The organism is Priestia sp. MDV22-iso46, assembly GCF_058629175.1.
Window position 1 is genome coordinate 1496872 of sequence record NZ_JBZVWT010000001.1, and the last position, 57671, is coordinate 1554542.

Genomic DNA, 57671 nt, shown 5'->3' on the forward strand with positions numbered 1-57671 from the left:
GGTAACAATGGATTTTAAATAAAGAATATATTGCACAGCTAGCGGCTCATCTAAGTGATAAAATGATTCCAGGTTTTTTTGAACTGCATCGCTTGTCGCTCGTTCTTCATTAAATGGAGATCCAGGAATCGAATGCATTAAAAAGAAGGTTAAGGTCATAATTACCCACAGCGTAACAAGCATGGATAAAAATCGTTTCAAAATATAACTTTTCACCTTTATCCCACCTTCTAACAGAATGTTGTGCGCGTAGCTAATTCAGTCATAACAAGCATGGCCTGATAAGCTTCTAAAATATCTTTTGCTTGAAACCGAACGGTCGTCGTTCCAGGCTCAATTTCTGTTCCCGGCATTAAATGCGCCCACTCTGCTTGACCATAATTTGCAAATTCTATTCGTAAGGTTGGATGTTTAGGTGGATTTAAAGGTTTAACAAGGTGTTTGTGTTGAATAGCTGCGGCTGTTTTTTCTTGAAGTAATTGTTCTGCTTTCTTAGGGGTTAATGTTTTGGCTGCAGAACGTGAAATGGCCTGTTTGACGATAGCGGTCGTCACGTTTGGAATAAGCTGCTGTGCTTCCAGCGCCGTTTGGTCATCACCGGCTACCATTAAAACTGGCACGCCGTAATAGCCTGCGACGTATGCGTTGAAGCCTAACTCTCCAATATTCGTATCGTCTATGTACATATTGCGAGCACCAAATATCATTGAATGAGACATGACACCAGGCATGGATGCTTTAGCATGATACCCTAGAAACATAGCACCATCAAAAGTCTGATCTAATCCCTGTACCATTGAATATGGTTTTACGCTCCCTGAAATAAGCTGAGTTTCTGGATGAAGCCGTTCAACAAGGAGATTATTCATACTCGAATGACTGTCATTTACCACAACTTCTGAGCACTTTTCTCTAAATCCTGCATAAATTACTGCATTTGCTTCATCCGTCATTATTTTGCGGCTTCTTTCATAATTTTCTTTCTGTCGCAGAACATTTGTGTGATCGACGAGTCCCGTAATTCCTTCCATATCAACCGACAGGTATAGTTTCATTTGTCTTATTCCTCCTCCTTCCTTGACTGTTAGTCAGTTCATTATAAATTATTCTTATGTTTATAATTTATAATTGTAAGAAAATTATAAATTATCTTTCTTCTTTTTACAACAATATATTGAATTTTTTGACACTTCATTCATCTTCCTTTTAACAAGATATCGCTTACAAATTGGAAATCCCATGGTAAAATAATAGAGCAGCCTGTTGGTTCATTCAGCCGCTCGTCGGCATTAATTGAGGTGTTAAGAATGTTTCGAGTTTCCATTGCTTCACTACAATGGTTTTTATTTATGATTTCTAATAGTATGATTGTTCCTATTGTAATTGCTTCTCAGTTTCATTTAAACGCAGCGGATTCTATTCAATTTTTACAGCGAACGTTATTTATTTTAGCTTTATCCGGGCTCTTGCAGGTATTTATAGGGCATAAATACCCAATCATGGAAGGGCCAGCTGGCGTTTGGTGGGGCGTCTTTTCTCTGTATGCGAGCCTTGGAACCGTTCTGTTTGGTTCTCACTCTGAAACGCTCCGCGTGCTGCAGTTCACCCTCCTTATAAGCGGGATAATTGCTATTTTGATGAGCCTGCTTGGTCTCATTGATAAACTAGCAAAATACTTTACCCCGACAGTTACCGGTACATATTTAATTTTATTAGTGACGCAGCTAAGCGGTTCCTTTTTAAAAGGAATGTTTGGCATTACAGAAATGAATTCAGCTATTAAACTTCCAATTGCGCTGGCTTCAGCTGCGATTTTGCTGCTGACTTTTTATTTATTATCGCACCGGACGTTAAATAAGCTTAGCATTATTATTAGTATTGGTGTAGGCTGGGGAGTATTTGCAATACTAGGGTTAGCTAAACCTATCGAGTTTCAGGCGCAGTTATTTTACATACCTAAAGTGTTCGTATTTGGAGCTCCTCGCGTTGAATGGAATATGGTTGTTACTGCTTTTTTTGTGACGCTCATTTTAATTACAAACATGCTCGCTTCTATTCGTGTTGTTGAGTCTGTTTATAAGCACAAAGGAGAAAAAATTGAAAAAGACAATATTAAGCGTTCCGGGATGGTTTCGGGTATAAGTCAGCTGCTTGGAGGATTGTTTTCAGGTGTCGGTGCCGTTCCTATTTCAGGTTCCGGTGGATTTATTTCAGCTACAAATCTTTATAGCCGAGTTCCTTTTATTGTAGCATCGTGTCTTTTGCTTTTTCTGAGTATCTTTACTCCTTTAACGTCCATTATGTCCGCTCTTCCTCCTGCCGTCGGATACGCGGCAATCTTTCCTGTTTTTACAGGTATGATGGCTCTTGGAATTGGAGAATTCAAGCATGCCAAACAGCCCGAAAAAGCAATGAAAAAAGCCGGTATTGCGTTGCTGTCGGGGATAGGGGTTATGTTTTTGCCTTCTCAAGCTTTTTCAACACTGCCTCCTTTAGTTACTACGTTTTTAAGCAACGGATTAGTTCTTGGCACCATTATCATTCTTACACTGGAAATTTCCGAATCCATTTCTTTGAAAAGACAAGGTGCAAAAGAGGGATAAAAAAAGAAGCTGAAACCCAGCTTCTTTTTTTTACCTTCTTACCGTTAATCCTTTTAGTTCATCGTCTTCCATAGCCATTTCATAAAATTCTCCCGTTTCATCGTGCGCTAAAACATAATCCAACTCTTCCTGAGCAGAAGCAGTTTTTCCAAGAACAGCTAGATAGCATGCCAAGTTATAGCGAATAAAAAGATCTTCGTCTCCACTTTCTACTCTGGTTATCATAAGCGAAGCTGCTGCTTCCGTTTCACCTTCTAAATGATACGCGATACCTAAATCGGTATACATCCCTTCATACTCTTGACGCTGTTCAATTGCTTTTTGAAGAAGCTGAACAGTTTCATGATAACGTTCCGTTTTATTATATAGTTTTGCTAATCCTGCATATATGTCAGGCTGATAAATCTCCTGCTGAAGTAATTCTTGAAAAGCTGCCTCCGATTTTTCTACCTCTTCAAGGCTACTCAAAATAAATGCTCGGTATATCTGCAAATCTATATGATATGGCTGCTGTTCAAGAAGTTTTTGAACTAAGTTTAGCGCTTCATGTGCAGCCTGTTCATTTTCATGGATATTAACGAGTATATTGGCTAAATGATAGGCAACATCAAAATCCCAGCTTTGATGCAGCGATTTTTTCAGCACGGTGATGCTATCTTCAATCAATCCTTTCTCTTCGTAAAAAGCCGCAAATGCATGCACAGCCTCTTTATTATTCCGATCCGTTTTTATAGCCAGTTCATACAGTTCAATCGTTAAGCCAAGTAGCGTAACCGTTTTTGCTTTTGCTTTGAACTTTGCTAAGCTTCGTTTGAAGATAGATCCTTGCTGCTCTTCTACGATCGAATCGGCATACTCATTTAAAGCCTCCGCTGCGTTTTTAAACAGCATGCTTTTGCTTCGTTTTTCCATTTTTATCTTTTTTAAATTTGCCGTAAGCCCGGACAGTTTTTTTCCATTTGGAAAGCTAGACATGAACGTTTGAAATAGAGCGTAATCTTCCGGATCCTCACTTAGTAGCTCTGTAAGAATTGTTCTAGCTTCTTCATATCTATGCTCCATGATGAGCCATTTTGCCTGATGATGGCGAATAACAAGATTCTGTGGATCTAGTTCAAGCGCCTTCTCTAAATACGTTTCAGCCTGTGAAATGTCTCCTTTTAGGCGATACACATGAGCTTGGCTGTCAGCGAGCCATTGGGGCAGCACAATTTCCTCTACGCTTTTTAATACCTCTAACAGCTCTTCATACTCTTTCCCTGTTTCACAAAGTGAAGCTGCGTGCTCAACGTTTACTTCCATAGGATTCAGCTGTATCCATTGAAGCAGCCAATTCCTTTCAGCCGTTCGATTTTGTTCTTCACAAGCCATTTCGGCAAGCTTCATACAAGCGGCTTCAAATGTTTTATCAAGAGTTAAGCATTTTTGGAAGGCCTCTTTTGCTTCAGTGATGCGATTCATTGATTGATATATTTCACCTAACCGATAATATGGCAAAGCATCTTGCTCGATACGAAGCGCTTGCTGATAAAGTTTCTCACTTTTTGTTAGCTGCTTGGCTTGTTCGTATAATATACCTAAATAGCACATGTACAAAATCTCATTAGGGTGCTCTTGATGTTCTGCAGTTAAGAACTTAATTCCACGAGTCAGTAAAGCCGTGTCTTCTAAATAACTCGTATATGCTTCTAACACTTCATCTAGCGCTGTTTGAGCAAAATGAATTCCTTCTTCATAAAGAGCAAATCCAAACTCTATCGTTTGGTTGTCTAGCTTCTTCTCTTTTGCTGCATCTAAAAGCATGCTGCCTGCATCCAACATGACGTCGCTGTTCGATGAAAACTTCTGCGCAATAAGCGTGAGCGTATCAACGGCCGTTAAATGTTCATCTGTTTCTAGATACGCATAAGATAAGCCCAAATACATAAGGGCATCTTCTTCTATTTTTAAGCCTTCTTTATACAGAGCAATAGCTTCTTCGTACCTTTGATTCGCGACGTATAAATCGCCTAGTCTTCCTCGAATTGTCATGTCGCTCGGGAGATGCTTCATGCCTTCTTTGAGATAGCTTTCAGCTTCGTCTGTTTTTTCTAGTTGATATTGTAGCAAATCAGCTATCGAAAGATATGGATAAGGGACAGTGGGCAAAAGCTGTTTAGCTACTTGAAATCCCCGGTAAGCTTTACGAAACTTTTTTAAATGTTCATCACAACGGGCTCTTTCAAACCAGCTGTGCGCATCTTTTGGGTTTTCTTTTAATAACGCGTCGAAAAGATTTCTGGCTTCTGCGTATCTTTCTTTCTCCATTAAAATAAGTCCGTGATTCATTTGTGTATAAGATTCATCGCCATACATATTTAAGGAAATAGTCGAGCATTCAAAAGCCTTTTCGAGGTTTCCTTTGTACATATATGCAAGTGCTAAATAGCTCCAGTTCAAGTGCTGCTCTACGTCTAATTGCAGCGAGCTGCGCAGTGCTTCAACAGCCTCATCATATTTCTCTTCATCCAGCGCAATTCTTCCTTTAAGATAGTGATAAAAAGAGCTATGCTTTTTGTTATCTACGTGGTGTAACAAGGAAGATGCTGCCTTACTGTCGTCAAGTTTAAAAAAGGCATATGCGGCGTGAAGCTTAAGATAATCGTGATTGCTATATTTCTCTAACACATGATTAATACACGTACGAATATAGGCTTCATGCTCTTTTCTGTACAAATGCTTCATACTGTAAATAGAGGCAAATGGAACATGCTCATTTGCTTTTAATAAAGAAACGAGATCGTTAATGTGTGCCTCTTCATCCGCTTCAACTAGTTCGATTAAGTCATACAGCTGACGAATAAACACATCTTGCTCTTTAGAAAGTGAAGCGAGATCCGCTGCCGCTTTAGAAGCAACAATTGATAAAAACCCCGAATTAGCGTAATGCTGATCAAAATTTTTATATTCTACATACGTTGGACTTAGAAAATTAGCATCCTGTACATGAAAAAGTTCAAGTTCATCATCATAGCCAAATACAACTTGAACGTGGGAAGCTTGTTCAAATTCCAGACTGACCAAAATAGGCAGCCCTTTGTCTAATAGTTCTTTAAACTGTTCAACTGTGCCTGTAAAAAACATCGCTGCAAAGCCAAGAGATTCAAAGTAGCTCACCGCAGTTGACAGTTTGGATCCTAAGCCTCCGTAAATACGCGTTCCAATCTCATCCTGTGTTTTTTCGGTATGTAAAAGCCTTAACATCATACTCATACTGGCTGGCACGCAATAATTATCTTTTTGAACAATTGGTACAATAGGAAGCTTGATTGTACTGATTCTATCGTCTGTATGCTTTCCGATTAATTTTTGGTAAGGTGAATCTTTTAAACATCGCTTAGTCGAGAGCAGATGCGTAAGCTGAGATTGCTGCTGCTGCTCAAAATAAATGTCGGCGCGCAGCAGCGTAAAAAAATCTTGATAATCGTGATAGGGTAACTTTGAGTTGATAAATTCAATGGTTTCAAGCAAGAGAGAATACTCTTTTAAATCTTTTAATCGCATCACTTTATCCATATATAAAGACGGAAGCTGTGGATAGCGGACAATAGCCTCGTTAATTGTTTCAAGCGATTGTTTATGCTTCCCTTCATACGCATATAAGTCTGCGAGCATTGCATAGCAAAAATCTCCATTCTCTTTATATGTCGTTCCTTCTTTTAAGCAGGATTCAGCTTTTATTCTGTCGTTGAGCTGCAAATAAAAATATCCCCATCTGTCAGCCATACCCTTTTGATTATGTGACGTTACTTGTTTCATCCACTTAGAAGCTTCATCCGCTTGTTTCATTTCTAAAAGAATTCTTACCTTTAAAAAATAGATTTTCTCAAGCTGTTCCTCTTTAACTGATTCCGTATCCAGCTGAGAAATTAATACAGAAAGTCTATCATCAGCGTCGAGTATCTTGCCTTCTCGCAGGAGATCATCACAATAAAGAGTCACCATTCGAATCGAGCCAAATCGACGATAGCCATATGTCGTTAACATTCGACTTAAACGATTTAATAAAGCTTCATCACAAAAGCGGATAAGCTCGTACAGCTCTTCTTCCGTTTGTAAGTTTGTTAACCATTCTTTCACAATCCCCGCAAGGCTCTTTGATTGAAGGCTTTGTACTTCTTCTGTTATATACGCTACAAGATCAAATATTTGATAATGATCCACCATGCTTTTTAATTTCTGATAATTTATACTCAATTCAAAACCACCTTATTCAATAAAATAAGAACTATTGCATCTGCTGTCTATAAATTGAAGTATAAGAAATTTCAAGGATTTTTTCTAGACACAATATAAATTTAAGCATATTGACGGGTCTTTAAATAGCAAAGAGCTGTCTTTTATCATAAGACAGCTCCATAAAATCACACTTCAGCTTTCTTCAGTTTTACGCCGCCTTCAGGTTTTGGTTTGATAGCTTTTAAAACTAAAATGGCACCTACTGCACTAATCCCTAGAGACGTTTGGAACACAGCCATGTCCGACCACTTCATAAGCAATGTATAAAGAGGAGGGCCAGCTGCTACTCCGACAAAGCGCATCGAACTGTAAAGAGACGTAATGGTTCCTCTCTCTTCCTTTTCAATTCCTTCTGTAATAAGCGCATCAAGACTAGGAAGAGCTGCTCCAATTCCAATTCCACCAAGCACTAAAGTGAGTAAAATACTAAAAAGAGACGTATTAAAAAATAAAATGATGAAAGAACACGTTAACAATAAAAAGCCAAAAAAAGCAGACCACTTCATAACGATTTTATTGTTTCCAACTTTTTTCCCCGCCACAAAAGAAGAAATAGATAAAGCGAGCAAAGGAATAGCCATCACTAAACCTTTTTTCGTATTCACAATATGATAACGCTCCTCTAGTATGGTCGATAGGTAAAATAAAACACCGAATAATACAAGCATAATAATGGCGCCTAAAATAAAAATAGCCATAAGCCATCCAATATTTTCTTTGAGCGTTTTCTTCAAATCCTTCAAAAACTGCGTAATACTTTTCTTTTTTTGTTCAGATTCAGAAGAACTATCATTTTTCGGAACTTTTACTAAAAAGATAACCAAAAGAATCGAAATAAGGCAAAGAATAGGAATGAACCAAAAAGGAAGAAACCAAATCATAGCCGCTAAAAAAGCTCCCAGTATTGGGCTTAGTACTTTCCCAAACGTATTAGCTGTTTCAATTAAACCTAGTCCTTTTGTAATTTCTTGCTCGTCTTTGAACATATCTCCTACACAAGGCATCACAACAGGCATAGCTCCTGCTGAACCTATTCCTTGAATCGCGCGGCCAATTAAAATAACCCAGAAAGGATTGGCCATTTGCCATGAAGCCCAGCCTGTTAAAGCCCCTCCTGCTGCAGCAAGCAGCAAACTGGGAATAATAATTTTCTTGCGGCCAAATCGATCTGATAAATAACCAGCAATCGGGATTAAAAAAATAGCGAAAATTGAGTAGACCGTGATAATCATGGATACCTGCAGCGAGCTTATCTGTAGACGTTTTTCAATCACCGGCAATACCGGAATTAACATTGAATTTCCGAGGGTCATGATAAGTGGCACAGAAGCAAGAGCAAGTAAATCCAATTTTTTTCTACTTTCCATAGCGTCCTCCAAACCTTACTTCTAATTAACGTCACAATCACACGTTTTTCAATTTAAGCTTTATAAAACCTCTCGTGTTCATTGATTTTAAAGCTTAACTATCTCATTACATAAGATGATGTGTATCTATATTTTTTAGCTAAAAAGGTGATTGCTATTCATGGTTTCACTGTTCTTCTTTAATTTATTGAACTTTGTTATTTATCCCTGTTAATACTTGTAAAATCGCATATTTTTAATCCTATATATGAAGAAGCGTACGAGTATCTCCGTACGCTTCTTCATATATAGGTGTCATCTTGTTACACTACTTCACCTCGATGACCATCTCCATCATACATAAACTGTTTATCAATGATATGTTCGATATATATGGTTGTCAAATCACTTTTTTTCACTTGAGCTACAATTAATCCTAACGGATCGCCAATGGTGAAGCTTGTTCCATTTTGAAACATTAGCAGCTGCTCATTTAAATGCAATACTCGCTTATAAATTTGCTCTTTCTCTAGGTTGCTGCGGCTCTTTGCTGCTTCGAGCGTTGAAAATAACAAAATGATTTCTTTTCCATTTACTTGTGTACGATACATACACGACCCACTCCTTATCACCGCTTTAAAATTATGCTGACTATACTTTTATTATAAACTAAATTTTCAGTTATTTTTCATCTCATAAGAAATTTTTTTAGTTATAATTGTACTACGTCCACGTTAAATAAAAATTAAATTTTCAGAAAAGTTAATTTTTAATGTTGAAATTTTATTTCTTCTTATTATATAATATAAACAATCATTTACCTCTATTGGAAATGATAATTCGAGTTTCAGCAGCATGAGGCTGCACAGTACTAGGGGGATTCAAGTTATGCAAAATGGTAAAGTAAAATGGTTCAACAATGAAAAAGGCTATGGCTTTATTGAAGTTGAAGGCGGCAGCGACGTGTTTGTACATTTTTCTGCCATCCAAAGCGAAGGTTATAAATCCTTGGAAGAAGGCCAAGAGGTATCTTTTGAAATTGTAGAAGGCAATAGAGGCCCGCAAGCCGCTAATGTCACTAAGCTATCATAAATAGATCTTTTTATTTTATAGTAAAAGAGACTCTTTTCCGAGTCTCTTTTTTGTTATACCTAGCGTTTGGCCTCAGTAAGCTGCTGTTCACATGTTTGAATAGACTGCATGCACTGCTGAAGAAATTGCTCGTCTACTCCTGTGCCATGAGCTTTGGCAGATTGAAGCTGTGCTTTTGCATCATTAAGCGCATTCGTTGCCTCTTCAAGCTGCTGGGGACTCATACTCATCGTAGCTGTCCCAATCATCTTTTGAGCAGATTGAATAGACACTTCTACTTGCTTTAAATCATTATATCCTGTTGTTACTTCTTCATTTGAAAACTTATCCATTGAAAGAACACCTCCATATGGATAGAATGAAGCTGCTGCCGGCAAATTATACACGCTTACTTTTTAGTCAGCAAATCTCCATACTGCTTAATTTTTTCTCCTACGGTACACTCTTTAATACAAAACGTCTGAGCGTATGTTTTGCCCTTTTCTTTATTAAACGTTTTTTTTACAAAACAATCACTACAGTAGTAATCCAATAACTCCGTTACTTCTTCTAATAATTGTTTACGTTCCACTCTCGTTCATCTCCATTTCGTTCTGTGTGTTACACTTGCTTCCTGCTAGCAATTGGTATCCCTTGAAGAGCTTGAGTAGCAAGCTGGTCAGCCTCTTCATTTTCCTTCCTTGAAATAGGCTCATATACGGGTCGGATACCAAGTTCCTGCATTTTATCTTCTATTCGATCTAAGTACCGATTAAACTCTTCTTCGAAACAGGGCCACTCCCCAGCCAGCTGATTTAATACAACCTGAGAGTCACCTCTAAACGTTACAGGTATATGATGAACACCAAGTTCCTCAAGCACTTGTATTAAATAATAAAAAGCAGCATACTCTGCCTCATTATTTGATTCAATCTCTTGCAACCTTGAGTTGCGTCGTATTCGGTAAGAGTTGTTGTTCTGTTTAAAATAAATCACAACCCCAAGCCCCGCTAAGAGCGTATCATGCTCATAGCCTCCGTCAAAATATGCCACAATATCGTGAGGCTCTGTCTGTACTTCCTGTAAGAGCTTTTTCGCTTCTTTTACAGTCCATTTTTGCTGTTGCTCATCAAGTAGAAAAATTTCCTTCGTTCGACCTGTTTTTTCTAAATCACCCACAATCATTAGCGCCTCATTCGCATCTGTGAAATCGGATGTGAAAATTAACTGTTTATGTTTCGAGGATTTATAATGCCATTCAATTTGGAAATTCATAACGAGCATTCCTTTCATCAGCAATTTTGAATTCAACACTTTTTCTGCTTTTTTGTATTTTATCTTCTATTATGTCTTTTCATGACAGTTTTCTTACCTAATAAGCGGATTTTAGCGTTTATACGTGCTAATATAAAATAGCTGAAGTACTTATGATACAATACTATTGATGAAAAAACATGGTTTAAGCTTATATTGTTTTAACAAGGAGGCTGTAGGATGATTGAAGTTTATATAGACGGAGCCACTGCTGGCAACCCTGGTCCTTCTGGAGCTGGTATTTTAATTAAAGGAAATGGTGAACATCATCGTTACGCTATTGCTCTTGGGATAATGACGAATCATGAAGCAGAGTACCATGCACTTCTTCATGCATTAAAAATTTGTTTAGAAAAAAAGTATACGAGCGTATCTTTTCGAACGGACTCTCAGCTAGTAGACCGCGCAATGAACCAAGAATACGTTAAAAATAAAGCGTTTGCTCCTTTACTGGAAGAAGCCCTCAAATTGTCCAGTCAATTTGAGTTATTTTTTATAAAGTGGGTCCCTAGCTCTCAAAATGCAGGTGCTGATCAGCTGGCCAGACAAGCCATTAATCAAAAAGAAGCAGGAATGTAATCCTGCTTAAATCATACCTGATGACTTTAAATATTGAATGGCTTGTTTTTGATTGCTAATACGATTTGATGTCAAATTCTCGAGGAGCGATACAAAAAAACTGCCGTCAAATTCTTTTTGTACTTTTAGTGTCCATTCAATTGTAAATATGACCATCTCGTCAGCTGCACGCGTATACTGCTGACCAAATGAAATAAATCCACGTGCATCTTCTGCTAAATGAAAGCCTTTTTCTTCAAGATAAAGAAGATACTCTTCAACGGTTTGAACTGTTTTTGTCACTTTTTCGTCCCATCCTTTTGCAAAGGTTCTTCTTTATCTTAGCTTACTTTTGGCTATTTGACTATGATTTCCCTTCTAAAAAATAGCCAATTGCTCCAAGTGCTACTCCTAAAATGGCTCCGCCAATCACTTCTTCGGGCTGATGCCCAAGCATTTCTTTCAAGCGCTGTTCCGTCAAATCGTGAAAGCCTCCGTCTGGAAGACCCGCAAGCTTTTCAATTTCTTCATCTAACGTATTCACTTTAATAGTAATTTCGCCAGTCTGCCTTCGAATTCCTTGTGCATCGTACATCACAATAATTCCAAAAACAGATGCTAACGCAAAGTCAATCGTAGAAACACCTCTTTTTAACGCTACATAGGTAGCCAAAGAAGATACGCCGGCTGAATGAGAGCTTGGCATTCCACCCGACGCAGCAATCATCCGCATATCCCATTTTCCTGTTTGATACTTTTTAATTGGGATTTTTAAGGCTTGGGCTAAACCGATTGATGAAAGAGCAATGACAATTCCTTTATTCATATTGCTTCACCTCATCTATAGTTTGCGATGGATTGACATCTCGTACCCAAGCAAATATTGCCCAACAAAAAACGCCGGGCTAATCTGCTGACAGAGCAGACTAATCCCGGCGCTTTTGGAAACAGTTCTGTTATTTTTTACGCTTTTTTTGTGCAGCATTATTCATTTTGGCAGATTCAACTTCAGCATAAGAGCCGAATTCTTGGCCATATTGATTATTTGCACTTTTATTAGCTTCTAACTTCTTGTTAACAGAATTGTTTTGGTTTTGTTGCACGTTGAACTCAGAAGCAAACTCCCCAGCATAAGTGTCATTTGCACTTTTTGCACGCTTTGCTTTTTGAGCCTGATTTGCTTTAAACTCAGAAGAGAACTCTTGGTTATAATTATGCTTTGCATTGTTATTCGCTTGCGCATTTTTATTACCTAATTTTTGACGACCCATCGCTATCTCCTCCTATTTGTACCTCGTTGGTACACTATTAGTATGGATCAAGCGGCACGTCATATCCTGTTCAAATTAAGGTAAAAACACCAGAGCTTAGCACGTTTATATTCTTGCTACGTACTCTTTAACCATTTCTTCTGTCACTACTTTACGGCCTGGAATGATGGTATATTTTTGAGACAGCTCATTAATTTCTGCTGTTACAGCATTAATACCGTCTACAGAAAAGGGTTTCCCTTCTTTGCAAAGAAGCACAGCTGCTTCAATAGCTTGCTCGCGTCGAGCTTCTAAACTGGCAAAAGTACGTACTAATTCGTGTTGTTTTTTAGAATGGGCTGAAATTTCTTTATGTACACTCATGTTCGTTCCTCCATTATATTATGCTGAGTTAGTAAAAATAAGTTAATGTCCTCATAACTGATTTGCTTTTCCGGTAATTCTTTTAAGCTTTTTTCTATCGCTGCAGCTTCTTTCTTAATGCTGTCCAAAAAGTTTTTCATCTTTTCATTAAAAGCAACTTTCCCGCTTATCTTGCACTGTACAAATTGCTCAATGATGGATTGCTGCCTATCGTCGAGATTTGCCTGCTTACATAAATCGGCAAATAAAATGACAGGGAAACTGCGCTGCTTTACTACTACTTTCAGTGATAAAAATGCACGAATCAGTTGAAGCATCACTTTTATATCCTCTATTGTAACAGAAGATGTCAGATTTCTTTTACTATTTATCGTTAAAATTTTAAAATAATGATACCCCAGTGCTTTTAAGGAATATGATTGAGCCATCATTTGCCGCAGTGGCTCAGCAAACGATGGCTTCTGATAATAAACAAAAGGCGACCATAGCCACTCATAAAGCGAAGGGTTTGATTTTGTAAACAAATAAACGGTTTTGTACAAATCCCACCCTTGCATATCATAATTGCCTTCTGCTACATTAATGACCTCTTGAGGTCTATTGAGATGAAGATAGCATGATGCTTTATACTTGTATATAAAGCGGACGTCAAAATCACTCGCTGACGTGTCGAGTCCATAAGCACGGCTGCCTGATTCACATGCAAACAAAATTTCCACATTATATTCTTTTTCAATTTCCTGTAAACGTTTATTTATGTGTGTAGACATAAAAATTAATGACCCTTTCTTTCCTCCAATACATGTTCTAGCACCGTCATTGTACTTACCAACTCTTGAATTGGAAATTCTTCAGACACGGCCGCTTGCAGCTGTTTGTAATAATCATACCATTCTTCAGATACAGACTGTTTATGCGCTAAAACGTACTGATTCACTAAATGGGTATAGTGTGAATGAAGAGCGGCTTCTTCTTTCGCAATGTAGTGATTAACATCCGGCTTAATACGTTCTAGTAAAGCAGCGTGAAGCTTTACTTTCTCATTTTTTTCAAAAAAGCTTTTATTGTTTTTATACAGTGAAAGCTCTTTTTGATACGATTCATTCTCATCAAATTGATGACTTGTCACAACTTCACTGCCATTTGGAGGCTCTAACGAGTTCAACGTTGGAGTAAACGTCGGTTCATAGCGCTGTAGCTTTGTAATGATCATTCGATGCCAGTCTTCGATTAATTTTACGATGTATTTTTCGATTCGCAAAGTGGTCGCACGCACTTCTTGCGTTGCGTCGAAGGAAATAGACGTTAACAGCTCCTGCAAACACAGGCGCAGCTGCTTTTGCTTTTCACCTCGATCATCCCTTAAGTTTGCCGGACTGAAGGCTTCTTTAAAGAAGTCATCGTACCTCACAAACAGACGTTTTTTTACATAAAATAAAAGCTCTTCTAATTCTCGGTCAAACTGCTGTTGTTCATATTCAAAATGAATTTCATGCAGTTTTGCTGCTACCTGCTCATTTTTTATGTGAAGAGATTGAATGTATCGCTTTTTATCCACTTCTGATTTTGTTTGCACCTGTTTCATTTCATTGGCAACTGCTAAAATTTGTTCGAAATCTGCATAAACACTTTGGATAGCCAGCTCTGGTAATTCATAATTTATGAAGCGGTAAAACGCATTTTTGAATGGCAGAAACATTTTATCCTCGTGGTTTTGCAAAGCCTGCAAGCTTGATACCGGGTATAAGCGCGGAAAGCGTATACCGTACTGTTCAAGCTGCTCTTTTACGTACGTCTGAACTAACTGCAGCTCTGTATCCGAACTGGCTAGGTCCGCTGCATTTACTAAGAAAAACATTTTATCAAGCGCAAATACATCTTTTACACGGCCAAGCTGAATAAGAAATTCGCGGTCAGCTTTTGAAAACGCATGATTATAATACGTTACAAATAAAATGGCATCTGCATTTTTGATATACTCAAACGCTACTCCCGTGTGTCTCGCATTGATTGAATCAGCTCCGGGTGTATCAACGAGCGTAATGCCTAAGCGAGTAAATTCACAGTCATAATACAGGTTAATAAATTGAACAAAACACGCTTTTTCTTCTTTGGCTACATAATCATGAAATCCTTCTGTATCCACTACTACTTCTGAACCGATATGCTGCTTGACTTCGCCGTAGCCTTTTTCTACTGCCTGTAAAAACGACAAATGCAGCTGCAGCTCTTCTGTTGCCTGCAGGGTTGGAATAATTGTTAGCGCTTCGTCAATTGATTCTACTTCATGATGAAACAGCTTAAGTGCACCATTTAAATCTTGGATCATCTGCTCGTTTGTTTTCATTTGCACAACAGCTGTTTTATGCGGCCGTTTTTCTGTTGGAGGCATAATTTTATTGATGGTTGCTGTTGTTGGATTCGGAGATACTGGAAGTAATCTTTCTCCAATCAACGCATTAGCAAAAGATGACTTACCGGCACTGAATGCTCCGAATAAAGCTACGGTAAACGTTTGATTTGATAGCTTTTTACGCTTTTCTTGAAGCCTGTTAATAAAGCGGTCTAGCTTTCCAAATGAACGGAGCTGTTCGAGAACAGCTGATACATCTTGAAGAACCTTTTCTGTTCCTGTTTTATGCACAGCTTCCTCAGACTGTGAAACTAACTGCTGCTCACTCACAGCTTCTTGCTTTTCTTCAGCTTTCATGATGCCCGTTTCATATTCTTCTTGTAACATATATGACAACTCGTTTGTATCTTCTGCCGTTAGGTCGTCATCAGTTTGCTGTAAAGATTGAAGCAAAGCTTTTGTACGTGCCAATTTTGCTTTCATTTCCTGAAGAGATGTATACGCTTCTTCAAATACTTCACATTCCTGCAAGTGTTGATAAATTTTTTCACGCATTACTTCATCTTGCTCGATTTTGCTCTGTTCGATTTGGGCATAAAGCTCGTATAATAATCGCGTCGCTTTTTTCTTAATATGATCGGCTACATCTTTTGCGTACGTTAAAACATAATCACCATTAATCGTAGCTCCTGCCTTTACCGTTTCAACTAAATCATGCGGCTCTAACGGGATTTCAAACTGCTGAACCTGGCGTATAAGATCCGGGTCGGTAAGATTTTGATTTTTCACCAGCTCTTGCACATATTGCTGCAAGTGCCACTGCAGCTGAGAAGCTGCTCGTTCTTTCATATCATCAAAAAATAACGTCAGCCGCTCTTTTTTTACTTCCTCGGTCTTTTTCTTAGCAAATAAAAGACCTACTTTAAAATCAGGCTTTGTCGTTTCTAAAAACAGCCTAGCTTTTTCTCTCATTTCATATGGTGTTAAATTGGCGTTGCTTAGTATCTTACCTGTTTCTTGTTGGTACGTTTCTGCTAGCTGCTTTTCAGCACGCCTCATTTCCGCTTCTTTTTCGAGAAGCTGCTCTTTTTGCTGCTTATTCATTTCATGGTTCTCAAGCGTCAGCTTATGGCGCAGCTCGTCATGAATCGTTAACTTTTCTTCTTCTTGGTCCTCAATAAAGGCAAGGTGATCGTCAATTAACATTTGCATCGCATGTTGAATATGCTGATGTCGGTTTTCTTTTTCCGTCATCATAGCAAGTAATAGAGATTTTACGTACGAAAGGTCATTATGACGGTTTGTTGGCTCTTTTAACGACGTATAGAAGATTCCTTCTGGTCTCACATTCCACTTTAAAAATGACGTTTCTACAGATTCTTTAAATGCTTGAAATGTTAGCTGATCTTCTTGGTGTTTATCGATTTGATTTACAATTAAATAAAGCGTTTTATTAGCTTCTTGCAGCTGTTTTGCAAATTGAAGATTTAATTCTGCCTGCACATGATTATAATCCATCACGTAGAAAATAACGTCCGCTAAGTGAAGAGCTGACTCGGTCGATACACGATGCGCATCATCTGTTGAATCAATTCCCGGTGTGTCCATCACCACAACACTTTTAGGAATAGCATCTGTATCTATCGATAAATGAATGGACTCTACTTCATCTCCATCCACAGCAAACTGCTTAATTTGCTCATACTCATAAGGCGCTTCATAACGCACCGGCCGCTGTTTGCGGTAATAAACGGTTGCATGCTCATCCCCAGCTTTTACTGATACTAAGTTTGCACTTGTTGGAATAGGACTTGCAGGCAAAATTGCTTGCCCCATTAATTCGTTAATCATGCTCGATTTTCCAGCCGAAAAATGTCCGCAAAATGCTACAACAAATTCGCCGTTCACCCACTTTTTTAACAGCTGTATTGCTTTTGCTGCCTGCTGTTCATCTCCAGCTGCTTGAAATTGCTTATGTAAATGAAAAAGAGATGCTTCCAATCGGAGATTTTCTTGATGTTTCACACTCACTTTACCCATTATTACTCTACCCCTTTTGCCTCATTCAAGACTGTATTTAAATGTTCTCTATCCATCTTCATTTCTGCTTATTCTTTCTCTATTTTACTTGATTCGCATGCGTTTTCCCATAAAAAACTGAATTTTTAGTTACAAAAACAATAAAAAAAGCTGTCAATAATTTGACAGCTTTGCATCGTACTTTTTATTCATCGCATGTATGTTACGCCTTTTGGGCTTTTTCAATATTTTTCATTACATACGTTGTGACGCCAACATATGTAGCAAGTGCTCCGATCACAAAAAGACTAACCATTACGTCCACCACCGTTTCTACTTGATGAAATTGATAATCTTTATCATTTGTTTTATCTTATCATGAAAGATAATCATTTTCAATTAGTTTTAAGATTTTTTTACAGGAAAGAAACGTCCCCTGTTTTGCATCACTTCGCCGTAATTTGTTTCATTCGTTAACGCTTGCTCTTCTAAGGGAATTCTGACGGCTAATATACACAAATTGAAAACAGAAAAAATAGCTAACGTCCAGTATGCCTGAAACATAAGCGGAACTAACACCAATTCTGCCGCTACTACTGCATAGTTAGGGTGCTTCATAAAACGATAAGGACCTCTTAGCACAACCTTCGCATTAGGCAAAACGATAATTTTTGTATTCCAATACTTTCCTAACGAAGAAATAGCCCATATTCTTGCAAGTTGCACAAGCACAAAAAAGCTAAACAACAAAAAAGAAAAGTGATACATTCCATCGTTTAACACATACACTTCCGTAAAAAGAGCAGCAAAAAAAGCGGCATGCATGCTTACCATCCATTTGTAGTGACTTTGACCAGCTTCGTATGCTCCCTGCTTCTTCATCCAAGCTTCATTTCTTTTGGCAATAACCAATTCACATAGACGCTGTAAGATAATAAATACAAAAAAGCTATAAAAAAACAATCGCTTTACCTCCACTCTAATAGAAGCATTTCAGAACTAAATCCAGGGCCAAGAGCTGTTAATAAACCGTATTCTTTACTCGAAATTTCTTTCTTCATAAAGCGGTCTAGCACATACAAAACGGTTGCCGAAGACATGTTTCCATGGTTTTTAAGTACATCTAGGGAATCAGCAATCATATTTTCGTTTAACGACAGCGTTGATACATATGCTTCAAGCACTTTTTTTCCTCCAGGATGAGCAACAAAATGCTTCAAATCGCGACTGGTCAAATGCTGTGTTTGTAAAAATGACTCAACTTCTCCGCCTAACCACGAATCGATAATCGTGGGAATATCTTTTGAAAAGACAACAAATAGTCCATCATTTTTAATCTCCCACCCCATTACATCTTCTGAATTGGGCATGAGCGTCGATTGTGTATGTAAAATGTAAGGATAGCTTTTTGCAAGGGCAAAAGTGGTGTCAGCTTCGTCACCTGCGACTAAAGCAGCCGCTACTCCATCAGCAAATAAAGATGTACCGATTAAGTTGCTTTTTGAACGATCATTTCGCTGAAAAGTTAAACTGCAAAGCTCAATGGATAAAACAAGGACTTTGGCACGCGGAAAGGCTTTGCAATACTCATAAGCTCTTGAAAGCCCAGACGCTCCTCCAGCACACCCTAATCCCCAAATAGGAATTCTTTTTGTATGGTCTGAGAACGCAAGCTTATTCATAATTCGCGCTTCAATGCTAGGCGTAGCTAAGCCGCTTGTTGAAACATAAAAAATAGCCTCAATTTCTCCACACGGCAAAGGGGTACTTACATAGTTCTTATTTGTTAAGCAGTCTTCAATTGCTTTTGTACCTAATTCAACAGCAGATTCTATAAAAGCATTATTTTTTTCTTCAAATGTATGATCTTCTTGAAACCAAGATAAGTCTTTGGCAAAATTACGTTTCTCAATTTGGCCATTTTGAAAAACGGTTAGCAGACGATTAATATCTTTAAACGATTCGGAAAAAAGTTCTTTTGCAAATAGCAGCGTGTCTTGCTGAGTTAATTCATAAGGGGGAACTCCAAATCCAACTGAGATAATCTTTGGCATACACTTCACCTCTTTGATTGCGTTACATTTAATATTTGTAATAGCTGGGGGTTTATTCAATTCTTTTTTAGTGGAATGGATGCGAAACACAAAAAAAACTTTCCTGTAACTCAGGAAAGTCTACGTTTTGAAGAAGTGTATGTTTGTTGTGCACTTTTATTATAGCGCAAATAATCTGAATGTACAGATACAATTTATGGATTGACGAAAATAAGTGCTTATTTTTTATGAAAAGAAAATGGACATATAGATTTCATCTACATATTCATTGTTGAAATAAGCTTGTTCTTTCATAACGCCTTCTTGTTCAAATCCTACCTTTTTATACAATTCGTATGCCACTTTATTCGAAGCAAACACAGTTAAAGAAAGTTTATGAAGATTATTTTCTTTGCACCAGTTTAGTGTATAATTCATAAATTGTTTTCCTATCCCCATTCCCTGTGCTTTTGAAATAAGCCATGTACGGAAGAGCCCCGTGTGGCGCTTCATTTTAATTTCGCCTCTAAGAACACGTGCAATTCCAAGCACTTCACCTTCGACTTCAGCTACAACGTACATGTGATTGTTCTTTTCTACTGATGCAATAAAATCTTGCTCTTCTTGGACTGTGCGCGGCTCATCTTTTTGAATAAATTCCCCAGCCTCAATAATTTCTCTTACCGCTGTTGTAATATGTTCCGCATCACTTGCCTGTGCGGGGCGAATAGTGACTTCACGTCCGTCTTTTGCTTTAAATTTCACTATGTTTTTCTCTGCTGTAATCATCTATATCAACTCCTATATTTTTCACTATTCAGTACTACTATTTTGGTTCTAGCTTGCGTAATTTATCAGTGGTAAAGTTCCGCTTTTCATTTCATCTAACAAGCAATCATGTGCATTTGTTGTATTACCCACGCTTTAAACAAAGCTAAACCATTTTTGAAATATTTATTCTTGCACAGACATCCTAGAAATGCAATTAATTGCGTTAAAGAACTATTATTCCAAATTTTCTTTACAAAAGTTCATAAAAAAAGGCTGGGACACAACGAAACACATGAAAGCTACGTCCATCTTAACAACAAAAAAATACGAACTAACAACCAATAATTTTGATTATTAGTTGCTAGTTCGTATTTCACTTCGAATAAAATATTTTTGTCCCAGCCTCTACTTTTTATTAAAGTCCCATTGAGATATATTTTACTTCTAAATAATCTTCAATGCCGTAATGACTTCCTTCACGTCCAAGACCACTTTCTTTAAAGCCGCCGAATGGAGCTTGAGCTGCAGATGGGGAGGCGTCATTTACTCCTACAATGCCGTATTCTAACTCTTCAGATACAAACGTTGCTTCTTTAATGTTTTCTGTAAATACGTAAGCGGCTAAACCATAAGGGCTATTGTTTGCTCGTTCTACGGCTTCTTCTACTGTTTTGAATGTTGCTACAGGTGCCAATGGTCCAAACGTTTCTTCAAACATGCAATTCATGTCATCAGTTACATTTGTAATAATTGTCGGTTCCATAAAGAAACCGTTTTTAGTTGTTATAGCTTGTCCGCCAACCACAACTTTAGCTCCTTTACTTTTTGCATCCGCAATTTGTGCTTTTACTTTCTCAACCGCTTTGTCGTTAATTAACGGTCCAACTTGTGTACCTTCTTCTAATCCATTTCCTACTGTTAATTCCGCCGCTTTTGCTGCAAATTTTTCAACAAAAGCATCTGCAATGGATTCTTGTACATATACGCGGTTTGTGCAGATGCACGTTTGACCTGCGTTGACAAACTTAGAAGCAATTACGCCGTTTACAGCAGCGTCTAAATCTGCATTTTCTGTTACGATAAACGGTGCGTGACCGCCTAATTCCAGCGATAATTTTTTCACAGTATCCGCAGCACCGCGCATTAAATGTTTACCAACCGCTGTTGAACCAGTAAATGTTAATTTTCGGATGCGTCCGTCTTTTTGCCATGTGTCGCCAATAGCTGCTGCATCTCCAGTAACAACATTGATCACACCTTTTGGAACTCCCGCTTCTTCTGCGAGCTCTACTAAACGAAATGCTGTAAATGGTGTTTCTTCAGATGGTTTGAGAACAATTGTACATCCTGCTGCAAGAGCTGGGGCCACTTTACGCGTAATCATTGCTGCAGGGAAGTTCCATGGTGTAATAGCTGCTACAACGCCGACAGGCTGTTTTTTAACCGTAATACGTTTATGCGTATGATGAGCTGGAATCGTTTCACCGTATACACGCTTTCCTTCTTCAGCAAACCAAGCAATATAATCATTCCCATACTGCACTTCACCTTTCGCTTCTGCAAATGGTTTGCCTTGTTCCGTTGTCATAATTTCTGCTAGTCCATCTTTATGATTTTCAATTAGTTGATGCCATCTCATTAAAATAGCACTGCGCTCTTGAGCGGTTCTTTTCGACCATGTTTTAAAAGCTGCAGCCGCTGCATCAGCGGCAAGTGCTGCTTCCTTTGCGCCTGCCTTTGGAATTTGTCCTATAACTTCTTTTGTTGCTGGATTAATCACATCAATTTTCTCTTCAGTTGTTGTCCATTCACCGTTAATATATAGTTTGTTTGGATACATCATTCATCCTCCTAGTTGTGTGAATTTCTTTGTGCTGTGTTAACTACACTATATACACTAGCATCTTCATTGATTTATGAGAACTTCCCTTCTATACTATGGGTATAACAAAAGGTTATAGGTGATAAATATGAAAACAGAATGGCTTAAGTCTTTTATTGAAACAGCCAAAACAAAAAGCTTAAGCAAAGCAAGCGAACAGCTGCATATGACGCAGCCTGCACTTAGTAAGCAAATGAGAAAACTAGAAGAAGATTTAGGAGTAACATTATTTATTCGCTCCGCTACAGGAGTAGAATTAACCTCAGCAGGTGAAATTCTTTTACAGGAAGGTGAATCCATACTATCAAGCGTTCATGCTCTTCAAAAAAAATTAGTGGCTACGCAAGAAGCTTGTGATTTAACTATCGGAACGTGGCAGAGTATGGCTGCTTTTTACTTACCTTATCAACTGGCTTCTGCTGAAGACCACAATCGCCATATTGATATAAAAACCTCGCATCACTATTATGATTTGTTAGAGCAGTTAGAAAGCAATAAAATTGACGGGGCTTTATTTGATGATCGAGAGATTCAACATACTTACTGGTCAAAACTATTGTTCAAAGAAGACTTTTATTTATTTGTGAATGATCAGCACCCGTTAGCCGAAAAAGAAAGCGTATCATTTGAAGATTTCAAAGAAGAACCCATTGTAGTTCTCCCCCCAGGGTGCGATGTTCGGACACTAGTAGAAAAAGCGTACAATCGTCATAACTTAAAGATTCCCATTGCCAATGAAATTGAATTTGCTCAAAGCATTATGGGATTTATTTCAGCTAATTTAGGTATTTCAATTCTACCTGAAATTTTTATGCGCCATTTACAAAGCTCAAACATTAAAGCTTTACCCATCACAGACTTCAAATTCAAAAGAGAAATTTCATTAGTGGCAAAAAACCCTGACGTGGGAAAAATGCTTTATACGCTGTTTTTCAAAACACGATCTTAATAGGAAAGACAAACAAATTAGATGAATGATCTACTATGGATCACTTGTTGCACCATGACAATGAAAAGATCCGAACGATTAATCGTTCGGATCTTTTCAACTAAAATACTTTTGTTCTAGCCTCTTTTTATTTCGATACTACTTCATTTGTTAACTTTGTTTCTGCAACTTGCGTACGTGGTGATTTCATCATATTAAAGACAATGTTTAAAAAGATTGCTGTAAAACTCCCCATTACAATACCGCTTCCAGTAAGAACTTGAAGACTCTCTGGTAAGTTTTTGAAGAGTTCAGGTACAACCGTCACCCCTAGACCCATGCCAACCGAACATGCAATCACAAGAAGGTTTTCTTGTTTTGCTAAATCAACTTGACTAAGGATTTTAATACCTGAAGAGATTACCATTCCAAACATAGCTACCATTGCTCCTCCAAGTACAGAGCTCGGGATAACTGTCGTCACGGCTGCGATTTTAGGTAGGAAACCCAAAATGATTAAAATTCCACTCGCTGCAAATACAACATTTCTTGTGCGAACACCTGACAACTGTAAAAGGCCTACATTTTGAGAATACGCTGTATAAGGAAATGCGTTAAAAAATCCGCCTAATAAAATCGCCAATCCTTCTGCACGATAGCCTTTAGATAAATCTTTTTCATCCACTTCTTTTTTACAAATATCACTAACGGCAAAATAAACGCCTGTTGACTCGACAATGCCAACAAGTAAAACAAGGAACATTGTCAGAATGGCCATAATATTAAAAGTTGGCATCCCAAAGTACAGCACATGTGGCATATGAACCCACGCTTCTTCTTTTACACCAGAAAAATCAACTTTCCCCATAAAAGACGCAGCAATTGTTCCAACAACTAATCCTAATAAGACAGAGACCGAGCGCATAAACCCTTTTGTAAATCGATACAGAACAATAATCAATAGTAAAACGCCAAAACCTAAACCTAAATTGCTCAAGCTCCCAAAATCTTTACTTCCTTCTCCTCCGGCTAAATCTTTTATCGCTACGGGAATTAACGTAATTCCAATAATCGTTACAACCGAACCTGTAACTAAAGGAGGGAAAAACTTAACCAATTTACCTAAAAAAGCAGAAAGAAGGACGATGAGTAAACCAGCGACGATAATAGAACCATATATGGAGGAAACGCCGTAAGAACCTCCAATTGAAATCATAGGTCCTACGGCAGTAAACGTACACCCTAATACAACTGGAAGACCAATTCCAAAAAAACGATTTTTCCATACTTGCAGTAGCGTTGCCACACCGCACATAAATAAGTCAATCGCCACTAAATACGTAAGCTGCTGCTGAGTCAAGCCAATGGCTCCTCCAACAATAAGCGGAACAACAATCGCACCTCCGTACATAGCTAAAACATGCTGTAAACCAAGTGAAAAGACTTTTCCTTTATTCATATTAAACCTCCACTGTTGGTTTATCTTCAACAAATGTCACTTTACCATTTGATAAAGACTGAATGCGTGCTAATGATTCTACTTTAACGCCTGATTGACGAATTTGTTTTCCTCCATCTTGGAACGCTTTTTCAATAACAATACCAATGCCGCCTACTTTAGCACCTGCTTTTTGCACGATATCCATCAAGCCGAATGCAGCTTGGCCGTTTGCTAAAAAGTCATCAATAATTAAAATCACGTCATCTTCTTGAATAAATTTATCAGCAACTGAAATTTCATTTTCTTCTTTTTTTGTAAATGAATATACTTTTGATGTAATGAGTCCGTCTTGAAGTGTTAAAGATTTTCTTTTTCTAGCAAACACCATCTCAACGTTTAGCTTCAATGCGGTCATAATCGCTGGAGCAATTCCTGATGATTCAATCGTTAAAATCTTCGTAATTCCTGCATCTTCAAAACGCGAAGCGAATTCTTCTCCAATTTCTTTCATTAATACAGGATCCATTTGGTGGTTTAAAAATGTGTCTACTTTTAAAACCGTGTCCGATAATACGATACCATCTGTTAAAATTTTGTTTTGCAAAGCTTTCATAGTTCGTTCCTCCAACGTTTGTATTAAAAAAGCTCAAAAACATAGCTGCACTCGTATATGAGTAGAGCAATGTCTTTGAGCTTTTACGCACAAAAGTGAAAAACAAACTTCATCGCTCACCCATAGTCAAACTATTTACGGTAGTTTGGTAGATACTTACGAGCCTTATTCTCGTCATTATATGAGTGCGTTATTGAGTTAATTGTATTATATCAGCAAATCTTTTATTTGAAAATATCTAAAAACGATATTTTCGAACATTTACTTGTGATACAAAACATAATATTCGTTTATAGCGCCTTTTATACGTGATAAATTTCTCCATATTTCTTTTCTAGATACTGAATTAAATAATCTACATTTAAGCCTTCTCCCGTTACATCGTTTAAAATTTCAAGAGGCTTTTTCATTTTTCCGTACTGATGAATATGTTCTGTTAGCCAATTTGTGATCGGCGAAATTTCTCCTTTTTCGAGGAGTTCATCATAATTGGGCAAGTCTTTTAACATGGTATGCTTAAACTGCGCTGCGTACATATAGCCAAGAGCGTAGGAAGGGAAGTACCCAAAGCTTCCTCCGGCCCAGTGTACATCCTGAAGCACGCCTTCTCCATCGTGACTTGGACGAACTCCTAAATATTCTTCGTATTTCTCATTCCAAATTTCCGGTAAATCTGCAACTTTATATTCTCCGTTTATTAATCCTTTTTCAATCTCATAGCGAATCATAATATGAAGAGGATACGTTAACTCATCTGCTTCAATACGAATAAGCGACGGTTTCGCCTCATTTACTCCTCGGTAAAAATCTTCTAAATCTACATCGTCAAATTGTCCCGGCGCATGCTTTTTTAGTACGTCGTAATGATGCTGCCAAAATGCTTTATTTTTCCCGACAAACTGCTCAAAAAACAGCGACTGTGATTCATGAATTCCCATTGAAGTACCTTCACATAGAACCGTACCCACAAGATCCTTTGAAATATTCTGCTCATATAAAGCATGGCCGCATTCGTGAATCGTTCCAAAAATAGCCGTTCGGAAATCGTTTTCAGCATACTTAGTCGTGATGCGCACATCTCCCGGGTTTAAGCCAGTAGCAAAAGGATGGACTGTTTCATCAAGTCGCCCCGCTTCAAAATCGTAGCCAAGCGTTTTTAACACGTCTAGACTAAATTGCTTTTGCGCTTCTTTTGGGAAAGTACGGAATAAAAATTCCGTATTTGGCTTTGTATTCGACCCGGCGATTCGCTGAACAAGAGGCACAATATGCTCCCGTAGCTTTCCAAATACCTCGTCTAAGATTTCAACCGTCATCCCCGGTTCAAAAAGGTCTAATAAACGGTTATATTTGTTTCCTTCATACCCCCAATACTCCACAAACTTCTGATTGAAAGCTACAATTTTTTCGAGGTACGGTTGAAATAAAGCAAAATCTGCTTTTTCTTTTGCGTCTTCCCAAACCGACTCAGCTTTTGAAGTTAATGTAACGTATTCTTTATATTCATGCGGAGGAATCTTTTTATTTAAGTCATATTCTTTTTTACATTCTTCCACTGCTTTTTTCGTAATATCGTTTATGTAAGTCTGTGACTCAGGGATCGTTAATTTCTCAATAAAACCTGCCATGTCATCAGAAACAGAAAGATTGAACGCTTCTGATGACATCATGCCAATAACTTCAGAACGCTGATCCGCCCCTTTTTTTGGAGCACCCGTCCTCAAATCCCAGTACATCACTCCGATTGCCTCGTGATAACTTTTGACTTTATTCATGTATTCATAAAACTGTTTCTCAATTTTCTGTATGTCTTCTCTCATTGTTTTTCCTCCTTACTTTCCTTATTTCACCATAAATTATTTTATCATAATAGTAACGGTGTGTATATAACTGAATATTCAATCTATTATGCATATAAAAAAGCGCGGCTACAACCGCGCTTTTTTATACGTTTTCTATTTTTGTTGGGACATTTTGTTCAATGATTGAACGCACTTTTGAATCTGTGCTTTTTGGCATAAAGATCGTGATTAGACCCTTATCGTTATGAGAGCGAATCAGTCTTCCAACTCCTTGCTTTAAGCGAAGAAGCATATACGGCATATCTGCATCCCAAAATGGATCGACTACTTGATTGCGCTTTGCTTCAAAGACCGGATCATTTGGCGGATATGGCAGAGACCAAATAATTACATTAGATAGCGAAGGTCCAGGAATATCCAATCCTTCCCACAAATGAACAGCGCATAAAATCGTTTCTTCTTCCCTTTGGAACTGAGATACTAATTTACTGATTTCTTGATCGCCTTCAAATAAAAATGTGTACTGATTTAACTCTTTGGAAACTTCTTTGAACATCTCTAGTTCTTCTTTGCTATTAAACAATAAAAGTGCTCGTCCGTTCGTTTTTTCGAGCTGAGCAACAGCAAAGGCGAATTTTTCAGCAAACGCTTCTTCTTGATCATCCGAAACATTTTTTACCGCAATTTTCATTTGCTCATCATAATCAAATGGCGATTCAACAGAAAAAGAAAGCGGCTTTGCAATTCCTAAGCTATATGCTAAATAATCGAACGATTGGTTATCTGAAAGAGTCGCAGAAGTGAAAATATATGGTATTTTCTTCGCAAATACTCGTTCTTTTAAGACGTCTTTTACTGCTTGCGGCATAATAACCAACGTCAGCTGCCAGTTATTTTCTTCTACCCAGTAGATGGCATTTTCGTTGTCCATAAATAAGCGCAGCGAATAATCAATTTGATCTAGGTACTCATCTACAATTCGCAGCGTATATTCGTCTACTGTATAGGTCTCACTCTCAAACACAAGCTCGTTTCCGATATGCTCAAGCAGCGATAAAAGTTCTTTTCCTACACTTTGTAATCCGTTTGTGCGGGCTACTTCTTTACGGCTAGAACCAACGATTTCTGTGCTTGCTTCACTTAAACGGTCAAAGAACATTGCATATACATCGATAGCGTGCTCTATCTTCACAGCAAATTCTTCTCGCACGTCATTTTCTAATAGACGCGTTAACAAGTTTTCTAACGTATCTTCTTGAATGCGATATGTTAAAGCCTTTTGTGCAGCAAATTCCAGCAGGTGACCTTCATCAAATACAACACAGCTGCTTTCAGGAAGAAGGGGAAGCTGTCCTTCACGCTTGCGGGCTTCATATGTCCAAATGTGCTCCATGTAAAAATCGTGAGAGCAAATAATTAAGTCATGTGCTTTTCTATAGTGCTCACGTGAAAGCGTTAAGCCGCATCTATGACGCTGCTCACAGGAAGAGCAGTCTTGAAACGTATCCCAGTTAATTTGATTCCATTCCTCATCCGTTAAATGAGGATATTCTTTACGGTCTCCGTAGTGATAGAACGACTGCATACCGCTATGATCATGAACAAAATCAGGAAGCGTATCGTAAATTTCTTCAATGTTTTCATTATCTGTTCGTGCTGTCACAGCATCTAATTTCTTTAAACACAGATACTGATCTTGAGATTTTGCTAGGCGAACATCCATGTTAATATCTAAAATACCAGAGAGCTTTGCAATGTCTCCTTCGGCTTTTACTAACTGTTCAATTAATGTTTCATCCGCACAGGCAATAATAGCTGGCTTGCCAATATACCTTGCATAACAAATAGCGTACAGCAAATACACAATGGTTTTCCCTGTTCCTACACCTGCTTCTGCAAATATTACATTTTTTTCTTTAAAAGCTCGTTCGATTTGAAAAGCCATAAAAATTTGTTCATCCCGAAGTTCTAACCCTGCGTCTGGAAGATGATCATAAAAAACATCACCTATCCATTCATTTAATTTGTCAAAAAAGTTTTCATCCCGCTCAATTGTAAAAGGCAACCGCTCTCTCATCATCGATATTGACTCCTTTATTTATGTAAATATCTATCAATAAAAATTAGCTTCACTTCTTTTTATCTAGTAAATTTCTCATGTAAGCAAAACTTAATTATTGACTACTTTATCTAAAATGTCAATAAAAAGAGCTGAACAAAAAAAAGTTCTGCCTGTAAGGACAGAACCTTTTTGTATAAAAGCTGAGTGTATAGAACGCAAACGGAATAAGTGCTATTAAAAAATTAATTACAGCGGAATTTTGAGTCCGTGGACTGAGACAATAAAAAGGCCGCTTCATACTCGGCTTTTGCTTGTTCCAGCTGAGTAAGCGTCTCTCCGCTCACTTCTATTCCCTGCTGCATTAAATGATAGCTGTTTTCCAACGCTTGACGAATCATAGTGAACTGCGTGTTTCTATCCATTTATAAACATCCTCTCTCTGTAATGCTTACTATAAAAGTGAATACTATCATTCTATACACCAGCTGTTTATTTTATTCTCAAAACCAGCATCTCTGGCTTAATAAATGGATTCTTTCATTTAAAAAAATAATCTAACTTATTAAAATATTTTAATTCTCACTTGACTTATAGGAATAATATATTTTAAAATTACTTACATATTCAATCACTCAAAACTACATAATACAGGCTTACCGGTCAACCGATAGCCTCTAATTGCCAGATACGCGTACAATCCGTCTGTGCAATTAGAGGCTTTTATTTTTTAAAAAGCCTGCTGAAAGGAGAAAAAATGGCAGAACTGCAGTTACAGCATGTGTATAAAAAATACGGAAAAGATAGTCTTGCAGTTGATAATTTCAATCTTCATATTCAAGACAAAGAATTTATTGTATTTGTAGGACCTTCAGGGTGCGGCAAATCCACTACCCTTCGAATGATCGCCGGCCTTGAATCGATAACAGAAGGAGAATTGCTTATTAATGGAGATCGTGCAAACGATTTGCCTTCTAAGGACCGAGATATTGCAATGGTGTTTCAAAACTACGCGCTTTACCCTCATTTAACAGTTTACGACAACATGGCATTTGGCTTGCAGCTCCGCAAAGTCCCAAAACAAGAAATTGATGAGCGCGTTCGTGAAGCGGCTCGTATTTTGGACTTAGAACCCTATTTAAAACGCAAGCCAAAAGCGTTATCAGGAGGGCAGCGTCAGCGGGTGGCTTTAGGAAGAGCCATTGTACGGAATGCCCAAATTTTTTTAATGGATGAGCCTTTATCTAATCTTGATGCGAAGCTTCGCGTACAAATGCGTGCTGAAATCAGTAAGCTTCATCAGAGGCTGCAGACGACCATTATTTATGTAACCCACGATCAAACAGAAGCGATGACGATGGCAAGCAGAATCGTAGTTATGAAAGACGGAAAAATTCAGCAAATAGGTTCACCTATGCAAGTGTATAATGCTCCAGAGAATACGTTTGTAGCCAGTTTTATAGGATCACCGGGAATGAACTTTTTCACAGGAAAAGTAGTGAACAGCAAACTGCACATCAGTGAACATGAGTTTCAACTGACAGAAAATCAAATGCATTCGTTACATGAAAAAGGCTACAACAATCAGTTTATTACTGTAGGAATTCGACCTGAGCATGTTACGCGCGCCTCTTCTGATGCTCCTCATATTTCATTACTGGTAGATGTGTCTGAGTTATTAGGAGCAGAGTACATACTATACAGTAGTTTAGGAGACCAGCTCTTTGTGGCTAAAATCCCTGGGGATGAACATATTCAAGTTCATCAGTACTTTCCATTTCATTTTCAAATGAATCATGCTCATTTCTTTGACCAAGCATCTACCAACCGTATCAAAATTGACCAATAACTATCTAAAAAGAATTCTATAAGTGGGGGAACTAAAATGAAAAAATTATTAATTCTGTTAGCAATGCTCACCGTGATCATCGCGGGCTGCGGCAAAAACAGTTCAACAAGCGGTGACAGCAGCGACTCTTCTAAAAAAGTAACCATTAACTTTACGCATTGGCGAGGAGAAGATTCGAAAGCTTTTGATTCTATCATTGAGCAATTTGAAAAGAAAAATCCAAATATTCATGTAGAAATGACCGTCTTTCCTTCTGATTCATATCAATCACAAATTCAAGGATCTCTACTATCTGGAGAAGGTATCGATGTATTTGCTAGTTTTCCAGGAAGTCAATTTGAAACGATTCGCAAAGCAAATGGTTTTGCAAAGCTGGACGACCAAAACTTACTCAGCAAATTTGACGAAAAGCTAATCCAAGCGGGTAAATCGGATAATACGCAATATGCTCTTCCTTATCAGCTAGTCTATAACATCCCTGTCTATAACAAAGGCATTTTTGAAAAACTAAATTTAGATATTCCTAAAGATTGGAGTAGCTTTTTAAAAACATCTGAAACATTAAAGAAAAATGGATACACGCCGATTTTATTTTCAGGAGACGTAAGTCCTTCTCAATTTATTAATCCAATGATTATGAATAACGAACCTACAAACAACGCCCTTCACGAGGTAGAAACGGGCAAGCGCAAGCTAACTGATGAATGGTTTATCAAAACCCTATCTCAAATTAAAGAATTAAATAACAAAGGTTACTTCCAAAAAGATGCTCTTGGTACGAAAAAAGAAAGTGCTGCAGCACTTTTTGCTCAGGAAAAAGGCGCAATGCTTGCTCAAGGTTCTTATATGATGGCTACAGTCAAACAGCAAAATACGAAGATTGATCAAGGTTTGCTTGCACCGATTACAGTGGATCAAGATAAAGCAAAATACGAAGGTGTTCATACCACGACATTCTTATTAGGTGTTGCTGAAAAATCAAAACACAAAGAAGCTGCTAAGAAATTTTTAACTTTCCTTGCAGATCCAAAGATTTCTTCTGAGTATGCGAATGCTACTGGCCAGTTATTAACGGTCAAAGACGTGAAATATGATTCACCTGAACTCAAAGAAAGCGCAAAATGGAAAGACAAAAAAACGGTCTTCCAACCTCGATTCACAATTTTAAATGAGCGCGTATCAAAAGCTGTTGAAACATCTGTACAGGACGTACTATCCGGTATGTCAGCGAAAAAAGCTGCTGAAAAAGCACAAGGAGAGGTAGAACGTGTCGCTAAGAACTAATACGTCTATTCAAGAAGAAGAAAAGAGAACCCCTTCGTTCTCTTTTCCTCTCTTTTCATTTAAAAGTATCTCTAAAAGCAGACATCTATGGTTGTTTTTACTTCCCGGTTTTGTCATATATACTGTTTTCTTTGCATTGCCAACGCTTTCTGCTTTATTTTTAAGCACAACTGATTGGAATGGATTATCTTCTCAGTTCTCATTTGTAGGGTTTCAAAACTTCAAAGAAATTTTAACAAACGATGCTATTTTTACACAGTCTCTTACAAACAACTTAAAGTTCACAATTGGCGTGCTGATCTTTCAAACGTTATTGAGCTTAGGCTTTGCACTCTTACTTTATAAAAATTCTGCATGGAATACATTTTATCGCTCACTCTTTTTTGTACCGACGATTATTTCGTCCGTGTCGATTGCTTTCACGTGGAACTTTATGTATGACCCCAACATTGGAGGAGTTAACCTATTTTTAAGTAAAATAGGCCTTGAGCATTGGACCCAGTCTTGGATTGGAAATGGGCATATCGCAATTTACAGCTTGGCTTTTGTACAATTTTGGGCACATACTGGTCAAATGCTTATTATTTTTGTAGCTGGAATTCAAGCTATTCCCAGTGAGTTATATGAAGCTGCTAGTATTGATGGAGCAACAAGATGGCAAAAATTCAAGCGCATTACGTGGCCTCTTTTAGCTCCAGCTACGACAATGGTTGTAGCTTATACGACCATACAAAGTTTTAAAGCATTTGATTTAATCATTGCAATGACAAATGGAGGTCCCTCCAATTCAACTGAAATTCTTTCGACGCTTCTTTATCACGAAGCTTTTATTAATTTTCGTTTCGGCTATGCCTCTGCCATTTCAGTTGTATTTATGATTGTGATTGCTCTTTTAACGTTTCTTCAATTTCGCGTACTTCGCTTGACCAAAATGTAAAAGGAGATTCTTTTATGAAACAAAACCCATTCAGACAACTGATTTTAGGGATATACGGTTTAATCATTCTGTTGCCCTTAAGCTTGGTTTTATTAACAACCTTTAAAACAACGCCTGAACTTTACAGCAACCCAATCGGATTACCAGCAGGCTGGAATATTGAAAATTATAAACAGCTGCTCGTCAATGAACCCATCTTTGGCTATATTAAAAACAGCGTGATTGTTACCGTCTTTAGCACGTTTTTTATTCTATGGTTTTCAAGCATGATTGCTTATGCTATTATTCAGCTACCTCAAAAGCTTGGATGGATTGTATACGGCTTTTTTGTTTGCGGAATGATTGTCCCTACTCAAGTCAATATGATTCCTGTCTTTTTGCTGATGAATAAGCTTGGGCTCGTCAATACGCTAACAGGCGTCATTATCGTCTCCATAAGCTTTTTGCTTCCCATCGGTGTGTTTATTATCACGGGGTTTATGAAAACTTTGCCAAGGGAACTATTCGAAGCTGCTCGCATGGACGGAGCGTCAGAATGGAAAATATATTCAAAAATCGCTCTTCGACTCTCAATACCATCAATGGCTACAGTGGGAATTTTTTCGTTTGTGATTGTGTGGAATGATCTGTTATTCCCTTTGCTATTGTTAAAATCTAAAGAAGTAAAAACGCTGCCTATTGCACTACTGGACTTTCAAGGGGAATTTCTGACTAATTACCCTATGCTGTTTTCAGCAGTCGTTCTTTCTTCTATCCCACTATTGATTGCGTACGTGTTTTTGCAAAAGCATTTCATTTCAGGAATGACATCTGGGGCATTAAAATAGCAGGCAAGAAAATCACGCTTCCCTGCCTGCCCCTTTATTCTATAGGATTATTTTTTAAAGCACGCTGAGGTTTCGGTTTCTCTACTACTAGATGTTGGTAAACGTACATTAAAGCAGCTTTCAACAGAAAGATACCTAGCAAATGGTACTCTTTAAATGTGCCTACGCTAAAAAGCTTTGCACGGCTCATAGCTCGTTGAAAAGGATAAACAAAAAATGTATCTACGATTGCATTTAATAACATATACCTTCCAAAATGGCCGTATGTGAACTTTTTAATCCATAAAGAACCTGCTAAAAATGGACCTAAAAGTAAAGCAGCTTCACCTGTTAGATATGGATGAGGAGGATTAGGGAATATCCACCACTTCTTTTTTTCAGCAATATAGCTTTCAACCATAATTAAAAAGGAAATAAACATAGTAGATGATAAATAGCGCTTAATATGCTGTCGTCCTATAAAAGGGATGGTTAACCATGAAAGAAGCATCATCCCCCCAAAAATCCGTGCTGATCGGTTTTTTCTCATTTTATCACCTCTTAGGTTTTAGTATGAGATTTCCCTTTCGTAAATATGTTAGAAATAAGCTAATCATTTCTCGTTTTAAGCCTGCTATTGAAAAGAAATGAATACATATATTGCCCTGCTACTCGCCCATACTATAAAAAACATAATGGGGTGAGTATATGCATGATTATTATGACGGACTATATAAATACCTGCTTAATGCTACATTTTGGTTTATTTTATTAATTGTCGTGCTCGGTATAGGCATGTTTGGAATGCTAGCTTATCGAGGTTTGAAAAAAAAATAACGTACAAAAGCCAAGCTGGTTTTTACACCGCTTGGCTTTTGTATTTATTGATCGTTGCGTGGAGGACGAGGTCCCCAGTATTGATAGTAGTCTGTTTTAATAAACCCGTTAAACAATTTGCGTTTTTTCGTTGCTTTTTTACCGTAGTATTGTTCAAATTGTTCATGAGATGTAAGCATATAAATCGACCACGTATCAAGCTTAGAAAACGCTTCGCCCATTTCAGCGTACATTTTTTCAACAGAAGGACGATCGCTTAAACGTTCGCCGTACGGAGGGTTACCAATAATGATTCCATATTCTTTCGGCGTCGTAAAATCGCGCACTTGCATTTGCTTAAATTGAATTAAATCTCCAAGTCCAGCTTCAAATGCATTTTGCTCCGCTACTTTTACCATACGATGATCAATATCATGACCAGCAATATCTAGCACTTGGTCGTAGTTCGCTAAGTCTTCTGCTTCTTCGCGCGCTTTGTCCCAAATGCTTGCTGACATCCATGGCCATTCTTCTGATAAGAAGTCACGGTTAAATCCTGGTGCAATATTTTGACCGATAAGCGCTGCTTCGATAGCAATTGTACCAGAGCCGCAAAAAACATCGACAAACGGACGATTCGCATTCCACGGCGTTAGCATAATTAGAGCCGCTGCCAGCGTTTCTTTTAAAGGAGCTTCTCCTTGTCCAACGCGGTAACCGCGCTTATGAAGTCCTGCACCGCTTGCGTCAATTGTTAATGTAGCAACATCTTTTAATAGCGCTACTTCAATTTTAAACGTTGACCCTGTTTCTTCGAGCCAGCCTGTTGTTTTGTTATAATGTTTTTTCATGCTGTCAACAATTGCTTTTTTCACAATGCTTTGACAATCTGATACGCTGAACAATTTAGATTTAACTGATTTTCCCGATACAGGAAACTGTGCATCTACGGGCAAATAATCTCCCCAATTTAATGCTTTTGTTTGTTCAAAAAGCTCATCAAACGTACGAGCTTTGAACTGTCCAACCTGCACTTTAATTCGATCTGCTGTACGAAGCCATAAATTGCAGCGAGCAATTGCGAGCTCGTCTCCTTCAAAGATAACCTTGCCATTATCTACTTCACAGTCATATCCTAAAGCACGCACTTCTTTAGCGACCAGTGCTTCAATTCCCATTGCTGCTGTTGCAATAATTTTATATTTCGCCATTTTTCAACCTCATTTTGTTTCTAATTATCTACACTAAGTGTAAAAGTACCATATACATGCGCCGTAGTCAAAGCTTTCTCCGTCTTTTTATTAAAATGCAAAAACTGCTCGCTCTTGATAGAGCCAGCAGTTTCTTCACCTATGTCGCATATAAATGTGTTTTTAAAAGCTTTCCACTTTAAAATTGCGCAATCGGTTGCTCAACTTGTTTATGAAAGTAAGTATACACGTGTTTCATACGGGTGCAGCGTACATTTTTCAAGCGTTTCGTTTTTATCCAACGGATAATTATGAATCAGCACTTCTCTGTTTACAAATGAGCTCTCTGAAGGAAACTCGAACGTTTGATTTTTCGGTGACATATTACAAATAACAACAGCGGTTTTACCTTCTAATGTTCGCGTATACGCGTAAATAGCGGAATCTTCTTCTGCCAATAGCTTATAAGTTCCATACACCAGCACATCATGCTGTTTTCTAATTTTAATGAGCTGTTTGTAAAAATTCAGTACCGAATTTTTATCACTTTTCTGCTCTTCTACGTTAATATCTACGTAATTTGGATTCACCTTCATCCAAGGGGTACCAGTAGAAAATCCTGCATTTCTTTCTGTATTCCACTGCATTGGCGTTCTTGAATTATCGCGGCCTGTTTCCCAAATCACTTTCATAATCTCGTCATGTGTATCGCCTTTTTCACGCTGAATACGGTAGTAGTTAATCATACCAACATCATCATAATCGTCAATAGAATCAAACTTAACATTGGTCATTCCAAGTTCTTGTCCTTGATAAATAAACGGTGTTCCTTTCATTAAAAAGTATAGTGCAGCTAAGCACTTTGCACTTTCCACTCGGTAAGCTACGCTGCCGAATTTATTTACAGAACGAATTTGGTCATGATTTTCTAAATATAAAGCATTCCAGCCGTTGATTTTTTCTAAACCATTTTGCCAATTAGTTAAAATCGTTTTTAACTCGATTAAATCAAGCGGTTTTTCTTCTCCTTTATCCCACAGTCCCATATGCTCGAACTGAAAAATCATATTGAAGTTTCCGCCATCTTCAGCTACCCACTCATCTGCGCTGTCCGATGTTACACCATTTGCCTCTCCAACCGTCATAATATCATATTTGGCAAACGTATTTTCTTTTAGCTCTTTTAAATGTTCTTGAATTCCCGGTCGATTCATATGCCCTTCAAACGATGGCACATAATCTAGCTTTTCAGGGTTCGGTAGATCTGGGAAGCCGGCCACTTTCTTAATATGCGAAATAGCATCTACACGAAAGCCGTCAATTCCTTTATCTAACCACCAGTTAACCATTTCATAAAGCTCATGACGTACTTTTTCGTTTTCCCAGTTTAAATCAGGCTGTTTTTTAGAAAATACGTGCATGTAATATTCTTTTGTCTTTTCGTCGAACTCCCAAGCTGCTCCGCTAAAAATAGATTCCCAATTGTTTGGCTCTTTTCCATCTTTACCTTCGTGCCAAATATAATAATCACGATATGGATTCTCTTTAGAAGACCTGGATTCTAAAAACCAAGGGTGTTCATCTGAAGTATGATTAATAACTAAATCCATAATCAGCTTCATTCCGCGATGGTGAACTTCATCTAGCAGCTCATCAAAGTCTTCCATTGTTCCGAAATCTTTCATAATATCTTTATAATCACTGATATCGTAGCCATTATCGTCGTTAGGAGACTGATAAATCGGGCAAATCCAAATGACATCAATTCCAAGATCAGATAAATAGTCTAATTTTGAAATAACCCCTTGAATGTCACCAATTCCGTCGCCGTTTGAATCCATAAAGCTTCGCGGGTAGATTTGATACGCAACAGCTTCTTTCCACCATTTCTTTTCCATGTGCTCAACCCCTCAAAATAGTGCTTTTACGTAAGCGTTCGCCTTTACGCATATCGCTATTTTATAATGAATACATGCAAAAAAATAGGTTTTTCACAAAAAAAATCGTTATTCTCTTTTGAATAACGATTCTCACTGCACTAATTTGTGTTTAAAGGCATAGATGACTGCTTGAGTCCGGTCCTGTACATCCAGCTTACTTAATAAATTGCTCACATGTGTTTTTACCGTCTTTAGCGCAATAAATAATTCGTCTGCAATCTCTTGATTTGTTTTGCCTTGCGTCATTAGCAATAAAATTTCCATTTCACGAGCTGTCAGTTCTTCATGAGGTAAAGACGGTTTTCTCATTTTAGACATCATTTTACCGGTTACTTCGGGCTCTAATACAGATTGCCCCTCATATGTACGGCGAATAGCAGCTGCAATTTCTCCTGCTTTAGACGTTTTTAATAAATAGCTTGTTGCCCCTGCCTCTAGAGCGGGATATACTTTTTCATCATCTAGAAAGCTAGTGACAATGATCACTTTCGCTTCTGGCCACTGCTTAATCAGTTGTTTCGTTGCTTCAATCCCGTCCATTTCTTCCATGACTAAATCCATTAAAATAATATCCGGGCGCAGCTGAAGCCCTAATTCAACGGCCTGTTGGCCATTTGCTGCTTCAGCTATCACATGAATGTCTGCTTGAGCCGACAAATACGCTCCTACGCCAATACGAACCATTTCATGATCATCTACTAACAGTACATTAATCATTTTGCTTCTCCTCTCTTTCTACTAACGGTACTTTCACTTCTAGCTTTGTTCCTTTGTCGGGCAAGCTAATAATTTTTAATAGGCCTCCAATTTCAACTGCGCGTTCGTACATATTTTGCAGGCCGTACGATCCGACTTTTTCCTTTTCTACATCAAAACCAACTCCGTTATCAACAATACGTAAAATAATGGAAAAGTCACGTTTAATCAGCAGCACATCTAAAGCTGTTGCATTGGCATGACGCAGCGTATTTGATACGGATTCTTGCAAAATTCTAAACAAGTGGTCTTCAATGCCTTTATCGAGTTCAAATCCTTCTATTTTCCAATTTAATTCAAGCGGTACTTTTTGAGCAAGCTCATTCATCAGTTCTTTCATTCCAGCCTGTAGCGATTTTCCTTTTAATGCTGCAGGACGAAGATGAAGAAGCAAAGCCCTCATTTCAAGCTGTGATTGATTAATCATTTTTTCAACCATCTTTAATTGCTTAGCTTCAGAGTCTTGTAGCGTAAGATTGGATTCCGTAATAGCAGACATAAGCATCGAAGCGGCAAATAGCTGCTGACTAACGGAGTCATGCAGTTCTCTAGCAAGCCGATTTCGTTCCTGAGAAACAATTTCTTGCACTTGCTTTTGCTGATTTTCCACTTTTTCCGTTGCCATCTTTTGAGATTGCTGTGCTTGAAGAATCATTTTATGATCTACTTTATTTAAACGGCTTATAATTCGAGACGTTTCTTGAATAAGCGGTTCATTTGCCGACATATGCCGGTGGCCATTTTCTATTTCATATAATCGGTTTTCAACATATGTCCACTGCTGTCTCCACATAAACCCCATGATTCCTCCAATCACGCTTCCAATCGTAAGGCTTAAACTGAAGGAAAACAGCACAAAAGGCATGCCAAATACGCTTGTTTTCCATAAGTCGCTAAGTTGAAAAACAGGATATGCAAAAAACACGGTAAGGAGCACGGATACAAATACAAAAAAACTTAAGAAAATCCCCCATAATAACTGCCGTTGAAGAATACTCATATCCTTTGCACCTCTAAATCTCCAATCACAACAGTTGTAACAATCTTCACCCTATGAGCAGATTGATCAAATTCCTCTGTTTTGATAGACAAATTTTCATTGAACGAAAAGCCGCGCTGATGTCCAAAAACCGTTACGTTTCCTGCTAGTTTAGAATGATTCACAGATACTTCCGTTTCGTAAGGAATGAGCACTTTAATATTTCCAAACGCTTGACGAATAAAAATAACCGCATCGCCTTTTGGCAGAACGGTATTGCTTAAATCAACCACAATGTCTCCCCATACGCTTTGAATATTAATATCATCCCATTCGTATACGGAGTCTTCGGTTCTTTGACTACCAAGAAGTTTATTCGTCAAAACCGGCCGGACCTGCACCAAACTTTGGTTTGGCTGCTGGGTAAATTCGTCAGTCGGTCTGAATTCAACGGGATGCTTTCTTGATTGAATAAATCTAAGTAAAAAATACAGAAAAAGAGCAATAACTAAAAACTTAAAGGCAACCGTATTAAATATATTCAACACAAGCCCAATAACGCCAATCCAAAATAAAATGCGCCCTAGTTTTCTTCTCATTTTTTTTCGCCCAATATACATGAACGCACCGGCAATTAATACAGAAAAGATCAAGCCGCTGTGAAAAAACATAATTTCAATAAACAGGACAAATAAACTGCAAATAAAAATGAACATAAGAGATTCTGTTTTGTTTACGCTTTGCACAGCTCTCTCTCCTTTCTCCTCGTAGATGACATAGCGTTCTTTGGATGCTGCAGGTATCTATTCTCTCACCTTAAAAAGACGCAGAAACCTACGCCTTTTTTAGAATACCATGTTTTATGCAGAAACACTGATTTTTTACGATGATTTTACTCTTTTTTCTAATTCAGCAATCTTGCTGTCTACCGTTTGTCTATAGTAATTTGTATTAATTTGATTTTCAAGCTGGTCAATATAGGTTTCCATTTCGTCAAACTGGCTGTAGGACGTATAAGATGCTTCTGTTTTCATTACTGAATTCATACGATGATGCGCACGAGCAATATTTTCGCGCCCCATTAGTTCCATACGGCGAATATGCATATCTTTTACCTTATGCTTCATTTCTTCATACTTTTGTTCAAGCTCTTCTAACTGCTTGGATGCATCTTCATAAGATTCTTTTACACGCTTTGCTCTCTCTTCGTAGTGAGCATGTTCTTTTAAAATAAATTCATGTAATTCCGCTTCTTCAGCTGCTTGTGCTACTTGTGCTTGCTCATGACGTTTTTTCATCATGTCAAGGGCCAGATGGTATTCGCGATTAAACTGTTCTTTTAACGTGTGCTGTCGCTCAACAAGCTGCCTTACCTTTTCGGTCTCCTGCTCGCATTGACGCAAATAGTGGTTTAGTGCAGCAATTGGATTTTTTTGTTCTTTGTGATCAAGCAATTGATGAAGGTCTGCAGAAATCGTTTCTTTCATTCGAGTAAATAAGTTTCTCATTTTGTTCATCTCCTTAGATAATAAAGTAAACTTTTATTATTTTTGATTTAAGTCAGCCCACTGACGTTCAAAATGCTTAAACGGATCTTCTTTTTCCGTTTTTATAGGGCTGCTGCTGTTCCACTTTTTATATACAATGTAAAGTACTACTGCTGCGATGATACCAGCAAGGGCCGGGAGGTTTGAAACAGTTGTTAAGAGTACAACAACACCAATAAACCCCCAGAGCCATTTTTTAAAGGGGGCCTCTGCTTTAACAAACCCTTTAAATGCTACGTACAAAATAACCAAGCCAAGTGCAAGTCCTACCATCGGACCAGCATTTGCAAGAAGAACGATAGCAGCTACCGCTCCAATCAAAAACAAACCAACTTTTTTCATTTTGTCTCCTCCTTTCGCTTATCTATATACTTAGTTTAAGGATTATGACGTTTTTTCAAAACGAGCTAGAGCTTTATTTTCTCCTAAGACCTGAGGCTGACAACAAGCTCAGTCTGATTGTACAAAAAAATGACAGCTTATGATAAGCTGTCATTTTGACATAAAAAAAGCTCTTCCGTTATACGAAGAGCTGGGTTGGATTAAAATATAGTGTATAACAACAAGTGTCGATTGCTTTTCAATAACGTTCTGTAAGCCATGTTTTGTACCATTGTACTGCAAGCGGCTAGCTACCTCGTACTCCGGTGGCAATTATCTATCTACAAAATGTAACCATTTTGTCCTTCCTTCCGTTCAGTTCCTTCCAGAAAGTTCCCCTACCATTATTTGGGTTTCTCGCTCGAGGGGTTTACCTCGTTCCACTCTTACCATTTCTGATAAGACTTCGTCACTGTGGCACTTTCAGAGTAGTCAAGCCATATCTTAAAAAGACTTAGGCTTTTTCCCCGCCGTTAGCTTTTAACAGCTACCCTAGCTTATGACTTCGCTAGGCACGAACACTACAGACATCGCAGCCTGTGCGAGCATGGACTTTCCTCTACATCCTCATATGTGATGCAGCAATTACCCGAACGTTATTGATAACGACTTTCCTTAGTATAATAAAAATAGGAGTTGAATGCAACTCCTATTTTTAGGTTATTCGTATAATTTACTTCCAAACACATGTTTTTCTAAGTTAGACAAACGTTTTAAAATATCAAAGTTTGTCGTACCCGCTTGCTGCTGCTGTTGAGCCGGCGGCGGGGTAAACGAAGGTTGTTGCGGCTTTTTAGATAATTCTTCTACTTGCTTTTTTAAGCGTAAATTTTCAGTTTGTAATGCTTCAATTTCTTCATGAAATGCTTCATAATCTTTAATAACAGAATCTAGATACTTATCTACTTCTTCTTGATTATAGCCTCTCATGCCTGTTTTAAATTCTTTTTCTAAAATTTCTTTGGCCGTTAAACGGATTTTATCAGCTAACATCTCTATCACCTCGAATACGATAAACCTTATCTTTATTATAATTCATTTTTTCAAAAATAGCTTCAAATGTCAATTTATCTTTTAAAATGTTTCGCCAAGTGGCGTTAAAAAGATGAAAATTTTTCTTCATCCACGATATCCTGTAAGTCGTGAGACGTCACCATTATAATAGGGTATTCTTCTCGTTCAGCACGTTTTTTAGCCGTTTCTAACATATATTTAGGACTTCCTTCGTGCTCTTCGTCGTAAACTAAACAAATACCTTCACTTTTTTCTACTAAAAATTGATTTTTTAACCGAAACTGTGCTGGACTTTCATATTTCTTTTTTGTAATGCTATCTACATAATCTGCTTGACTTAAGACGAATTCATACAATTCTTTATTGACTTCATTCCATTTTTCTTCTTGCTCCAAAAACGGTGTTAAAACAGCTAACTGAAGCTCGGGATAATCGAGCTGGAGATCAAATACCACTTCTGCTGCCCAAATCTCTACTCCTAGCTGGCCACTAATCAATACCCATTCTAATCCATCTTCTACTAATTCCTGTAATTTTTTATAGAGCGCTTTTTTTATGTATGTAATGCCTTGATGTTTTTCATTAAAAATCCCAAGTTCGAATGGCTTATAACCAGTAACCGTTAGCACCTTCATTATATAACTCCTTTGTAACAAAATAGAATAGGAACTGATGTAATCAGCTCCTATTAACGTACAGTACATTATCTAAAATACCCTGAATTAGGTCCTTGATGCGCGCCTTTTGTATGACAGCTTCCTTGGCCGCAACCTTTGTGTCCCGGATAACTAGCACCTGCTACTTGACCTGGGTAGCCTCCTTGACCTGGATAACCAGCACCTGCTACTTGACCTGGGTAACCTCCTTGACCTGGGTAACCAGCACCTGCTACTTGACCTGGGTAGCCTCCCATTTGACCTGGATAGCCTGCTCCCCCTACTTGAGTTGGATATTGCTGCGCACCGCCAAAAAACTGTTGATTTGAAGTTTCATTTACAACAGATTGCGTTTGCGGGAAGTAATGCACGTGCTTCACATTTGTATGATTCACCAATGTATTATGACTTGGATGAATGTGAGGTACAACTACCTCCTGAGAAGTAAACTGCGTGCAGCATTTTGTTGGATGCACAATTGGTGGCATACATTTTGTTGGTCTTGGATACATATCCTTTTTCCCCTTTCACTGTTTAGTTATTACACTATTACAATATGTGAAGGGCAGTGTACATGTACTAAGACAAACACCTATTTTTGGCCTACATAAAGGAGTTATACGAGTTTTTCAAACTGCTTAAGACAATTACTGTTAAACAAATTAATGCGAAAAATGATACTAAAATCACATTTTTCATGAGGCCTCTCTCCATCTCACCAAAGTTCTGTTTTTAAGCTGTAAGAATAAGTCTTACATTGACTAATTTTATCAATGACTGAAAAATAGAACAATATAAAACATCCACAAAAACAAAAGAATAATAATTCTGAATATTTTAAAATAAATCAGCTGAAGTCTATGCTTTAGCTGATTTATTTTTTAGTCTAACAAGTCTTTTTTCAAGCGCTTCCTTCGACGTTTTTTTAGTCATTTCTCTGAATTGATTCCACTTTTCCAAGGCCAGCTCAGTATATAGAAGTGCTTTATGAACATCTTTGAGACGATGCTCATAAATTTTAGCTAGCTCAACCAATGCTTCTATAGCGACGTCACCTTCACATGTTTGAACCAAGGGTTCAAACATGTCCACTGCCTCTTTCCAACTCTTCTCTTTTTTATAATGATAAGCCATCGCTAGCTGAGCTTTTTCATGCTCCTCTTTTTCTTTTTCCGCTACGCCCTGATAAAGAGAGAAAGCGTGCTTATTCTCCCCTAACTGCTCATACCACCTTGCTACTTCATATGTTTCTTTTTCTGTAAACTCCTCACTAGTAAGGAGATGTTTTGATAAATGAATGTATAAGGTGATAAGTGATAAAATATCATGTTCATTATGTTTCATAATGTCGAATAAGCCTCTTGGATTTTTCGTTTCAATAAAATCAAAATAAATCATGGGAGCTAAGAAACCTGGAATATCATCCACTCGTTCAATTCCAAGTATTTCATTTTCGACATTCGCAAGCTTAACCGAATTCATTTTATGTTTCCACAGCCTTCTTGATGCATGCAGTAAATCAAAGTGACCGAACTTAGGCAGCTTGGGCAAATGATCTCTCAATAGCGTATGACGAGTCTTCACATGAGGCCAATCGAAAGATTTCCCATTATAAGTCACAAGCGTCGTATAGTCTACTTCTTTTAAGAAACTTTCGTAAAATGCTACTTCTCCACTTGGCTCTGTTAATATATGCTGACGAAAAACGACGGAATCTTTTAGCACCCTTGCATATCCTAGCAAAAAGATAGTCGTTCCCGTACCTGTACTAAGCCCCGTCGTTTCCGTATCAAAGAAAAATAAATCTGAATATGTGCGGCCTTTTGATGAAAGCGGATGAGCAACTGTAGACCGATTCCATACTTCCACTACTTTTTTCAGCTCATTAAATTCATAATGTCCATGCTTATAGTCGAGCGGGTAAACCACTTCTCTGATCATACAGTAGCTGTCTTCGGCAAAGTAAGGAACAGCATGATTTCCCTTCCATTCCTGCTCATAGGGAATAGACGCGCTTTTAGGTCGCTGCGGGTTACTTTCAACCGGCGGCTTTGCTTCTGTAACATGAAGATGCTTTTTCATACGGTTTAATTTATTTTTAAAAGACACGAGTTCACCTACTTTGCAGTTGTTGTAGCAGCACGAGCGCATCGCTTTTTGCGTATTCTCCCTGTGCTTCCATACCGATACAAGACGGACAGCCGCTTTCGCAAGAACAATTTACAATTAATTGATTGGTTTGATTTAGCACATCATTCATTTGTTCGTATACTTTGTCACTTAGCCCAATGCCTCCCGGGTATCGATCATATAAGAAGATAGTCGGCTGTTCGTTGTGCACCGCTTTTATCTGAGGCACTACATGTAAATCAGACGGATCGCACATCACCATAAGCGGTGCAATTGACTGAAGGGCATTTGCCACGGAAATGAGCGCTTGTTCCAATCGTTGTTCAGATTCGTTAAACTGTTCTTTTTCAAAGCTTAGCCACACGGCATTTGTATGAAGCTCTTCTTCCGGAAGTGAAATGGGACCTGACCCTATGTTTTCATGCGTCTCAAACTTTATTTTTTTAAATATCGTAGCCATAGCGCTGACCATTACATCGCCATAACCGATTGAATATGTTCTCTCCATCCGTTCTTTATCAGCTTCTAGAACCTTTAAGTTAACCGCTAAGTTTGCATCGGTGAAATAGTCTACATCCACTTCACGAACATACGCTTTTTTCTCATCCCAGTCCAAGTATTCTACTTGATACTGAATGCCTTGATGCAAGTAAATCGCCTCATCATGAAGAAGCGTCATGGCACTAAAGCGATCCATTTCTCCAATTACTTTCACATTTGCAACGTCCGATTGATCAATGATGACAACATTTTCTTGGGATGCAGAGCGCAGACTGATATTATGAGCTGGGAACGAATCATTCATCCAGTACCATTTGTCTCCGCTAAAATGAATCACTCGCTCTTCTTGCAAAAACTCCAGGACGTCTTCAATTTCTACCCCATCAAATGTTTCTCCCTGCTTAAACGGCAGCTCATAGGACGCACATTTTAAATGATCGACTAAAATAACAAGATTATCAGGATTAATTCGAGCTGTTTCTGGATTTCTGCTAAAAAAGTAGTCCGGATGCTGAATCATATACTGATCAAGCGGACTTGAACTTGCGATCATCACAATGACGGCTTCTCCGTGACGTCTCCCTGCTCGTCCTGCTTGCTGCCAAGCGCTTGCAACCGTGCCTGGATAACCTGTCATCACACACACCTGCAGCTGCCCGATATCCACTCCTAGTTCTAAAGCATTCGTACTGACTACCCCGTAAATACTTCCCTCTCGAAGTCCTCTTTCTATTTCGCGTCGCTGCTTCGGCAAATATCCTCCGCGGTACCCTTGAATAGACTTATTTTGAAGCTGGTTTTTTACGAGCTCCTGCAGATACGTTAAAATAATTTCCACTCGTACTCGGCTTCGTGCAAATACAATCGTTTGAATTTTATTTTTCAAAAACTCTCCTGCAATATTTCGCACTTCAAGCGTAGCACTTCTTCTAATGTTTAACGGTTTATTAACAATAGGAGGGTTATAAAAAATAAAATGCTTGCGGCCGCTAGGCGCTCCGTTGTTATCTACTAACATAACATGAGCTCCCGTTAAATGTTCAGCGAGTTCTTTTGGGTTAGCGATGGTCGCTGATGTACAAATAAAGATAGGATTGCTTCCATAGTAGCGGCAAATTCGCTTTAATCGGCGTATAACGTTGGCTACATGGCTTCCAAAAACACCGCGGTACGTATGAAGTTCATCAATCACAATGTACTTCAAGTTTTCAAACAGTGATACCCATTTAGTATGATGAGGTAAAATAGCTGAATGAAGCATATCTGGATTCGTAATAACAATATGACCTGCTTTTCTCACCTTTTGACGGATGTTTGCCGGAGTATCTCCATCATACGTGTAGCTATTGATTGGTACTTCCATTTCTTCAATGATTTCATTTAACTCACTTTTTTGATCTTGAGCAAGCGCTTTTGTTGGAAACAAATAAAGAGCTCTAGCCTGATCATTCTCCATAATACTCTGGAGTACCGGCAAGTTGTAGCACAATGTTTTCCCTGATGCTGTCGGCGTCACAGCCACAACATTCTTCTTAGCTGTCGCCAAATCAAACGCTGTTTTTTGATGCGTATAAAGCGAACCAATTCCTCGATTCTCAAGTACTTGCCGCAGTTTCGTATGCAAAGAAGCTGGAAATGGCGCAGTTTTAGCTTCTTTCTCTTCGATTGTATGCCAATGAACGATATTTTGCTGATATGACGGATTCGTTTGCAAGATATCCATTACTTCTTGTAAGTTTTTTCGTATTCTCATTTTCATCACCTGCTTCTATTTTAACGAATGAACGTTCGATAGAAAACCATAAGTTTTTGTATGTTTTTGGTGGATTCGGACATGGTATTAATACAGTAAATTTTTCAAGGAGATGTTAAAAATGGGAAGCCCTTATCTTTGCCCTAGCTGCAAAACAAATCGAACGCGCTTTAATATCATTGAACAAAATGCAAAACCTGTAAAAATGGATCCAAGAAGCGGAGACGTCGTAGAAGAATACACAAACGATACACTCGATGCCTTTCATGCTGCTTATAACGGACCGCAAAAACGCATTCAGTGCGGAGCTTGCGGCTTAGTAGAAGATGAGACCATGTTTGTACGGCATGCTGAATCGAATAAACTTCAATAAAAAAGGTGAGGCTCTTTGTCCTCACCTTTAATCATATAAATCTTTATGCTTTTTCTTAATCAAAAAGCAGACATTTTCATCTAAAAAATTCATGTCTTTTCTTATACAAACATGCTAAAATACCTAAAAAAGATATGGAGATGATGGTCATGTCATTCCTTCTTTCTCTTTTACCTTTCTCCTTTTTGAAGAAATTTCGTTTTCCTTCTGGAAGAGAAGTTAATGAAGATAAAATGTTCGATAAAACGAATGTAGAAATGCTTCAACAAAGAGTCAAGCTAGTTTCACTTGCTCTTGTAGTTTCCTATCCTATTTATATTTATATAGGTTTTTCTTTACTTCAACATGCGGGAACATCTCAGTTTAGACATACACTAATTGGTATTCATTTCACTAGTTTTGCTCTCTCCTCTCTTTATTTATTTTTCTATTATGTTAGTAAGAGAAAAGAGCGGTTTGCTAACTGCTTAAGCACCATTGTATATGGCTATATATTTTATTACGTATTTGCTGCAGCACTTTCTACTATTAACAGTCAGCTTTTCACAGGTCGCGTAGACGTATATATGATGCTGTTGATTTCCACAGCTGTTTTGTGTCCTATGAAATTAAAACAGCTGTGCATCATTTTTATTCCTAACCATCTTTTTTTACTATACGGCTTATCACGATATGTACCGGATTCTTTTTCTCTTATTTCAAAGCAGATCAATACAACTGCAGCAGTTGCTATCGCTTTACTTATTTCATACATTCTTTATACATACCGTCACAAAGAATATATGAGTCATTTACAGCTAAAAAAAAGCGAACGTAATTTTTTTACGCTGTTCAAAATTAATCCCTATCCTTTACTATTAACAAGATTATCCGACCACAAAGTGCTGCTCATTAACAATAAAGCTATTCATTTTTACAATCTTGCTTCTCAAGATCTTGATCAAATAGACGGATTTATAATCTATCCCACCGATGAAGATCGAGAGGAGATTTTAAAACGTCTTCAACAAGAGAAATATGTAAAAAACTACATCCTAGAAGCACGGGAATATGGAGATTCTAAGTGGGTTATGATCAATTATGAATTACTAGAGTATCAAAGCGAAAGCTGCATACTCGCAGGTATTACCGATATAACCGATTTAAAAGCGGTTGAGCATGAATTGAGCTTGCATGCTTCAACTGATATGCTAACCGGAATTTTAAATCGAAGAAGTGGAATGGAAAAACTGCAGCTGGAGCTGCTGAGAGCAAAAACCAATGATACACCTTTTCTATTATGTTTTATCGATATTAATTCTTTAAAACTAGTAAATGATCAATACGGTCATAGAGAAGGCGACTGGCTTATTAAAACAATAGCAGAATCAATTAGTGGTTATATTAGCAAAGATGACACGCTCTTTCGCTACGGAGGCGATGAGTTTTTATTAATTGCTCCTGAACAAACGGAAGAATACGTACAAGAGCTGTGGCAAAATATTAATGAGCAGCTAGAAGGTAAAAAGAAAGAATTTAATAAGCCATATGCACTGTCTGCGAGTTACGGATTTATTATATGTGCGCCTTCAGACGACACCAACCTAGATACATTAATTCAAAAAGCAGATGCTGCCATGTATAAGCAAAAACATACGCGCGTTTCTTCCGCCTTTAAGTAAATCATCGAAGTCCTTGCGCCATCGATTCGCTAAATAGAATGATCAAGGAATAAATCCGTGCATGAATTACGCATGCACTTTCTTTCTTTGCAAAGAAAAACTATAATAGATGATGCAAGTATTTTACTGATATATGGAAAGGACGTACATATGTTTACAATTAAAGAATATACAGCTGAACAATTGCAGGATCCATTTGGTCTCCTTCTAGGTGAACGCTATGAATTTCATTTATACATTGAGGTAGAAGAAGATGATGAATTATATACGGGCAACGACCTAGCACTACGCTTAGTATATATTAAAGGCGAAGATAACACTTCTATTGCCCAAACTCATTTCTACGAAGTTTCAACAAATAAAGTATTAGACTTCGACCTTGAAGAAGAGGAAGAAGAAGCTGTAAAAGAGTTTTGCGGGAAGCATTTACCTTCAGAGGAAGGTACAAATAACGAGGAATAATCAAAAATAAGCTCTTTAAAAAGAGCTTATTTTTGATTTCGTTTTTCCATTAGTTTTTTAACTACTTCTTTTGGCTCCCAGCATGTAAACTGATAAGAAGGTCGGGTCTCATAGCCTAGTCTTTTGCAGAGATACTTCATTCCCTTATCCAATTTAATGCTTTGAAAATGTTGACATGTGGCACAGCAATGAAATGAACTCATGCCTTCCCTTCTCCCCTACTTTAATCTATTTTCTTAATCATACAAATAAAACAAATTTGTATAAAAAAAAGCTGCCTATCGGCAGCTTTCATATGTAGCGTTGAATTATAATTTTACAACATTCTCCGCTTGAGGTCCACGTTGACCTTCAACGATTTCAAATTCAACTTTTTGGCCTTCTTCTAATGTTTTGAAGCCTTCAGATTGGATAGCTGAAAAATGAACGAATACGTCATTTTCGCCTGGTACTTCGATAAAACCGAAGCCCTTTTCACTGTTAAACCATTTTACTGTACCTGTAGTAGCCATGTAAAAAAACCTCCAAAAAATGTAAAAATTTTAATATGTTACTCTATATTTACATTTATACCGTAAATAAAAAATTCACATATTATAAAAGAGACCTACGCGAAGTAGATCTCCTTTATAACAAGTGAATTTTCACTAAATCTAATTCGAGTATATGGTCAAACGTAGTATTCATTACATTTATTAAATTTGGTTGCGTTTACATTATACTATACCTATATGTAGAATGCAAATATTGGGCCATTCTTAACATATGGCTCATCCGTTTTGCAAAATATTTATCTTCCTTACGTCAGCATGTTATCAATATGGGCGTCGATAATTTCTTTTCGTTTATTTTGCAGGGTCTCAAATAATAGCTTAGCTTCTTCTGAAGTTAGTGCAAACGTTGTTGTTTCTTCATGGTTTTCTTCTTTTGTATGAAGCACAAATATGCTTTGTTGGATTCCACTCATACATATTCCTCCTTTTTCGATAGTATAGGCTTTTTTATATTTTTCATGTATGCTTCACACGTTTTTAACAAATTATAAGAAAGGTTAAAACTTATAAGGAGTGATACTATCATGAAGAAATCGTTTTTGTTTGTTGTAGGCTGCATGACGACCCTTTCTTTATTCGGCTGCAGCACAGCAGATCAAGGTAAAGATGGCGTCATTGATGATGACACAGTCCGCAACGTCACATATGAAAATGGGAACAATAAAACGAAAATGAATGACGTAAACGATACGCAAGACGTACAGCGTAACGAAAAAGAACAGTATAATCAGTCCGGCGGAATGAGAGTAGCCGATGTGGCGGCTGATCGTATCGTAGCGTTAAAAAATGTAAAAGATGCTAATGTAATTGTAACCGATCATACAGCTTATGTAGCAGCTGTATTAGACGATAACAAAGAAGGTAATCTCACAAAAGATATGGAGCATAAGATTGCACATGAAGTGAGAAAAGCCGACGGCAGTGTTCATCGAGTGTTTGTATCAACAAACCCTGATTTTGTAAACCGTATGAACGGATATGTAGACAAGCTTCAAACAGGCAAACCAGTTTCTGGACTGTTTAACGAGTTTTCCGAAGTTGTTCGACGCGTATTCCCGAATTCACGCTAATATACATGAATGTCAAAAGAGCATTTTATAAAATGCTCTTTTTATTTTACCTATTGCATAAAATATTGCATAAAAAATACGCTGATAAATTTCTGAATATTTTTATTTTACTTTATTTTGAAAACGATTTCATTTCTTTTGTATAAAGGTTTGGGGGATTTTAGACTTAGAAAATTTACGATTTTACGGGTTGATAGTATAGGAAAAGTTTGTTAGTTTTAAAAACCATAAGACGTTTTCATGGGATGTGTTGCTTATCCCATGCATAAAAAATGCATAAAGGGGAGATTTTGTGGATATTGGGGTTTATATTTCACTCGGCATTTATTTTGTAGGAATGCTCGGAATAGGATGGTATGCCTATACAAAAACCACTGAAGATGTAGCTGGCTATATGTTAGGAGGACGCGGGCTAGGTCCAGCCGTTACCGCCCTTTCAGCTGGCGCTTCGGATATGAGTGGGTGGATGTTAATGGGTCTTCCTGGCTCCATGTATGTAACGGGCCTTTCTAGCGTATGGCTAGCAGTAGGTTTGTCTATAGGTGCTTATTTAAACTATTTAATCCTTGCTCCGCGCCTTCGCACTTATACGGAAGTAGCGAACGACTCCATTACAATTCCAGACTTTTTTGAAAATCGCTTTGGCGACCATGCCAAGGTTCTTCGAACAGTATCAGCAATCGTTATCTTTATCTTCTTCACTCTTTACACTTCAGCTGGTATGGTATCAGGTGGACGATTATTTGAATCGGCATTTAGTTTAAATTATCAAATTGGCTTGTTCGTAACAGCATCTGTTGTTATTGCCTACACTCTTTTCGGCGGATTTTTAGCCGTTAGTTTAACAGATTTTGTTCAAGGTGTTATTATGTTTCTTGCCTTAGTTTTAGTACCCATTGTAGCTTTCACCAATGTTGGAGGCGTTAACACAACAATGGATATTGTACAGGACATTAATCCAGCATACCTTGACATTTTTAAAGGTACGACCGTTTTAGGTATTATATCTTTCTTAGCCTGGGGACTTGGCTATTTCGGACAGCCACATATTATCGTGCGCTTTATGGCTATCTCTTCTGTTAAGGAGTTAAAACCCGCACGTCGTATTGGAATGAGCTGGATGATTATTTCTATTATTGGTGCTATGCTGACAGGGCTTGTTGGAATTGCATATGTAGAAAAAACGGGTATGAAACTAGCAGATCCTGAAACTATTTTTATTAAATTTGCGGATATACTCTTCAATCCGTTAATTACTGGATTTTTATATGCAGCTTTACTAGCGGCAATTATGAGTACCATTTCTTCTCAGCTGCTTGTAACGGCAAGCTCTGTTACAGAAGACTTTTATAAAACATTTTTCCGACGCAAGGCCTCTGACAAAGAGCTTGTGACGGTTGGAAGAGCTGCGGTTTTAGGTGTTGCAATTATTGGCATTTTGCTTTCTTTAAAACCTAGTGATACGATTTTAGGGCTGGTTGGATATGCTTGGGCTGGATTTGGTTCAGCTTTTGGTCCTGCTATTTTACTAAGTCTTTACTGGAAGCGTATGACTCGATGGGGAGCACTTGCAGGGATGATTGTAGGTGCTGCTACAGTATTAATTTGGGTAAATACTCCATTGAAGGATGCCCTTTACGAAATGATTCCTGGGTTCTTTTTAAGCTTATTAGCTGTTATTATTGTAAGTTTACTAACAAAGAAACCGTCAAACGATGTTCAAAATCAATTCATTGAAATGAAAGAAATCTTAATAAAAGAATCGAAATAAACAAAAAGAAGCTGAAGAAAAGTATGTTAGTTGAAGGAAGATCCGAACGATGAATCTAGATTCTTGATGAAGAATCAAATTCGTTCGGATTTTTTTATTGGTATGGTGAATGTAGGTATCATGTATGTAGGTGCTTCTAGCGGTTGATTTAGTTATGTCTCAATCTCTTTTTGTTTTTAATCTCCTTTTCTTATCATATATATACTAAAGATCAATAAAGGAGGTTTTTGGTATGCAACATTCTTATTTCCCGTATGAACCTACACAGCAACTGCGCGTAGATACACAAAATAGAGAAATTAAAGTAATTGGTGAAGGAAGTGTTTCAGCAGTTCCAAATGAAATTTCCATGACGATTGGAACGCGCACGGAAAACCGAGACGTTCAAGAAGCCTTAAAAGAAAATTCAGCTGTTTCAAATACTCTGCTGCAAGAGATAAAAAACCTTGGAATTAATGACCAGCAAATTGAAACGGCTTCATTCACCATAAATCCTAAATATGATTATAGCGATGGAAAATCGACTCTTACAGGATACGAAGTACAGCACTTATTTAGAGTAAGAGTACAAGATGTAAAACAAGCGGGCGACGTCTATAACGCTACGTTTTCGAGCGGAGCCAACGTAGCGCAAGACCTTCAATTCCACGTTACAAATGATGATAAATATGAACAAGAAGCGATAAGTAAAGCTTTGCTTAACGCTAAGGAAAAGGCTTTTACCATTGCCAACACGCTGCAGCTTCCTATTAACCAAATCCCTATTTTAATCGAAGAAGGATCCGTCTATCAGTCATCTGGCTCCTCGCCTAAGTTATTAGCGGCCTCTCCCCCTATTCAAGCTCAGTCCTTGACTGTATCTGCTTCTGTAAAAGTTACGTACACGTATTAATACTTATGGTAAACTATAGATTATTATAATGAAGAAACTAATCTAAAGGAGCACTTTGCACAATGACTTCTGAACATTTACTAGCAGCTTATCAAACCCTATGGTTGAACCGTTCGTTCGCTTCTAAACAAGCCATGACAAGTGAAGATCAGCTTCACGAAGCCATTATGAAAGATTTAAAGGATGAAATGACTCATCCACGCGTCCGGCAAACACCGCATGTAAAATATCATCTTGGCATAAAAAGAATTCTAAACAGCAATCTCTCCTCTGATGAAAAAGTTGCGCTTACGTCCCTATACACAAACCTTTTAGATAGCTGTATATAACGATAAAAAGGACTTCCTTGATGGAAGTCCTTTTTTTATTTAATTAACGCTTTTTCTTCTAAGCTTTGAAAAACGGCGTCAAAGTCTTGCTTCAAATCCTCGAATTCCTCTAACCCTACTGAAAGGCGAAGAAGTGAATCAGTAATTCCTTTTTCTTCACGTACTTCTTTTGGGATACTTGCATGAGACATTGTTGCAGGATGCGTTAGAATGGATTCAACTGCACCTAGACTAACGCCAATTGAAGCCAATTTCACTCCTTGTAAAATATGTCGTGCTACTTTTTCATCCTGTACTTGGAAAGAAATCATAGCTCCGTATCCATTTGCTTGTTCTGAAATCAGCTTGTGGTCTGGATGACTTTCTAAGCCTGGATAGTATACACAGCTTACTAGAGATTGTTCTTCAAGCCACTTTGCAAACTGCAGCGCTGTTTTTAACTGCTGATCTAAACGAACTTTTAATGTCTTAATTCCTCGAAGCAGTAAAAAACAATCCTGTGGTCCTAAGATAGCACCAAAAGCATTTTGTACAAACTTTACTTCTTCTGCTAGCTTTTCATCGCTTACCACAACTAGACCGCCAATGACGTCACTGTGACCGCTGATATATTTTGTAGCACTATGAATCACAATATTTACACCAAGGTCAATCGGCTGCTGTAGATAAGGTGTTAAAAACGTGTTATCCACAATTGTAAGGAGATTGCGCTCCTTCGCCAAACTTGCTACTGCTTTAATATCCGTTACCTGTAAAAATGGATTTGAAGGGCTTTCGATATAAATAGCTCTCGTATCTTTTGTGATTGCTTCTTCTACTTTCTCAACCTTCGTTGTATCAACAAAAGTTGTTTTGATACCAAACTTTGAAAATAACCGTGTTAATACACGATATGTCCCGCCGTACGTATCGTGTGAAACTAAAATTTCATCCCCTGATTCAAAAATAGATAACACCGATGAGATAGCAGCCATACCTGATGAAAAAGCAAAACCAGCGTATCCATTTTCTAGCTGAGCAATGGTGTTTTCTAAAGCCTCACGAGTTGGATTTCCTGAACGAGAATAGTCATAGCGGCCGTTGTTCGTCTCATCTTCTTGGTTAAATGTAGATACCTGATAAATAGGTACGTTAACCGCTCCAAAATGACCGTCAATTCCTGTATTTGCATGAATTAAGTTCGTACCGAATCTATGTTTATTATTGTTGGTATGCATCAAATGCCTCCTTCAAATCTTTAATTAAATCATCTGCGTGCTCAATTCCAACTGATAATCGCAGTAAACAGTTTGTTACTCCAACACGATTTCGAATTTCCTCGGGAATATCAGCGTGTGTTTGACGAGCTGGGAATGTCATTAAACTTTCCACGCCTCCTAAGCTTTCTGCAAATGTAATAACTTTAACATTTTCCAAAAGCGTGGACACGATGTCAGGGTGTGAGACAGCAAAAGAAATCATGCCTCCAAATCCAGTCGCTTGTTTCTTCATGATTTCATAGCCTGGATGTGTTTCAAGACCAGGGTAATACACTTTTTCTACGAGATCATGAGCAGTAAGCCAATTTGCAATTTTCAGTGCGTTTTCGTTATGCTTTTCCATACGAAGCGCTAGCGTCTTAACACCGCGCAACAACAACCAGCTATCTTGTGGACCTAAGATTGCCCCAGCTGCATTTTGATAAAAACGAATTTTCTCTCCTAAGCTACTACATCGAGCGACTACAAGACCAGCAACTACATCATTATGCCCCCCAATGTATTTGCTCGCACTATGTATCACAATATCTGCTCCAAGCTCTAAAGGACGCTGATAGTAAGGGGACATGAATGTATTGTCAACGATAGTAAGCAAATCATGCTGTTTAGCTAACGCAATTGCTTCGGGCAAATCAGTCACGTGCATCATTGGATTTGTAGGTGTTTCAATAAATAAAGCTTTCGTGTTGGGACGAAGCGCATCTTTTACTTGCTCGAGATGGGCTGTGTTGACGTACGAAACAGTAATTCCTTGCTCTGAAAAGATTTCATTTAGTACTCGGTACGTTCCTCCGTATAAATCTTCTGATACAATTAAATGATCTCCGTTTTTAAATAGTGCTAAAACTGCCATTACGCCCGCCATTCCTGAAGCAAATGCTACTCCTACTTCTCCTTTTTCTAAAGCAGCAATTGCTTCTTCCAATGCTGTACGAGTAGGATTTGCCGTACGTGCATAGTCAAATCCTGTACTTTGCCCTAAAGCAGGATGAGCAAATGTTGATGCTTGATAAATGGGTGTTGTAATAGAACCTGTTGAAGGGTCGCGACCTACTCCTGAACGAACTAATAAAGTTTCAATTTTCATCTATTTCTCTCCTTAACTCAAAATAAAAAACACTCTTCACAGATGGAAGAGTGTTCGTTTATACACGATTTCTCTCATCTGTTAGAACAATACTGATGTTCCACAGGAATTAGCACCGTTCAAATGAATGTTTCATTTGATGGTTGCCGGGCATCGCAGGGCCAGTCCCTCCGCCACTCTTGATAAGAGTTCTATATAATTGTTGGTGGTTAACGTTTGTTGTTAATAACTTTAATAAAGATTTTCTTTATTGTCAACATAATTTTCTAAAAAATTCAAATCATCTCATTTGTTTATTCAATATACTTATCCTGATAAGCACATAAAAAAAAGAGACGACAGCCAGGTCTCTTTTTCTAAGGCAAGTGCACAGATTTTACGTGAGCTAACTTCCAATACATACTTTCTCCATTTGCCGTAATTAGTTCAACAATATTATTAGAAACTTCTTTAAGTACGCCAATTTTTTCTGATTGATCCCCTAAATCTAATACGACCAGTTGATTTTCATATTTTTTAAGCTGCTCTTCAAAGTTTCTGACAAAAGGTGCAGAGGCGGGCCTTACCGGGAGCTCTTTGTCACTTAAAGAATAAGGGGTTAACTCATTACTGTAAGGGGTAAGCCATTTCAAATGATGTAGAGAAACAAAGACATTTTTATACACTGGAGAATAAAACACAAGATAATCATTCAGCACGCTTGTGATATAGCCATGCAATGATTTCCCTCCCGTTACATAAATTTCAATAAATTTCCCTTTTGCCTGCTGTAAAATATTACGATAAGAAATTCGCTGACTTTCTTCTATCAAGTTCTCTTCTATTTCACGTAAAACCGTATAGTCTTCTTCTGATACTTCTCGCAAACGATGCATGTGTAAAAGAGGAATATACAAATAATCATGTCCATTATACAAAATCATGACATCTAACCCTAAGTCAACAAGTCTGCCAATAAACTTAGTTTTC

At 37.9% G+C, this 57671-nt stretch carries 58 protein-coding genes, 1 other RNA gene and 2 riboswitches (2 of these 61 only partly in view); of the genes, 16 read left to right on the top strand and 43 right to left on the bottom strand.

Going from position 1 to position 57671, the window contains the following annotated elements:
• Positions 1-216 carry the 5' portion of an ABC transporter permease gene (locus tag AC4NPH_RS07695; RefSeq protein ID WP_335483465.1) on the bottom strand. 714 nt of this gene lie to the left of the window's left edge, so only the first 216 of its 930 coding nucleotides appear in the window; the start codon lies at positions 214-216; its stop codon lies off the left edge, out of view.
• Positions 217-230: 14 nt separating this feature from the next.
• Positions 231-1055 carry a D-aminopeptidase DppA gene (gene dppA, locus AC4NPH_RS07700; protein ID WP_029324155.1) on the bottom strand — a complete coding sequence of 275 codons (825 nt, stop codon included), beginning with the start codon at positions 1053-1055 and terminating at the stop codon, positions 231-233.
• Positions 1056-1307: 252 nt separating this feature from the next.
• Between dppA and AC4NPH_RS07705 the strand changes: the two genes are divergently transcribed.
• Entirely contained in the window at positions 1308-2603 is a 1296-nt protein-coding gene (locus AC4NPH_RS07705) for a purine/pyrimidine permease (protein WP_013056179.1), read from the top strand.
• A gap of 30 nt (positions 2604-2633) precedes the next feature.
• Here AC4NPH_RS07705 and AC4NPH_RS07710 read toward each other — a convergent pair whose 3' ends face one another.
• The 3 genes from AC4NPH_RS07710 to AC4NPH_RS07720 form a co-directional block, all read right to left on the bottom strand.
• The gene (locus AC4NPH_RS07710) at positions 2634-6839 is read right to left on the bottom strand and encodes a tetratricopeptide repeat protein (RefSeq protein WP_308334270.1); all 4206 of its coding nucleotides are present in this window, start codon (positions 6837-6839) and stop codon (positions 2634-2636) included.
• Positions 6840-7006: 167 nt separating this feature from the next.
• The gene (bcbE, locus tag AC4NPH_RS07715; RefSeq protein WP_013056177.1) at positions 7007-8248 is read right to left on the bottom strand and encodes a bacillibactin exporter BcbE; all 1242 of its coding nucleotides are present in this window, start codon (positions 8246-8248) and stop codon (positions 7007-7009) included.
• A gap of 302 nt (positions 8249-8550) precedes the next feature.
• Positions 8551-8838 (bottom strand): hypothetical protein, encoded by a 288-nt coding sequence (locus AC4NPH_RS07720; protein ID WP_013056176.1) that lies wholly within the window; start codon positions 8836-8838, stop codon positions 8551-8553.
• A gap of 277 nt (positions 8839-9115) precedes the next feature.
• Here AC4NPH_RS07720 and cspD point away from each other — a divergent pair, with 277 nt between their 5' ends.
• The gene (cspD, locus tag AC4NPH_RS07725) at positions 9116-9319 is read left to right on the top strand and encodes a cold-shock protein CspD (RefSeq protein ID WP_013056175.1); all 204 of its coding nucleotides are present in this window, start codon (positions 9116-9118) and stop codon (positions 9317-9319) included.
• Positions 9320-9378: 59 nt separating this feature from the next.
• On the opposite strand, the gene AC4NPH_RS07730 is transcribed toward cspD, so the two are convergent.
• From AC4NPH_RS07730 to AC4NPH_RS07740, 3 genes are read right to left on the bottom strand one after another with little or no spacing between them, the layout of a single operon-like run.
• Complete coding sequence (locus AC4NPH_RS07730; protein ID WP_013056174.1) at positions 9379-9651, bottom strand: DUF2564 family protein; 273 nt, start codon at positions 9649-9651, stop codon at positions 9379-9381.
• A gap of 56 nt (positions 9652-9707) precedes the next feature.
• Entirely contained in the window at positions 9708-9890 is a 183-nt protein-coding gene (locus AC4NPH_RS07735; RefSeq protein WP_013056173.1) for a zinc-finger domain-containing protein, read from the bottom strand.
• A gap of 29 nt (positions 9891-9919) precedes the next feature.
• Positions 9920-10573 (bottom strand): ribonuclease H family protein, encoded by a 654-nt coding sequence (locus AC4NPH_RS07740; RefSeq protein ID WP_041816515.1) that lies wholly within the window; start codon positions 10571-10573, stop codon positions 9920-9922.
• Positions 10574-10792: 219 nt separating this feature from the next.
• Here AC4NPH_RS07740 and AC4NPH_RS07745 point away from each other — a divergent pair, with 219 nt between their 5' ends.
• Entirely contained in the window at positions 10793-11191 is a 399-nt protein-coding gene (locus AC4NPH_RS07745) for a reverse transcriptase-like protein (RefSeq protein WP_013056171.1), read from the top strand.
• A 6-nt stretch (positions 11192-11197) separates the two neighbouring features.
• On the opposite strand, the gene AC4NPH_RS07750 is transcribed toward AC4NPH_RS07745, so the two are convergent.
• From AC4NPH_RS07750 to AC4NPH_RS07795, 10 genes are all read right to left on the bottom strand, one after another.
• Positions 11198-11473 carry a DUF6123 family protein gene (locus AC4NPH_RS07750; RefSeq protein ID WP_029324151.1) on the bottom strand — a complete coding sequence of 92 codons (276 nt, stop codon included), beginning with the start codon at positions 11471-11473 and terminating at the stop codon, positions 11198-11200.
• Positions 11474-11534: 61 nt separating this feature from the next.
• Positions 11535-11996, bottom strand: coding sequence for a divergent PAP2 family protein (locus tag AC4NPH_RS07755; RefSeq protein ID WP_013056169.1), 462 nt, complete (start codon positions 11994-11996; stop codon positions 11535-11537).
• 130 nt (positions 11997-12126) lie between these two features.
• Positions 12127-12441, bottom strand: a complete 315-nt coding sequence (locus AC4NPH_RS07760) for a hypothetical protein (protein WP_013056168.1) — start codon at positions 12439-12441, stop codon at positions 12127-12129.
• 105 nt (positions 12442-12546) lie between these two features.
• On the bottom strand, positions 12547-12804 hold the full coding sequence (locus AC4NPH_RS07765; protein WP_013056167.1) for a DUF2533 family protein: 258 nt from the start codon (positions 12802-12804) through the stop codon (positions 12547-12549).
• On the bottom strand, positions 12801-13574 hold the full coding sequence (locus tag AC4NPH_RS07770; RefSeq protein WP_013056166.1) for a nucleotidyltransferase domain-containing protein: 774 nt from the start codon (positions 13572-13574) through the stop codon (positions 12801-12803). Before AC4NPH_RS07770 ends, AC4NPH_RS07765 begins: the two co-directional genes overlap by 4 nt.
• A 5-nt stretch (positions 13575-13579) precedes the next feature.
• Positions 13580-17197 (bottom strand): dynamin family protein, encoded by a 3618-nt coding sequence (locus AC4NPH_RS07775; RefSeq protein WP_279824982.1) that lies wholly within the window; start codon positions 17195-17197, stop codon positions 13580-13582.
• A 384-nt stretch (positions 17198-17581) separates the two neighbouring features.
• On the bottom strand, positions 17582-18139 hold the full coding sequence (locus AC4NPH_RS07780; RefSeq protein WP_013056164.1) for an isoprenylcysteine carboxyl methyltransferase family protein: 558 nt from the start codon (positions 18137-18139) through the stop codon (positions 17582-17584).
• Between the two features lie 5 nt (positions 18140-18144).
• On the bottom strand, positions 18145-19230 hold the full coding sequence (locus tag AC4NPH_RS07785; protein ID WP_491938681.1) for a type III polyketide synthase: 1086 nt from the start codon (positions 19228-19230) through the stop codon (positions 18145-18147).
• A 225-nt stretch (positions 19231-19455) separates the two neighbouring features.
• Positions 19456-19998, bottom strand: coding sequence for a GNAT family N-acetyltransferase (locus tag AC4NPH_RS07790; RefSeq protein ID WP_013056162.1), 543 nt, complete (start codon positions 19996-19998; stop codon positions 19456-19458).
• A gap of 397 nt (positions 19999-20395) precedes the next feature.
• On the bottom strand, positions 20396-21820 hold the full coding sequence (locus AC4NPH_RS07795; protein WP_029324149.1) for an NAD-dependent succinate-semialdehyde dehydrogenase: 1425 nt from the start codon (positions 21818-21820) through the stop codon (positions 20396-20398).
• Positions 21821-21950: 130 nt separating this feature from the next.
• On the opposite strand from AC4NPH_RS07795, the gene AC4NPH_RS07800 reads away from it, so the two are divergent.
• Positions 21951-22811, top strand: coding sequence for a LysR family transcriptional regulator (locus AC4NPH_RS07800; protein WP_029324148.1), 861 nt, complete (start codon positions 21951-21953; stop codon positions 22809-22811).
• 127 nt (positions 22812-22938) lie between these two features.
• On the opposite strand, the gene AC4NPH_RS07805 is transcribed toward AC4NPH_RS07800, so the two are convergent.
• The 5 genes from AC4NPH_RS07805 to AC4NPH_RS07825 all read right to left on the bottom strand — a co-directional run bounded on the left by AC4NPH_RS07805 (position 22939) and on the right by AC4NPH_RS07825 (position 29130).
• Positions 22939-24249 (bottom strand): nucleobase:cation symporter-2 family protein, encoded by a 1311-nt coding sequence (locus AC4NPH_RS07805; RefSeq protein ID WP_013056158.1) that lies wholly within the window; start codon positions 24247-24249, stop codon positions 22939-22941.
• A gap of 1 nt (position 24250) precedes the next feature.
• Positions 24251-24844 (bottom strand): xanthine phosphoribosyltransferase, encoded by a 594-nt coding sequence (locus AC4NPH_RS07810; RefSeq protein ID WP_013056157.1) that lies wholly within the window; start codon positions 24842-24844, stop codon positions 24251-24253.
• A 103-nt stretch (positions 24845-24947) separates the two neighbouring features.
• Positions 24948-25049: riboswitch (purine riboswitch) on the bottom strand.
• Between the two features lie 97 nt (positions 25050-25146).
• Positions 25147-26664 carry a carboxypeptidase M32 gene (locus AC4NPH_RS07815; protein ID WP_491938682.1) on the bottom strand — a complete coding sequence of 506 codons (1518 nt, stop codon included), beginning with the start codon at positions 26662-26664 and terminating at the stop codon, positions 25147-25149.
• A gap of 124 nt (positions 26665-26788) precedes the next feature.
• Positions 26789-28726: an ATP-dependent DNA helicase gene (locus tag AC4NPH_RS07820; RefSeq protein WP_013056155.1), complete on the bottom strand. Its 1938-nt coding sequence runs from the start codon at positions 28724-28726 to the stop codon at positions 26789-26791.
• A gap of 224 nt (positions 28727-28950) precedes the next feature.
• Positions 28951-29130 (bottom strand): hypothetical protein, encoded by a 180-nt coding sequence (locus AC4NPH_RS07825; protein WP_013056154.1) that lies wholly within the window; start codon positions 29128-29130, stop codon positions 28951-28953.
• Between the two features lie 332 nt (positions 29131-29462).
• Between AC4NPH_RS07825 and AC4NPH_RS07830 the strand changes: the two genes are divergently transcribed.
• From AC4NPH_RS07830 to AC4NPH_RS07845, 4 genes are read left to right on the top strand one after another with little or no spacing between them, the layout of a single operon-like run.
• Positions 29463-30554 carry an ABC transporter ATP-binding protein gene (locus AC4NPH_RS07830; protein WP_013056153.1) on the top strand — a complete coding sequence of 364 codons (1092 nt, stop codon included), beginning with the start codon at positions 29463-29465 and terminating at the stop codon, positions 30552-30554.
• Between the two features lie 36 nt (positions 30555-30590).
• Positions 30591-31838 (top strand): ABC transporter substrate-binding protein, encoded by a 1248-nt coding sequence (locus AC4NPH_RS07835; protein WP_328251010.1) that lies wholly within the window; start codon positions 30591-30593, stop codon positions 31836-31838.
• On the top strand, positions 31822-32775 hold the full coding sequence (locus AC4NPH_RS07840; RefSeq protein WP_098325722.1) for a carbohydrate ABC transporter permease: 954 nt from the start codon (positions 31822-31824) through the stop codon (positions 32773-32775). The genes AC4NPH_RS07835 and AC4NPH_RS07840 overlap by 17 nt, the downstream gene beginning before the upstream one ends.
• A gap of 14 nt (positions 32776-32789) precedes the next feature.
• On the top strand, positions 32790-33602 hold the full coding sequence (locus AC4NPH_RS07845; RefSeq protein ID WP_013056150.1) for a carbohydrate ABC transporter permease: 813 nt from the start codon (positions 32790-32792) through the stop codon (positions 33600-33602).
• Between the two features lie 34 nt (positions 33603-33636).
• Here the strand turns inward: AC4NPH_RS07845 and AC4NPH_RS07850 are convergent, their stop codons facing one another.
• On the bottom strand, positions 33637-34131 hold the full coding sequence (locus AC4NPH_RS07850; RefSeq protein ID WP_029325143.1) for a hypothetical protein: 495 nt from the start codon (positions 34129-34131) through the stop codon (positions 33637-33639).
• Between the two features lie 158 nt (positions 34132-34289).
• On the opposite strand from AC4NPH_RS07850, the gene AC4NPH_RS07855 reads away from it, so the two are divergent.
• Positions 34290-34418, top strand: a complete 129-nt coding sequence (locus AC4NPH_RS07855; protein ID WP_013056148.1) for a hypothetical protein — start codon at positions 34290-34292, stop codon at positions 34416-34418.
• 44 nt (positions 34419-34462) lie between these two features.
• On the opposite strand, the gene AC4NPH_RS07860 is transcribed toward AC4NPH_RS07855, so the two are convergent.
• From AC4NPH_RS07860 to AC4NPH_RS07920, 13 genes are all read right to left on the bottom strand, one after another.
• Positions 34463-35608, bottom strand: coding sequence for a THUMP domain-containing class I SAM-dependent RNA methyltransferase (locus AC4NPH_RS07860; protein WP_013056147.1), 1146 nt, complete (start codon positions 35606-35608; stop codon positions 34463-34465).
• Between the two features lie 209 nt (positions 35609-35817).
• Entirely contained in the window at positions 35818-37485 is a 1668-nt protein-coding gene (locus tag AC4NPH_RS07865; RefSeq protein WP_491938683.1) for a glycoside hydrolase family 13 protein, read from the bottom strand.
• A gap of 132 nt (positions 37486-37617) precedes the next feature.
• On the bottom strand, positions 37618-38244 hold the full coding sequence (locus tag AC4NPH_RS07870; protein WP_029325141.1) for a response regulator: 627 nt from the start codon (positions 38242-38244) through the stop codon (positions 37618-37620).
• The gene (locus AC4NPH_RS07875; protein WP_013056144.1) at positions 38237-39283 is read right to left on the bottom strand and encodes a sensor histidine kinase; all 1047 of its coding nucleotides are present in this window, start codon (positions 39281-39283) and stop codon (positions 38237-38239) included. Before AC4NPH_RS07875 ends, AC4NPH_RS07870 begins: the two co-directional genes overlap by 8 nt.
• Positions 39280-40008: a cell wall-active antibiotics response protein LiaF gene (gene liaF / locus AC4NPH_RS07880; RefSeq protein ID WP_013056143.1), complete on the bottom strand. Its 729-nt coding sequence runs from the start codon at positions 40006-40008 to the stop codon at positions 39280-39282. Before liaF ends, AC4NPH_RS07875 begins: the two co-directional genes overlap by 4 nt.
• Before the next feature lie 135 nt (positions 40009-40143).
• Complete coding sequence (locus AC4NPH_RS07885) at positions 40144-40770, bottom strand: PspA/IM30 family protein (RefSeq protein WP_013056142.1); 627 nt, start codon at positions 40768-40770, stop codon at positions 40144-40146.
• A gap of 36 nt (positions 40771-40806) precedes the next feature.
• Positions 40807-41151 (bottom strand): lmo0954 family membrane protein, encoded by a 345-nt coding sequence (locus AC4NPH_RS07890; protein WP_013056141.1) that lies wholly within the window; start codon positions 41149-41151, stop codon positions 40807-40809.
• 247 nt (positions 41152-41398) lie between these two features.
• An RNA gene (gene rnpB / locus AC4NPH_RS07895) (RNase P RNA component class B) lies at positions 41399-41787 on the bottom strand.
• A gap of 63 nt (positions 41788-41850) precedes the next feature.
• Complete coding sequence (gene gpsB / locus AC4NPH_RS07900; RefSeq protein WP_013056140.1) at positions 41851-42183, bottom strand: cell division regulator GpsB; 333 nt, start codon at positions 42181-42183, stop codon at positions 41851-41853.
• Positions 42184-42287: 104 nt separating this feature from the next.
• Complete coding sequence (locus AC4NPH_RS07905; RefSeq protein ID WP_013056138.1) at positions 42288-42839, bottom strand: SLOG family protein; 552 nt, start codon at positions 42837-42839, stop codon at positions 42288-42290.
• Positions 42840-42907: 68 nt separating this feature from the next.
• Entirely contained in the window at positions 42908-43372 is a 465-nt protein-coding gene (locus tag AC4NPH_RS07910) for a spore coat protein (RefSeq protein WP_061859656.1), read from the bottom strand.
• Positions 43373-43718: 346 nt separating this feature from the next.
• Positions 43719-44969 (bottom strand): ribonuclease H-like domain-containing protein, encoded by a 1251-nt coding sequence (locus AC4NPH_RS07915; RefSeq protein ID WP_098534910.1) that lies wholly within the window; start codon positions 44967-44969, stop codon positions 43719-43721.
• A gap of 4 nt (positions 44970-44973) precedes the next feature.
• Complete coding sequence (locus tag AC4NPH_RS07920) at positions 44974-47244, bottom strand: DEAD/DEAH box helicase (RefSeq protein WP_491938684.1); 2271 nt, start codon at positions 47242-47244, stop codon at positions 44974-44976.
• Positions 47245-47365: 121 nt separating this feature from the next.
• Here AC4NPH_RS07920 and AC4NPH_RS07925 point away from each other — a divergent pair, with 121 nt between their 5' ends.
• From AC4NPH_RS07925 to AC4NPH_RS07935, 3 genes are all read left to right on the top strand, one after another.
• Entirely contained in the window at positions 47366-47617 is a 252-nt protein-coding gene (locus AC4NPH_RS07925; protein ID WP_013056134.1) for a hypothetical protein, read from the top strand.
• 149 nt (positions 47618-47766) lie between these two features.
• Complete coding sequence (locus AC4NPH_RS07930; protein WP_098449815.1) at positions 47767-49278, top strand: sensor domain-containing diguanylate cyclase; 1512 nt, start codon at positions 47767-47769, stop codon at positions 49276-49278.
• A 150-nt stretch (positions 49279-49428) separates the two neighbouring features.
• The gene (locus AC4NPH_RS07935) at positions 49429-49740 is read left to right on the top strand and encodes a DUF6509 family protein (RefSeq protein WP_013056132.1); all 312 of its coding nucleotides are present in this window, start codon (positions 49429-49431) and stop codon (positions 49738-49740) included.
• Positions 49741-49766: 26 nt separating this feature from the next.
• Here AC4NPH_RS07935 and AC4NPH_RS07940 read toward each other — a convergent pair whose 3' ends face one another.
• The 3 genes from AC4NPH_RS07940 to AC4NPH_RS07950 form a co-directional block, all read right to left on the bottom strand.
• On the bottom strand, positions 49767-49943 hold the full coding sequence (locus tag AC4NPH_RS07940) for a hypothetical protein (RefSeq protein WP_170959566.1): 177 nt from the start codon (positions 49941-49943) through the stop codon (positions 49767-49769).
• Between the two features lie 105 nt (positions 49944-50048).
• Positions 50049-50252 carry a cold-shock protein gene (locus tag AC4NPH_RS07945; protein WP_013056130.1) on the bottom strand — a complete coding sequence of 68 codons (204 nt, stop codon included), beginning with the start codon at positions 50250-50252 and terminating at the stop codon, positions 50049-50051.
• A gap of 287 nt (positions 50253-50539) precedes the next feature.
• Entirely contained in the window at positions 50540-50707 is a 168-nt protein-coding gene (locus tag AC4NPH_RS07950; RefSeq protein WP_013056129.1) for a hypothetical protein, read from the bottom strand.
• A gap of 111 nt (positions 50708-50818) precedes the next feature.
• On the opposite strand from AC4NPH_RS07950, the gene AC4NPH_RS07955 reads away from it, so the two are divergent.
• From AC4NPH_RS07955 to yoyC, 4 genes are all read left to right on the top strand, one after another.
• Positions 50819-51364, top strand: coding sequence for a YhcN/YlaJ family sporulation lipoprotein (locus AC4NPH_RS07955; RefSeq protein WP_013056128.1), 546 nt, complete (start codon positions 50819-50821; stop codon positions 51362-51364).
• A 292-nt stretch (positions 51365-51656) separates the two neighbouring features.
• Entirely contained in the window at positions 51657-53135 is a 1479-nt protein-coding gene (gene putP / locus AC4NPH_RS07960; RefSeq protein WP_013056127.1) for a sodium/proline symporter PutP, read from the top strand.
• Between the two features lie 232 nt (positions 53136-53367).
• The gene (locus tag AC4NPH_RS07965; protein WP_013056125.1) at positions 53368-54027 is read left to right on the top strand and encodes an SIMPL domain-containing protein; all 660 of its coding nucleotides are present in this window, start codon (positions 53368-53370) and stop codon (positions 54025-54027) included.
• A gap of 62 nt (positions 54028-54089) precedes the next feature.
• Positions 54090-54356, top strand: a complete 267-nt coding sequence (gene yoyC, locus AC4NPH_RS07970; RefSeq protein ID WP_013056124.1) for a protein YoyC — start codon at positions 54090-54092, stop codon at positions 54354-54356.
• Between the two features lie 35 nt (positions 54357-54391).
• Here yoyC and AC4NPH_RS07975 read toward each other — a convergent pair whose 3' ends face one another.
• The 3 genes from AC4NPH_RS07975 to AC4NPH_RS07985 form a co-directional block, all read right to left on the bottom strand.
• Positions 54392-55573: a trans-sulfuration enzyme family protein gene (locus AC4NPH_RS07975; protein ID WP_013056123.1), complete on the bottom strand. Its 1182-nt coding sequence runs from the start codon at positions 55571-55573 to the stop codon at positions 54392-54394.
• Complete coding sequence (locus tag AC4NPH_RS07980) at positions 55557-56702, bottom strand: trans-sulfuration enzyme family protein (RefSeq protein WP_013056122.1); 1146 nt, start codon at positions 56700-56702, stop codon at positions 55557-55559. Before AC4NPH_RS07980 ends, AC4NPH_RS07975 begins: the two co-directional genes overlap by 17 nt.
• A 71-nt stretch (positions 56703-56773) precedes the next feature.
• Positions 56774-56891: riboswitch (SAM riboswitch) on the bottom strand.
• Between the two features lie 167 nt (positions 56892-57058).
• Positions 57059-57671 carry the 3' portion of a hypothetical protein gene (locus tag AC4NPH_RS07985; protein WP_013056121.1) on the bottom strand. The gene runs 50 nt beyond the window's last position, so 613 of the gene's 663 nt are visible here — the last part of the coding sequence; the start codon falls outside the window, past its right edge — the gene reads right to left on this strand; it ends in the stop codon at positions 57059-57061.

Bases quoted from the DNA above. Each gene is read 5' to 3' on its own strand.
- dppA (WP_029324155.1), bottom strand. From the start codon at position 1,055: ATGAAACTATACCTGTCGGTTGATATGGAAGGAATTACGGGACTCGTC.
- AC4NPH_RS07705 (WP_013056179.1), top strand. From the start codon at position 1,308: ATGTTTCGAGTTTCCATTGCTTCACTACAATGGTTTTTATTTATGATT.
- bcbE (WP_013056177.1), bottom strand. From the start codon at position 8,248: ATGGAAAGTAGAAAAAAATTGGATTTACTTGCTCTTGCTTCTGTGCCA.
- AC4NPH_RS07720 (WP_013056176.1), bottom strand. From the start codon at position 8,838: ATGTATCGTACACAAGTAAATGGAAAAGAAATCATTTTGTTATTTTCA.
- cspD (WP_013056175.1), top strand. From the start codon at position 9,116: ATGCAAAATGGTAAAGTAAAATGGTTCAACAATGAAAAAGGCTATGGC.
- AC4NPH_RS07730 (WP_013056174.1), bottom strand. From the start codon at position 9,651: ATGGATAAGTTTTCAAATGAAGAAGTAACAACAGGATATAATGATTTA.
- AC4NPH_RS07740 (WP_041816515.1), bottom strand. From the start codon at position 10,573: ATGAATTTCCAAATTGAATGGCATTATAAATCCTCGAAACATAAACAG.
- AC4NPH_RS07745 (WP_013056171.1), top strand. From the start codon at position 10,793: ATGATTGAAGTTTATATAGACGGAGCCACTGCTGGCAACCCTGGTCCT.
- AC4NPH_RS07755 (WP_013056169.1), bottom strand. From the start codon at position 11,996: ATGAATAAAGGAATTGTCATTGCTCTTTCATCAATCGGTTTAGCCCAA.
- AC4NPH_RS07760 (WP_013056168.1), bottom strand. From the start codon at position 12,441: ATGGGTCGTCAAAAATTAGGTAATAAAAATGCGCAAGCGAATAACAAT.
- AC4NPH_RS07765 (WP_013056167.1), bottom strand. From the start codon at position 12,804: ATGAGTGTACATAAAGAAATTTCAGCCCATTCTAAAAAACAACACGAA.
- AC4NPH_RS07770 (WP_013056166.1), bottom strand. From the start codon at position 13,574: ATGTCTACACACATAAATAAACGTTTACAGGAAATTGAAAAAGAATAT.
- AC4NPH_RS07775 (WP_279824982.1), bottom strand. From the start codon at position 17,197: ATGGGTAAAGTGAGTGTGAAACATCAAGAAAATCTCCGATTGGAAGCA.
- AC4NPH_RS07785 (WP_491938681.1), bottom strand. From the start codon at position 19,230: ATGCCAAAGATTATCTCAGTTGGATTTGGAGTTCCCCCTTATGAATTA.
- AC4NPH_RS07790 (WP_013056162.1), bottom strand. From the start codon at position 19,998: ATGATTACAGCAGAGAAAAACATAGTGAAATTTAAAGCAAAAGACGGA.
- AC4NPH_RS07795 (WP_029324149.1), bottom strand. From the start codon at position 21,820: ATGTATCCAAACAAACTATATATTAACGGTGAATGGACAACAACTGAA.
- AC4NPH_RS07800 (WP_029324148.1), top strand. From the start codon at position 21,951: ATGAAAACAGAATGGCTTAAGTCTTTTATTGAAACAGCCAAAACAAAA.
- AC4NPH_RS07805 (WP_013056158.1), bottom strand. From the start codon at position 24,249: ATGAATAAAGGAAAAGTCTTTTCACTTGGTTTACAGCATGTTTTAGCT.
- AC4NPH_RS07810 (WP_013056157.1), bottom strand. From the start codon at position 24,844: ATGAAAGCTTTGCAAAACAAAATTTTAACAGATGGTATCGTATTATCG.
- AC4NPH_RS07815 (WP_491938682.1), bottom strand. From the start codon at position 26,664: ATGAGAGAAGACATACAGAAAATTGAGAAACAGTTTTATGAATACATG.
- AC4NPH_RS07820 (WP_013056155.1), bottom strand. From the start codon at position 28,726: ATGATGAGAGAGCGGTTGCCTTTTACAATTGAGCGGGATGAAAACTTT.
- AC4NPH_RS07825 (WP_013056154.1), bottom strand. From the start codon at position 29,130: ATGGATAGAAACACGCAGTTCACTATGATTCGTCAAGCGTTGGAAAAC.
- AC4NPH_RS07830 (WP_013056153.1), top strand. From the start codon at position 29,463: ATGGCAGAACTGCAGTTACAGCATGTGTATAAAAAATACGGAAAAGAT.
- AC4NPH_RS07835 (WP_328251010.1), top strand. From the start codon at position 30,591: ATGAAAAAATTATTAATTCTGTTAGCAATGCTCACCGTGATCATCGCG.
- AC4NPH_RS07845 (WP_013056150.1), top strand. From the start codon at position 32,790: ATGAAACAAAACCCATTCAGACAACTGATTTTAGGGATATACGGTTTA.
- AC4NPH_RS07850 (WP_029325143.1), bottom strand. From the start codon at position 34,131: ATGAGAAAAAACCGATCAGCACGGATTTTTGGGGGGATGATGCTTCTT.
- AC4NPH_RS07855 (WP_013056148.1), top strand. From the start codon at position 34,290: ATGCATGATTATTATGACGGACTATATAAATACCTGCTTAATGCTACA.
- AC4NPH_RS07860 (WP_013056147.1), bottom strand. From the start codon at position 35,608: ATGGCGAAATATAAAATTATTGCAACAGCAGCAATGGGAATTGAAGCA.
- AC4NPH_RS07865 (WP_491938683.1), bottom strand. From the start codon at position 37,485: ATGGAAAAGAAATGGTGGAAAGAAGCTGTTGCGTATCAAATCTACCCG.
- AC4NPH_RS07870 (WP_029325141.1), bottom strand. From the start codon at position 38,244: ATGATTAATGTACTGTTAGTAGATGATCATGAAATGGTTCGTATTGGC.
- AC4NPH_RS07875 (WP_013056144.1), bottom strand. From the start codon at position 39,283: ATGAGTATTCTTCAACGGCAGTTATTATGGGGGATTTTCTTAAGTTTT.
- AC4NPH_RS07885 (WP_013056142.1), bottom strand. From the start codon at position 40,770: ATGAGAAACTTATTTACTCGAATGAAAGAAACGATTTCTGCAGACCTT.
- AC4NPH_RS07890 (WP_013056141.1), bottom strand. From the start codon at position 41,151: ATGAAAAAAGTTGGTTTGTTTTTGATTGGAGCGGTAGCTGCTATCGTT.
- gpsB (WP_013056140.1), bottom strand. From the start codon at position 42,183: ATGTTAGCTGATAAAATCCGTTTAACGGCCAAAGAAATTTTAGAAAAA.
- AC4NPH_RS07905 (WP_013056138.1), bottom strand. From the start codon at position 42,839: ATGAAGGTGCTAACGGTTACTGGTTATAAGCCATTCGAACTTGGGATT.
- AC4NPH_RS07910 (WP_061859656.1), bottom strand. From the start codon at position 43,372: ATGTATCCAAGACCAACAAAATGTATGCCACCAATTGTGCATCCAACA.
- AC4NPH_RS07920 (WP_491938684.1), bottom strand. From the start codon at position 47,244: ATGAGAATACGAAAAAACTTACAAGAAGTAATGGATATCTTGCAAACG.
- AC4NPH_RS07925 (WP_013056134.1), top strand. From the start codon at position 47,366: ATGGGAAGCCCTTATCTTTGCCCTAGCTGCAAAACAAATCGAACGCGC.
- AC4NPH_RS07930 (WP_098449815.1), top strand. From the start codon at position 47,767: ATGTCATTCCTTCTTTCTCTTTTACCTTTCTCCTTTTTGAAGAAATTT.
- AC4NPH_RS07935 (WP_013056132.1), top strand. From the start codon at position 49,429: ATGTTTACAATTAAAGAATATACAGCTGAACAATTGCAGGATCCATTT.
- AC4NPH_RS07940 (WP_170959566.1), bottom strand. From the start codon at position 49,943: ATGAGTTCATTTCATTGCTGTGCCACATGTCAACATTTTCAAAGCATT.
- AC4NPH_RS07945 (WP_013056130.1), bottom strand. From the start codon at position 50,252: ATGGCTACTACAGGTACAGTAAAATGGTTTAACAGTGAAAAGGGCTTC.
- AC4NPH_RS07950 (WP_013056129.1), bottom strand. From the start codon at position 50,707: ATGAGTGGAATCCAACAAAGCATATTTGTGCTTCATACAAAAGAAGAA.
- AC4NPH_RS07955 (WP_013056128.1), top strand. From the start codon at position 50,819: ATGAAGAAATCGTTTTTGTTTGTTGTAGGCTGCATGACGACCCTTTCT.
- AC4NPH_RS07965 (WP_013056125.1), top strand. From the start codon at position 53,368: ATGCAACATTCTTATTTCCCGTATGAACCTACACAGCAACTGCGCGTA.
- yoyC (WP_013056124.1), top strand. From the start codon at position 54,090: ATGACTTCTGAACATTTACTAGCAGCTTATCAAACCCTATGGTTGAAC.
- AC4NPH_RS07975 (WP_013056123.1), bottom strand. From the start codon at position 55,573: ATGCATACCAACAATAATAAACATAGATTCGGTACGAACTTAATTCAT.
- AC4NPH_RS07980 (WP_013056122.1), bottom strand. From the start codon at position 56,702: ATGAAAATTGAAACTTTATTAGTTCGTTCAGGAGTAGGTCGCGACCCT.